This is a genomic window from Mesorhizobium sp. WSM4935 (genome assembly GCF_029625735.1).
Classification (GTDB): Bacteria; Pseudomonadota; Alphaproteobacteria; order Rhizobiales; family Rhizobiaceae; genus Mesorhizobium.
Genome location: NZ_JARTVR010000021.1, coordinates 1 through 55,701 on the forward strand (window position 1 = coordinate 1; position 55,701 = coordinate 55,701).

Consider the following 55,701-nt stretch of genomic DNA (forward strand, 5'->3'; position numbering starts at 1 on the left):
GCCGGCACCCGCTTCCAGGAGTAGAAAGCCTGGTGGCGGATGCCGAGATGCGAGGCGAGCGCGCCCAATCCGCCAACCTTGGCGGCTGCGATTCTGACGATTTCGATCATGGCATGATGGTAGGTATTACCTACCTACTATGTCAACAGCCAATCGCTTGCAAAAAAGTAAGCAATAATTACTATGCTGCGGCATGATCGCGACCATCCGCACCGACTCGACGACCCTCGGCCAGCGCCTGCGCCAGGCGCGCGAGGCTGCCGGCCTGACGCAGAACGACATCGCCGATCATTTCAAGATCAAACGGGTGTCGGTCACGCAATGGGAGGCCGACACCACCCGCCCCTCGATGGAGCGGCTCCCCGAGCTCGCCGCGCTGCTCAAGACCGATGTCGCCTGGCTGCTCGATGCCTCAGGCGTCGCACCCGTGCCGGTCTTGCGCGAGCCGAAGCTGAAAGCTTCGCGCACGCCGATCATCCCCGGCGACGAGTTGGTCGGCGGCCGCGACCTGCCGATCTACGCTGCGGCGATGGGCGGCGAAGGCCACATGATCGTCACCTTCGAGGCGATCGACTGGGTGAAGCGGCCGGCGGTGCTGCAGAATGTCCGCGGCGGCTACGGCATCCTGGTGCGCGGCGAATCCATGATCCCCGCCTATTGGCCGGGCGACACCGCGCTGGTGAACCCGCATCTGCAGCCGGCGCGGGATTCCGACGCCGTGTTCTTCCACACCCCGCCCAAGGAGCGCGGCGACGAAGAAGCCATCATCAAGCGCCTTGTCGGCATGAACGACCGCGAGTGGACGCTGGAGCAGTACCGGCCCGCGAAGACGTTTACGGAGAGCCGCGTCGACTGGCCGATCTGCCATCGCGTGGTGGGGAAGTACAACGCGCGGTGATCAATAGAGTGGCGGCGCCGTTTTCCGCTATTGAATACGGATGCTTCAGCCACCCAGATAATTATTCGGACCAACTAGATCGGCCTGGAGAGAAGATCGCGTCACGTGAACCTCCTGCCACGCAGTCCCAGGGGCAAGCCGACTTTTCCGGTTGACTATCAATGCTCTCCTCAATTTAGTGCTTCCGACTCTGCCAAGGAGTGGTGCAGAGTTTAGGTGGGGTTAGACGGCTAAGCTGGCTGCGGGGAGAAGACTTGACTATAATCGGCGAAATGGCCCTTGGGGTGGCCTCTAATATTCTATTTGACGCTATACGTCGTCCTTTTCAGGCACTGACCGCAGAACTAAGGCGTAAGGACCGAGTCAACAAGGCTCTGACTGATCGCCAGTCAGTGCGCCCATCAGGTGCGCAACAATCAGAGAAGGCCTTACACGATCTAACTCGGATAATCGGTAATTCGCATGGCAATTTGGACGAGAACGTCTCCGAGTTTCTCCGCGAACTTAAAAAAACCGTGATACCAGAAGCCTTGGCGAATTGCGCTTTAAGCGGAGCTAGCCCCGAGAGTCTGTTTGCGCCTTTTGACGAATTCTACTCGCGCTTTTCGGATTTGCACTTCACATCCCGTCAGTTGTTCGACGGCCTTTTCGCAGCCTGTGTTGAGCGTGTAGATGCGGTGGAGGACGCCGCGCTGCTAGAAATCATCCGAGCTCAGCACCATGAGTTATTGGAAAAGGTTAATCAGGTGCGCTCGTCTCTTCAGATGCAGGGCAAAGCAGGTCCTCTGTCATACTCGGAAATACGCGATGCAAGGGTGAAGGTCGCCCGCTCGATCGATGCGGCGAACCGCTACACGACTGTTGAAACTCTCCAAGGCACCAAAAAACTTCGTCTAAGAAACTTAGCAATTCATGGCCGGCTAACACCGCTTTCGCCAGCAGAAATAGCGTCAGCTAAGATCGGCTATTCCGATCAAAGCATAGGTTACATCACATTTCGGCGCCAATTCGATCGCGCAGTAATTCTCGGGGACCCAGGTGGTGGGAAGTCTACTCTGACACAGATGCTCTGCAACGATCTAGCCAGTCTCATAGTTCTGGAGGATTCCAATCCAGGTCGAAAAGAATACGACCCGCAGGAATTAAAGGTCCCCTTGAGAATTGTTTTACGGAGCTTCGAGGCTAGGCAACGTCAGGACCCCTCATATACATTCTTTGACTATCTACGTGATGACCTGATAGTCGCTCTGGAAAACGACGACGGCCTCGCAGGGCGCTTTCTCCAGGTTACTCTCGCGATGGGAGCGGCGATCCTCATCTTTGACGGCCTGGATGAAGTGCTTGAGGTCGGGGAGCGTCGCAATATCGTAGGACTGATAGAGCAATTCGCGGAGATTTATGCGGGTTGTCCAGTTCTCGTGACTTCTCGTTTGGTTGGTTATCGGGATGCTCCACTTTGTGAAGATTTCGAGGTTTTTGGCCTCGCACGCTTCTCGCCAGAAGAAGTAAGCAAATACTGTGCAAAGTCCATCCGCGCCGTAAGCGGTGAAAGCTTGAAGGTAGCGGCCGAAAAGTCGAAAGAGTTTCTTCGACAAACGTCGAAGATCGGGGGAGATCTCAGGGAGAATCCCCTAATGCTCGGTTTGATGGTCCAGATCTTCGTTTACCGTGGCGACGTACCCAGTAACCGACCTGAAGTGTACAAAGAGTGCGCGACCTTAATGTTCGAAAAATGGGATGGTCGCCGCGACATCGTAGTTCAGAAGGTGCCCCGAGACGATATGGAGTTGCTGGATGTGTTCGGCTACGTGGCTTCTCGCACATTTGGAGATGCAGCCAATGAAGAGGGCGTCTCGAAGCAGTGGCTGACCCAGGAATTGCGGACCCATTTTGAAGACTGGTATGTCGACCGGGCTAGCGCTCATCGTGCAGCCAAGTCATTGGTCGACTTTTTAACCGGTCGAGCTTGGGTGATGAGTGAAGTGGGGAGTGGGACTTTCAAATTCACTCACAGGACTTTCCTCGAGTATTTTTTTGCTAGAAACCTAATCTCTCTAAGTTCCAGCATTTCGGAGCTTGTACTTGAACGACTTATTCCGCACGTGATAAAAAATGAGTGGGTTGTTATATCGCACCTGGCACTTCACATGGCTGTCTTCCGTGATAGCGGCAAGGCCAGGCAAGCCGGAGAAGGGATTTTAACGCTCCTCAGTGAGAGTTCGATTTTTCCGGCGGATCAAGAGCTCCCACTGTTGGAGTTCGTGGCGGGCGCGCTTGACTACCTAATCATACCGGAGGCGATGTATCTCGCGATTGTCGAGCGTTTGATTATGCGGGCTGTGAAGTTAGGCAGCCGTGAAAACGCGGGGGCCATATCTGTTGTTTGGACCATTTTCCAGACTGCGAAATCCAGATTGGCTTTGACAACGAAGGCGACCGAGGGGGTCTTTGAGCGGCACCTTCACGGCACTTCCTCTCCAGAGATGCTGTTCTGTATGTATGTTCTCGGTTACAAACAACGCCTCTTGTATCGCTTTACGCCAATTGGGGGGCGGTACGGCAACTTAGGTGTATTATGGGACGCACTTTCGCATATTAGAGAAAAGTACAAAACCTTCTTCGAAAGTTTGGCTGAGCACGACTTGTTAATAGCAAAGGCGTTTTCATTTTTGTACGGCGAGCGTCGTTTTCAATACTATCGAGCCTTCGGCCCGGCCTTCATCGAAACATCTCTCTCGCCACTGGTTCCTAGCCCAATTGACCAGCCACTGGCTTCGGCCGCCAACCAAGTCAGCTATGCTTTGTCTGGAGGCCCGGACGTAGCCACGGACGATGATCCTGATCTTTCTGACTGCGAGCGGTTAGTCGAGGCGGTGGCCGATGACGTAAAATCTGGAACTATAGAGAGATTGCTTGCCCCAATTCCGTCGGCGTCATGGGCTGACGACATTGACCAAGATGTGGAAATGACGGTGAGGTTTCTTTACGCAGGACAATCGCGGCGCTCTTCAAAAGTGCGGCGCCAAAGGGCGCAAGTTTTGCTGAGCGTTTTGATACTCGCGGACAGCCTAGCTCGCGAAAGGGAGGCCGAATCTCACTCCCGAAGAAGGGGCATCTTGTCTATCCCGCTGAACGTACTGAAAGCGCTTGTTTCGAGATGTGGCGAGACCGATTACACCCCCGCATTACAAGATTGGATGGGAAGAATCGAAAGGCCGGAGCGGCGTAGGCCGGTCGTTCGCTCTAAGCGCTAATTCGCGGTCTTAGCGGCACGTCAAATTAGCGTTTCGACCTCCGCCATCCTGCGGCAACAGCTTCGGCTTCCGAGCAGAACCACCTTTCGCCTTTGGCCAGGTTGATGATGGTGACGCCGTAATATTCCTGTCCAGGCACGTGATAGATCCGCTCGCCTTCCGCCGAAATGTTGCCCTTGATGTTGCAGCCGGCGCTGCCGCTGCCGAGGGCGAAGGTTGGCGTCGATGGCGCCTGCAAATCGTCGCTGTGCTGCGCTCGCCAATCCCACGGCACTTGGAAGTTGCCGACCCAAAGGCCGAGCTTCGCCGCCTGCGCCTTGGCCTGTTGCGCCGCATAGGCGCCGTTGCTGTATTTCGGCCAGTCCAGCGCCTGCCCCTGCCCGACCATCCAGGCGGCGATGTCCGCGCCGTCGGCTCGTGTGCAATTGCCGACAAAGCGCCCGTAGCGGTCCCATGTCACGAAGGCGCATTGCACCGGCCTAGAGGCGGCCAGGAATTTGTCCAGCGCTTCGGCGGAGCGGCGGCCGCAGGGATATTCGAAGCCTTTCGCGTCGTCGCAATATTGCCGGCTCTCCGGCGCGTCGATGCCGTTGAATCGCACGCGCTGGCCGTGGATCTCGATCGTGTCGCCGTCGATCACGGAGGCGACGCCAGCGATCGACACCGGCCTCGGCTTGATGATGTTCTGCAGGTTGATCTCCGGCAGCGGCCCGCTGTTATGCATGACGAATTGCGTGACGAGGGCGGAAACGGCAGCGACCGTCACGAGCACAAGACGAAGCGGCACGCCGGCCCATCGAGTGGCACGCGAGCGTCTCGCGCCAGTGCGCCGCCGCCACTGGTTAGAGTGATTGCCGTACCGGGATTTGTCCAAGCCCCTTAATTTCACTCCACTATCGGAAGAGCTTCTTGAGGATGCTCCAGAAGCTGACCGTCGTTCGGTCGTAAACCCGGTTGTAAGCAGCTCGCTTCGGATTTGTAATCCAGCCCATGCCGCGCGGCGCCTTTAGGCCAAGCTGCTGCTTCACCATTCGCTTGACGGAAGTGCGAGCAGCCAGGCTGCGTTTGATGCTTGGTTTGCGGATCCCGAATTTCACCGCGCTCACCTTTCACAGCCAATGCCATCGTGGTCGCCGTCTAACCGGTTGGGATCGGAACCGACAGCGACCGGACCGGCTACGACCGGGTTGTTACCGCTTCCATGCAGGCAATCGAGGTCGCGTGTGCCGCCACCGCCTTGCTGCGCGGCGCCGACGAGCGGAGTTCCACGGTAGCGTTGGACGACGGCGGCCGATCGCTGGCCGTCGCCTTCGATATGCGTGTTATTGCTGTTCGGATTGAACGGATCGACCGTTTGCAGAAGCGAATTGACGTTGTTTGCGTCGCCGGACGCAAGCGTCGTCGTATCGTAATTGTTCAAATAGTCGGCAGCACAGCCCGACAACAGCACCGCACTCGCTGCGCCAAAATACGATCGAAAATCCACAGAGGTATCCCCCGACACCGGGTGGCATAATGCTTCATTTGGACTTTGTTGTCGAATCCGAGTTTGACCGCTTGCCATCCGTACCAAGCTAAGCAACGTTGGCCGCGGGTTTGGGATTTTGGGGGGACTATGAAGCGGTTTGTTTTGACCGTCGCTGCCTTCGTTTGCATTGCAGGCTGCGCGACACCACCGGACAAAATAGCAGGCGTGCCGAATGCTGGCCCCTGCACGCAAGCCGACAAAGAGCGCCTGGCGACTCTGACAAACCAGCAGAACAGAGCTGCGAGCGGAGACGCGCTAGGCGTCTTCCTCATCGGCGTGCCGGTCGCGTCGATGGCGGGCGGTGACCACGAAACCGAGATCGCCGTGCTGAAAGGGCGTTGCGGACCGCCCAAGACCTGACGTTCCGTCGCCAATCACGCCAAAGGGCCCTCCCATAAGCGAACTCGTCGGCGCCCGGCTGTTCCGCCGCAGCTCGGAGCGGCGGACGCGGCCCAAGCCCAATACCTGAGCCGGAGTTCGGAGAGAAATCGGACTGCCGTTGGAACAAACGCTGCGTCCCCCTGTTTGCCTCCGAGCACATTCAGTGCGTTGGAGGATTATCCATGAAGCTTCATTTGCTATCGGCCGCGCTCTGCACGGCCGTCGCCTTGGGTTTTGCCCATCCGGCGTTTAGTGCCGAAAAGGCGCAGGAGTTCGTCAACAAGGCGGCGGAAGGCGGGATCTTCGAGGTCGAGTCCAGCAAGATCGTCCAGGGCAAGGCGAAAGATCAGGCCGTCAACGGCTTTGCCCAGAAAATGATTACCGATCACGGCGCGGCCAACGCCAAGCTGCAGTCGATCGCCGGCGAGCAGAAACTGCAGGTTCCGGCGGAGACGGACGCCAAGCACAAGAGCGATCTCGAAGCGTTGAAATCGTCGAGCGGGTCGGGCGACCAATCCTACGTGAAGATGCAGCAAGACGCGCACGCCGATGCGGTCAAGCTGTTTCAGGACTATGCGGCCGACGGCGACAACGCGGCTCTCAAGGCATTCGCGCAGCAGACGCTGCCGACGCTCAAGATGCACCAGGAGATGATCGACAAGATCGCTTCCGGCAAAACCGACAATACCGCAACCACCAGCACCGCGCCCGCGGCGACAGACACAGACCAGAATGCATCGGCCCCGGTGCCCGGAGCCAACAGCTTTACCGAAGCACAGGCGAAATCGCGGATCCAGGATGCCGGCTTCGCCAATGTCAGCGCGCTGACGAAGGACGACCAGGGCATCTGGCGCGGCACCGCCGAGAAGGATGGAAAGCAGGTGGCCGTCGCGCTCGATTTCAAAGGCAACGTGGTCGCCGGCGCTCGATAACCGAACTCACGAGATGGAGTGAAACATGACAACCGTCACCGGACTTTTCGATGACTATCAGGACGCATCCGACGCCGTAAGCGAACTGGAAGCGATCGGCGTGCCGCGAGACGACATCAGCATCGTGGCGAACAATTCCGACAATTGGTATCGGGGCGATGAGACTTCAGAAGCCGGCGAAGATGCCGCCGCCGGCGCGGGCCTCGGGGCGCTAGTCGGCGGCGCTGGCGGCCTGCTTACGGGGCTCGGGATCATGGCCATACCCGGTGTCGGGCCTGTCGTGGCGGCAGGCTGGCTGGCCGCTACGGCCGTCGGCGCGGTGGGCGGCGCTGTGGTCGGGGGAGCCGCCGGCGGGATCGTGGGAGCGCTGACGGCGTCCGGCGTTCCAGAGCGCGATGCGCATGTCTATGCCGAGGGCGTTCGCCGCGGCGGCAGCCTGGTGACTGCCAGGGTGGATGATCGGCTTACCGGCGAAGCTGAGCGCATTCTGCGCGGGGAGCGTTCGGTCAATCTCGACGAGAGGCGTAGCGCTTACGAGTCCGCCGGATGGACAGGATTCGACGCCACGGCAGAGCCCTATGATGACATCGAGGCCGAACGCGACCGCGTTCGCCGAACAACACCGCTCTGAGAAATGCGGCCCCGTCGAACTATCGGCGGGGCTTTTTCTTGCCGGCAGCCGGACGTAGTCACCTAGCATTTTGAGAGCCCGACCGGAGATGTCAAAGCCGAGCGATCGCTCACCTTGGACAAACGGCGGTCGGGCGGCCACTCAAAAGACAAGGTGCTTGCGCTTTCGGCCGGATCTGCTCGGCTGCGCCAGAGCTTCCCGGCCCGTTGGGATATCCAGGATCGTCTGCAGCTTTGCGAGCTGATCTGGGAAATTCTGCGCAAGGTATCTGACCACTCGCGCGCTCTCCATCAGCCGGTCGAGATAGGACCTTGCCGCCATAAGCTCCAGCGCCCACATGCCGCAAAGGCTGGCGCAGTGCAGGAATTCATCATTCAGCGCGTCAAACTCGATTTCCATGGCAGCAAGCTGCTCGGCTGTTACGCTGGCAAACTTCCTTTTCGGCCTGGACGGGTCCGCCAACTGCGACACTGGCGTAAGCGTGCTGAGAAGCTGCGCATAATGGAAGTTCGCCCGGTTGAGGGCAATCATCAGCTTTGCAGCTTTGAGCTGCCTTTCCGGCAGCATCCTGCGCAACGAGGCGAACACCTGGGGCGGCACGTACCACTCCTGCAGGAGATCCAGCACCTCGGACGAGATTCCGCTGATCAAGGGCTTCGGTTCAGCAGGTGGACACGAGGTTTGCGCCGGTTGCTCGGCGTTGATCCGCTGAGCCAGCGTCTTCGGCACGGCCGCGAGGCCTTCGGCCGATAACAGACGGCGGAATGGTTCCTGCTTCAACGGATCTCGCATCGCTCGAACTATAGTATCGAGCCGGTCACGAGGGATCTGCGCCTCAGCCGTCAATTTGCGGGTTCTTTCGCATTCAGCCTCATAGGTCCTGCGCAGCCAGGTACCGGTGAACAGACGGGCAGGTTCGTACATCTCCTCCACTAGTGCGGTATGCCTGGTGCGGCTGTTCTGCAGAACCCGGTAGGCGGCTTCCAGTCCCAAAACTTTGCCGCGTGCCTTCATCCAGCGCTCCCCACGGATGCTCGCTCAGCCAGCGCAACAAGTGGATCCAGTGAGGGGAAAAGAAACGAATCCAGCTTCATGCCATTGTTGACGTGGAGATTTCCCCTGATGTCGGCGATTTCGTGCATTGGGGCTATCAGATAATCGCGAATGGCCAGATCGCCGGGATGCATTCGGATGAGAACGAAGATATCCGCCGGGACCTCTCCCGCAGCCCTCGAAGACCAGCGGGGATAGGCGCTGTGCGAGACGCGACAACGAGCGATCGCGATCACCACAGTGAACTCGTCATTGATCCGGACGAGCTCAGTTCCTGGGTCATAAGAAGCCTGCCCGCCCGCCCCTTTGATCGCGACCAAGAGGTCTTCCATTACCTGGTGGCGGGTAGCTTCGAGGCGCTTCCTTAGGTCAATGAAGTGACACTTCCTTGGCGGCAGGCAGCCAATCAGCCTGTATGCATTAAGCAGGCCTCCGAAACGCGATCTATAGCGCCAGCTCGAGGGGCATTCGGGCGCTGCGTTAATGATCTCATCAGACAGCTTCCCTTCGCGTTTGTAGACACTGCGCAGGGCCGCCAGCAGTTCATCATCGCTCATGCGCGGGTAGAGCAATTCTATTTTTTGCTGCGCCTTCTCAAACAATCTGCGGTTTACGATCGGCTCGATAGCGTTCTCAGCTCTTACCCATTGGTCCGGGGGATTCCACACCATCTTGCTTTTGAACTTGGTGCAGCGACGATTCCAGACGTTATTGCCGATGTATTTCTCATTGGTGAGGACACGGCGCACCCCTTCTCGTTTCCATGGCCGGCCGAAGTCGTTCGCGATTCCCCGGGCATTCAGGTATCTCGCGATGTCGGCCTCATTTTTGCGCGACCCGACGAAGAGGCGAAAGATCAGCTGAACAGTCGCTATCTCCTCCGGCGGGCCCGGCACGATAATGACCCGGTCAGATTGGAGATTTTTGTGTTCGTTGCGAGCGAGCACCAGCTTAGGCTGACCAGACTGGTCGATCATCAGACGCCTTAGTCCCAGCCCCTGCAAGCCGCCGACGTGGAACCCCATCCCGGCCGCCCTCACCTGGCCCATGAAGACCTTCTGTGACAGCATCCGGCTATATTCCGCCGCCATGCTGCGCTTTATGGCCTTGAGCACGTCCGACCCGACGCTGCCGTCATTCCCGAATTGCTCGGCGCAAAACTCAATCCGCACGCCGGCCATCTGGCATCGATATTCGTAAGAGGCGCTTTCATCGATGTTTTGGAACCGGCCCCATCGGCTCACGTCGTAGACGACGACCGTCTCGAAATCGGCGAGCCCGTGCTCCACGTCAAAGAGCAGCTTCTTGAGGCCGGGCCGGCTTTCCAGATGCAATCCGCTTCGGCCCGGGTCTTCATATGTCGCAACGATGTCGTAGCCCATGACCTCGGCATAACCGCGGATTGCATCCCTCTGGTTATCGAGGGAATAGGTCTGGTGCTCCGTGGACATGCGTAAGTATTGGGCGGCGCGAACTCTGCGCCTCTCTTGGGGCGGTTTGCCGGCCGCTGCAAACTTGTCCATCGCCGTGCCCCGTTGTACGGGTGCTTTAAACCTAGCGGTCAATTGTCAAGCGGCAAGAGCCACCAATGCGCCAATACGTCGGACTGGTCCACAAAGAGACGGGCAGCCATTTCGGCGTATCATTTCCCGACTTTCCCGGCGTAGTGACCGCCGGCGCAACTGTTGACGAGCGCGCGACCATGCCGAGGAGGCCCTGGCGTTCCACGTCGAAGGGATGATTGAAGGCGGTAAAGCGGTTCCGCTCCCCACCCCCCTCGAGCAAATCGAGGCGGATCCGGAGCATCGCGGTTGGTCTGCATTTTTGGTGCCGCTGAAGATCAACTGAACGGGGCCGGCTGTTTACCGTTGCCCAACGAACTTTCCCGTTTGGCAACCATGGCTTTCAACTGCGGGGAAACCGTGATTCACTTCGTGAGCCGGCGTGCCGCCGTTCCGCCGCAATGCGACCGCAGTTCAGCTTCGTTCGCCCCCGTCGTCAGTCCCTGGGGCTTCAGAGGAGTTCTAGTGATGTTTCTCAAGAAGGCTATTCTCGCGGTGCTCATGTCCGCGGCGCTCGCCGGCTGCGAGACGCAAACCGAAGGCCAACAGCGGGCCACTACCGGCGCATTGCTCGGCGGCGCCGGCGGCGCGCTGGTCGGCCAGGCGATCGGCGGCAACACCAAGAGCACGGTGATCGGCGCGGCGAGCGGTGCACTGCTCGGCGCCGTGGTCGGCTCTGCGACTACGCCGCAGCGCCGCGGCGATCAGCTCTGCCGCTATCAGGACCGCTACGGACGCATCTACACGGCGCCCTGCGACGACCGGTATTACAGCGGCAATTATTGATCGCAGTCTGATCGGCTGGAGTCCGGCGCGTTCAGCGCCGGCTCCTTCGCTGTTCAGCAATGACAACGAATTGCATCAGCGCTTGCTGGGGCGATCCACCGGAAACCTACCTTTGTAGGAACCTTTCGACATTCATGAAGTTTGGCTCCCTGTTGGGGATCAAATCCATGCATAGTCGGAAATCCGTGAAGTCGGCGCTGGTCAATCAGATCGACGCGGTTCAGCTCAGAATCTCGCGGCTGGAGGCGGAGCTAGTCACCGGCTGCAAATCAAACAGAAACTCTTGGCGTTGTGGATATGAACTCAACGCCCAGAAAGCACGCCTAGTTCGGCTTGAGGCGGTTCTAGCAAGCTATCCTGCAGGGCCAAGTTCGGGAGGCGGCCAGCCGCAGACTGGGAGCGAGAGCACGGATAGTTGGCCGAGCGGGCTCTCACAGCGCCCGATCAGAACCTCTGCATTGCGCTTACAGCATCTCAGTCCGGAGGTGACGCTCTCTTGAGGTACGGTAGGCCAGTTCGAGCCCGGCGCCTTCGGCACCGAGCTTCGCGCTGTCATTCTTTTGCACCGTTTGTGCGATAAAGGAGCTTTCGCGGCGGGCAGGAGGAGGTCGAGAATGACAAGCCTTGCCGTTGCTCTGAAGAACCGAAGCAAACATGCCGTGAAGCGGCTGCTTCGCTATGACGAGCGCAACTGGCTGCGCATCCGCCAGATCGAAGCCTTCACAATGTTCCTTGAAGCGGCCAACCGCAAATCGCGCGACGTGATCGAGATCTCGCCGGGCTGGAACCGCTATTGGCGGACGCTCTGCCCGAACTATCGCTCGGTCGATTTCCCTGACTTCGACATCTGCAGGGATCGCACTGAGGAGCAATATTCGATCGTCATCGCCGACCAGGTGCTGGAGCATGTGCAGCGCCCGCAGGCGGCCGCCGCCAACATCTACGCCATGGTGAAGCCCGGCGGCTGGGCAATGGTGGCGACGCCCTTCCTGTTTCGCGTGCATGCGCGCCCGCACGACTACAACCGCTGGACGCCAGCGGGGCTCAAGCAACTGATGGTCGAAGGCGGTTTCGCCGCGGATGACGTGCAGGCCTTTAGCTGGGGTAACAAGGCATGTGCCAAGGCCCACATCGGCGGGCCGGTGAGGGCTTATGGCGTGTGGCGGGATCTCAGCAACGACGAAGAGTATCCGCTGATGGTGTGGGCGTTCGCGAAAAAAAGGAATTGACCCGCCCGGTCTGTGATTTGGGCCGAAGCTGTACCGACCGCTAGCGCAGCGAATTTCGGTAAGCCGACATCTCCCTGATCTGGCTCAAGGCGAGGGGCCACCTTCCTGCAGAGCGGACCGAGACCTGACCAGTTCGTGCCAGCAAGAATAGAAAAAGGCCGTCCCAAATGGTTGCTGGAACGGCCTCCTCATAGCTGGGTAGCACTTTAATAGCTTGTCTTGGGTGCGGCTGATGCAGCCGCCGCATGCCTCGTATGATGCCTTGCGTGTCTCACTGGGCACTTGTGCTTCTTGGTCGGCTTGCAGACCGTCTTGTTCGCCACATTCTTCTGGTGCGGCTTCGTAGCACTTGTTGTGGCCGGCGCGGTGGTCATGTTGGTATCGGTCGTGGCAGCTGGCGCGGTCGTCTTGGTGGCGGCGGCGTAGCCTAGAACCGGCATCGAGAAGGCCAGGCTAACAGCGAGGCCCACAGCGGAGAGGAGGGACTTTTTCATGGCTTTTTCTCCTTGCTATGCAGGTCGTTTTTGGGCACTGCGTCGGGATCGATCGGTGTCACGCCAAGCAGCTTCAGAGCTTTCGCAAGCGTCCGGATTCCCTGCGCTTCCTTCTTGGCAGAGCAGAACCGGTTTCCTTTTCGTTGTAGTGCCTTCGCCGCGGTGACCTGCGTTGCCGCGGCATGGCCTCCGAGGGCCTCATCAACCTGGCGGTTGAGAGCGGCGCATCGCTCGGTTCGGGTTGTCGCGACCTTTGCCTGGCCCGCTTCAACCGGGCCACTTACGAGCGGAATGCTCAGCAACGCGCCTATCAAGCCGATCGAGAACCTTTGCATCGCTTGTCGCCAATCCGAACAAGTGCTGCATTGCTGCAGCCGATGATCGACCCTCTGAGCTCAATTTTACGCTCGAACGATTTCTGGAGTTTTTCTACTTTGTTTCTGGATTGTGTCTGAGACTGCGCGGGAAGGCCCGAGTCCTTGGGATGGGGTAAAGCGGCTGTGGTTCGAGTGTCTCCGTCAGCAGGCTAACGGCATTTCAGCCTCGAGCGCCGGAACGATCCCGTTTGCGTAGAGGATGACAGCATCATCGAACTCGCCGCTTGAGGGATCACCCGTACGGCTAAACGCCACGACGCCCGCCGAACATCCAGACAATTTCTCTGCTAAGCGCAAAGCATGTTCGACATCCTGGACCTCCACCGCCTCTCCGGCCGTGATTGCTCCTCTGGGCGTGAAATTGAAACTCTGGACAACAAAATACGTGAGCAACACTGCCTCCTTTGCCGCGACAGTGTGACTCACGACCGAGAACAAAACAAGTACAAAGGAACCCGCAGCAGCGCAGCAATCCACAGAGTGGCAGCGGCAAAGCCAACCTACTCAGCTTGACAAAGTAGGTAGGTATTACCTACCATATCGTTATCGGAGTAGGCAGATGAAATCAGTCCTTGATGCGCAGCAACCCTGGAACGTTGGAACCACTCGGACCGTAGAGGATAAGCGCCCCTGCACATGCCAGGTCCTCGCCTTTACCGGCCCACGCACTGACGGTCTCATCGACCTTGCTGCGAATGACCGCCGCGATGGTCGGATCGGCAAGGTCAACTTTGTAGGCGGTGATCATCACGGCCACCTCGCCTTCGCTAATCTCCAGCTTCGAACAGATCTTCGTGCCGGCGATAGCCTGCCCGAGATGGGACATGACTGCCATCTGCTTGTCGCTATAGGCGAATGCCTGCTCCGCGACGGCGCACCAAAACGTCGCGGCAGCCCAAACCACTTTCCTCACTCAATGCCCCCTGCCCCTGCCTCGCGTCCGGCAAGCTATCACAGGGCCGGAGCACTCGCGAATAGGCTCCCATTTGCAGCCTTCATTGCCGCCCTTCTGTTCTGCGCCGCCCTCACGGTGGGCGCCATCTGACGCACCTCACAAGGAGACCGACTTTGCAGCAAATCAGCAGACCCTCGTCGCGCAACCGCCCGGCCTTTCCGGAAGCATTCGTTGAAACGCATCCGCGCTGCCTCGAAATGTCCGAGGCCATGCGCGATCTCTTCGCCGTGAGTGGCGGAGTAAAGCCCGAAGACCTCATCCGCGCGGGCTTCACCAGCTCGGAAATAGTCGAATTCCGCGACAATGCGGCAAGGCTGGCGGTGCTGACGAGCACCAAGCAGCTAACCATCCGCCCGGATCTGCTCGAGGACATGATCGAGAAGGCCAGGCATGCGGCGCCGAACCGTCTGCCGCTCCCGGCGGATGCAGAACCTACGCGAGGACTGGTCCAGGCCTGGGGCGAATATTGTGCCGCCAGGGGCGCTCTCCTGCTCGACCCCTGGCCCGGTCAGCGCGAACGCTGCATGGCAGTGCTGTCGAGCTATCTAGAGTCCCTGCCGATCTTCCCCGCTATCCGGAACAGCGTTCTCCAAGCGGTAGAGGCCGCCATGCCGCAGGTGACGCAATGAGGCCGGAGCAAACAAGCCGCAACCCCAAGGCAGCGGTAATCCCAACCTTCAAGCCCGACGGATCCGCCTTCGACCTGGTCGACCCCAAGCCATCCGACATCAGCTTCGGTGACATGGCCAACACGCTGTCCAAGCTGGCGCGGTTCAATGGGCTCTACCGTTGCCCCGCCTATTCGGTGGCCCAACATTCCGTGATGGGTGCCGATGCGCTCTACCGGGAGACCGGCGACGGCGTCGCCGCGGGCTACTTCCTCCTGCATGACGGGCACGAATACGCGCTTGGCGACATCACCCGGCCGGCGGTCGACCTAATCCAGCATCATATTGCCCGGCTGGCGGAACAGGCTGGCATGGAGGGAGCGGCCTTCGTCGACCGGCTGGCGCACCGGGCGCTGGCCTCCGTCAAGCGCAGCATCGACGTGGCGATCTACCAGGCGGCCGGGCTGCCCGACATCAACGCCGTGCCTCAATACACTCGCCAGATACGGGAGATGGACGATCGCATGCTGGTCGCGGAGGCCACTGCTCTGTTCGGCGCCAGCTCGCGCAGCGCATGCCTGCCGCGCGTAGCGCTGCCTCCGCCCAAGCTGGTTGGCGCCATCGTGCCATGGGGTGCCATGAAGGCAGAGCTCGCCTTTACTGAGCGCCTGCAGCGCTATCTCGGCATTTCCGAGCGAGATGGTTGAAGGGGATACAGCGCGCAGTGCCATTGCCGTCCAAACGAATGCTCTCACCCGCCGAGGCCGCCGAGTATTGCGGCGGCAAGTCGGTCGAATGGTTGAAGACGCATGTCGGGGTGTCTCCGACAAGGATCGGCAGCCTGGTGCGGTACGACGTGCGCGCGCTTGACAGGTGGCTGGACAGCCGGAACCAATCGGAACCGGCAACGGGTGATGAATGGCTGGGGTTGCTCGATGAGGGTTAAGATCACAGGGCTCAAGCGCTACAAGGACCGGCTCGGCATCGAGCGCGTCTATCACCGCAAAAGCGGGACTCCGATCGACCCTAAGCTGACCGGCCAGGCCTTGGCGGCAGAGGTCGATCGTCTCGATAAGCTCCATGCACCTAAAGCGGTCCAATCCGGCACGCTCGGCGCGTTGCTCGAAAGCTACAAGAGATCGCCCAAATTCACCGATCTCGCGCCGCGCACCCGGTCCGACTATCAAAAGTACATGGACCACTTGAAGCCAATCGCGGGTACGCCCCTGGCTTTGATCGACACCTCATTCATGGCCAAGCTGCGCGACAAGACCGTCAAGAAGCGCCGCGGCGCCTTCACCAACCATATGATGGCTATGCTCTCCTCCGCCTTCAAACACGGCAAGGAATACGGGCTGGTCACGTCCAATCCTTGCCTCGAGCTCGAAAAGGCAAAGATCGCGAAGGATCGGCGCAAAGAGAATCGCCCGTGGACGAAGATGGAACGGGTGAACGTGCTGGCTGCGGCACCGCTGCATTACAAGGTGCCGATTGCGCTCGCCCGATTCCTGGGCATGCGACGCGGCGACATCCTGCGGCTGCCGCGAATGGCTTATCGGGACGGCTATATCTCGTTCCGAGCGTCGAAGAACGGCAAGATCATGAAGCTGCCGGCGCTAGGAGAACTGCGCAAAATTTTGGACGAAGCGCTGGAGGCGTGGCCGGTTTCAGAGATCGAGGTCACGATGCTCTGCCTCAATTCGCACAGGAAACCCTGGACCGAGATGGGCTTTTCCGCGTCGATCGGGAAATTCTTCGACGATTGCGTTGCGCGCGGGCTCGCCGGCAAAGGCCTGACGATGCATGGCCTGCGCCACTCGGTGGCGACCGATCTGCGCGAACAAGGGTACCGGCTTGAGGACATCAAGAATTTCCTTGGCCAGGAAACGATCGAGATGGCGGAGCATTATTCTTCGAGCGCAGACGTATCAGGGGTCTTGATCGACATGGCGAATGTGATACAAGCCGGCTCGAAACGAGAACGGGTTTTGTCTAACTCCCGCAAGAAAAGTGTCTAACCGCTTTTCGCTCGTTCGGCCAAAGCCTTGAAATCAAAGGCTTTTTGGGGAATAGGTTAACGGTAGACCCACGGACTCTGACTCCGTTAGTCCTGGTTCGAATCCAGGTTCCCCAGCCAAACTGGATGCCCTGTGGACAACTCAGCTCCGCCGGCTTCTTCAATGACTGCCGCCGCCACCGTTTCCGCAAGCAAATCAAAAGGTTGCCTGAAAGCTGCTTGAATCTCCCCTCGGTTCCACTTGCAGTTCGACAGTACCAGATTCAGAAGCCGTTTCTTCTCGTGCGGAGGCTGACGAAGGAACAACTGGCCAGCGTTGTGAGCCAATTCCAGGAGCCGAACGCCGTCCTCCATGTATGATTCTTGCGCTTCGCCGTGGCGCTCCATATCACGCAAGAGACGCGTCTGTTCGACTCGCCACTGCGCTGACATGCGGTCAAAGAAGGCGTTGTCGATGCGCCCATCGAGTTTGTCCAGGTACATGGCTTGGAGGCGATCTTCGAGGCGCTTGTATTGCGTCTGGCACCGCTCGATCGCCTGCTCCTGGTCCCGCCGCTCATCGGCATGGCTCGTCTTGAGGGCGTCGCGTACCCAATCCAGCACCTCCTCATCGAAGTGCAGCTTGTCCAGCAACGCGGCAAACGTTTTGTCCAACACCTCCTCTCGGATATACTTGCGGCGGCAGTCGGCATAGCCGCCCCGGCCTTTGTCGGCATGGCCCGTACAATGGTAGTAGACGTATTTGGCCTTCTTGATCTCCGCCACAACAGCGCAGCCGCACTCAGCGCAGGTCATGAGGCCCGTGAAGGCAAATTCATGGCCGAAGGAATGGATCGGAGTCGCATGCCGGCCCGCCAGTACGCCTTGGACCCGTTCCCAGAGTTCGATCGACACCAGCGGATCGTGCTTGCCCTGGTGGAGCTTGCCATTCCATTGAAACAGACCCGTGTAGAGCCGGTTGCGCAGGATGGCGTGCACCGTGCTCACCGGCGCCGGATTACCGCTCTTAGGGTAAATAAGGCCTTCGCCATGCGCCGCCTTCGTCAGCGCCTTGAGCGAATACTGCCCAGTCGCATAGCGCTCGAACAACTTGGTGACAACGGGAGCCAACACTGGGTCCGGCTCGATGACCTTCTTGCCGTCCTTGCCGGTTACGTTGATGTAGCCGAGTGGCGCCTTGGAGGGCCAGATGCCCTGCTCCGCTTTTTCCATCTGCCCCTTCCGGGCCTCCTCCGAAAGGTTGTCGATGTAGTTCTTGGCCATCAGCACCTTGATGCCGTGCATGAACTTTTCCGAGGAGCGCGAGTCGCGCGATAGCACCACGCCCTCCTTGGCGAGGTGGATCTCGACATCCAATTCGTCGAGCGTCACCCAGTCCTTGAGATTGCGGTAGAGGCGATCGGTCTTCTCAACCAGGACGACTCGCACGCCGGGGTGCTTGCGCAGGTATTTGACCATTTCACCGAAGTTGGTTCGTCCGCTGCTCTTGGCGGTCTCGACATCGATGTATTCCTGGACGATGCCGAACTGCTTCTGAAGGGCGTACTCTCGCAAGAGCTTGCATTGCGCCGGAATGGAGAAGCCCTCTTTCTCCTGCTCTTTCGAGGACACGCGCGCATAAAGGAGTGCCTTCATGAAGCTGCTTGGCTTCGCGGTCTGTGCGCCTCGCCTGGTTATTGTCCCCATCTTCGCACCTTTCCAGCCAAGCAACGCCATACGAGATGGTCGTTGATGAGTCGGCGCTGCTCGCCGGAACGAGCAAAGACATCGTCCAGGGTCCGCTTTGTTATCATTGGCTGCGGCTGGGCGGTTTCGAGTGGCAAAGCCTGATGAGATTCAGGCCCGCTTTGCTCAATTCATCTTCTGCCATTCGGCAAGGATGCGGAAGAAGCCGCTGACGTTTTCCACGATCTGGCGCGCATCCTCCTTGGTCAACGCACGACCGGTTCGCGCCTCGAAGAGCTGAACCGTTTTTTCCAGCAACGCATCGTCGACGGCGCGAACGCGGGAGGACGAGGCGGCCTCGAGTTGACCAACAGCTTCTTTCCGCGTTGTTTTCATCGAACATGCCCGGATTCGGACGCACGTCGGCGGCGTCAGGGCAAGGATCGTAGAAATCTTGGCAATCTCGCATGGCCGTTATGTACGCCGTTGTCTCCTTTTCTACTCCGCCAGCGCGTACCGGCCGATTGAGCTGTAGCCTTTAGCAACGTCCCGGTTGGCGCATCTGCTTTTTAGAATTCCTGGCTCGACCCTATCCGGCGCGCAATCCGGCCAATATCGTCCAAGACCATACGGATCTGCGGCCAAGGGAACTCGTCACTGTCTTCTGAGGGTTGCCCTGCCATGAGCACAGCATCAAGCTTTGCGGCCACACCGGCAAGGGAACTAGCGTGGGTTCTGGAGAGTACCTCGAGCAGCTCCTCCGCTCGGTCGGCAGCCTGGTGTTCGGCCACCAAAGCAGCTGAGTAGCCGATCTCCCTGTCGGCGGCATCCCAGCGCGCCTGGCGAGCCGCCAAATGGGCTTCTGCCGCCGCGCGCCCCTCGGCAGCGTCGGCATCTGAGCCCAGTACCTCGCGGAGTGCTCCGATGGAATGAAGCGTCACCTCCTCGCCGTCCGCCAACTGGACGGTCACACACGGGAAGCCGACGGTCTCAACGAGCGTGCGCTCCAGGTACGCACTCTGATCGCAGAGGCGCTCGCTGGCATCGCGAGCATTGCGCCACTCTCGCCAAATCGCCAGGGTGGGATCGGAGGGGACAGCCCCTGCTGCCTCACCAGCAAGTGCGTTCCTCTCCCATCCGGCGATTGCAATCGCCGTTGCACCAAGTACCCTCCTGCGGGTGACGAAAGACAAAGGCGTGGTATTGTCGGAATCAGCCATGATCCGAGCTCCGCAACAGCTTGGTGTGGTCAGGCCGCACTGGTGTAGCAAGCACCTGTGCGGCCGCTTCGTCCCCATCACTTATGTCACTTTTTGTGACTTTTAACAAGATGAATGTCATGAAAAAGGACATATTGCCCCAACAACTGCGTGCCGCTCGGGCCTTGATTGATTGGACGAGAGAGGATCTGGCGAACGCATCGGGCCTGACCGTTCGTACACTCGCCAGAATTGAGGGCTCTCAAACGATCCCTAGGCCAGCAACACTTGAAGCGCTAACGGCGGCGTTGGAAGCAGCAGGGATCGAATTCATCCAACAGAATGGAGGAGGACCAGGCGTGCGACTTGCCCGTCGACTCGACGGCAAATGACGCCCCGCGGACATACCCATTCGGATGCGAACGTCGCCTTTTGGGTGACGACACCGTTATCGAAAGACTGCGCGGCCTAAATTTCCATGACCTCTTACGCGCACAAGACGATTGCAGAAACGATCCTGGCCGCCGATCGCGTGCCCGATGATGCGGGCGCGTTCGACAAATGGATTCGCGCCGGGCGACATCTGGACGACCTGCAGGCAAACGCCAGAAGCGACGAACTCATCATCTACGCATCAGGGCCCTATAGCTTCGTCTACAGCATAGCGGTTCCAGCCGACGCCCTCGCGGCCGACGGACCCGAGGCTTTGCTTCACTGGGACGCCAATCCGTACACAAGCATTGCGAGCTACGCGTCGGGTGGCGGGCGCGATACGATGTGGATCGAGCGCGAAAATCACCGGGGATCGCCGGCCTTGGATGCCGGCATCGATCTCATTTTTGGGCGCACCTTCGAAGGCTGGTCCGGCCCGGGGCGGACCTACTTCGAAGCCAATCAGGAATACACGCATCTTTCCGGTATTCACTGGCGTTCCGAGCGCAGCGCGTATTGTCGGTTCGATCGCAATGGCGATCTTGCCGATATTGTTTCTATCACGGTGGAGCATAAGAAGCGCAATGACTTAAGCTTGGTAACGTTCAGTTGGTCGGATCTTGAGGAATATCTGGCAATCGCTGGGTATGTGCTCGTGCGCATGTTCGATTTCACGCTGCTCCGTTACGGCGGGTTTAGCGGCTGGAGTGACGGTCCTGAGGAGGTTGTGCGCGTCTCAGACGATTTCCTGTACCGACAGAAGGCCCAAGCCGGCGCTGCTTATACGCGCGGCGTTCAGATTATCCGGCCGCGCGATGCCCGCACCGTCAGCGAGAATGTGTCCGGCCGGTGGTTCGGAAGCTCCGAGCGCGATTATGTTAGCTTCATCGCGCAGGACTGGCGAAATAACAAGATCGCGGAGATTTCAACGGACCCCGCCGCCACGACCAACTATTTTGAAGCGGGCGGAAATGATATGCCCTACGAGTTGTCCCCGGCGTTCTTCCGGCCGGAGGTCTTGTCGAAGTACAAGACCGACCGCGAAAAATATACGGTTCACGAGCGGGACATCGATTGCCGCACATCGTGGACGCTACGCGGCTACGACGTCAACGACGCCGGGCAAGTGTTCGCCTACATCTGTTATCTGCGCAACCTGCCCTTCAACGAGCAACTCCATTGGAAATCCTTCAATGAGCCGCCGAAAGCGAGCATTTCCGAACGCGCCTACATCAACGACTTCAAGGGCGAGTACGTCACGTTCCGGCATCCGCGCGCGGAAACGCTTTCCATCCTTGCGCGCTGGCGAGAAAGTGAGGTTGGATGGTGGACGCTGCGTGACGAGGATCTCCTAGATCGCGCCAATCCTCCGATCTCGTCCAGCAAGGACGAGTGGGCTGAGGCTATCATGGATCTATCGAAGCTCGTCGTCGAAGGCTTCGATACGAAGTCCCTCCGATCTGCGTTGGATAAGGTATCGGAACCCTACACGCGCGAAGAGAAGAGCATCGCCCTGCTGGAAAAGCTCGTCGCTCTGAAAAGTCCCGATGGAGGTTCCGTGCTTCTCGAAGGGCTTCGCGCAGTTCAGTACATCCGTTCGAAGGTGAAGGGGCATTCCGGCAGTTCTGAGGGGAAAGCCATCGTCCAAGATGTGCTTACCCAGCATGGAACCTATGCGGAGCATTTCAAGCAGCTTTGCGCGCTCATCGTCTACGATCTTCGGCGCATCGAATCTGCCTTGAGCTAATAAACCAACCGCCTGCTTCTTTGACTTTCAGTCCGCTTAGCCGCCGAAACGACGATCTGGTTGGGCTCCCTCTTTCTCTGGATGCACTGTCGACCTGTTCGGTCAATAGCTTCACGAGATAGGATAACAACGTCTCCTTGCCATTGCTTCACGTTCATGCCCGGCGCGAACGTTCGGTTGTTGAGAAGTCCGCCGCAAAATCCCGGGGTTAGTCATCCGGGGAAAGGAAAGCACCCCGGTCTGGCACGTCTGCCCCGGTCGACCTCAGTGCATCCTTCTACCCGCATGGATGTCCCCTGCCTGCTAGTAGTCACCGGGAGCTAACGCAATCGGTCCACCGTGGTCAGCTTCCTTGTGGGCATGCCAAGATCCAGAACACGGTGCGGCATCTCGGTGTCTATATTGGGGACGCTGCTCCTTGGGTCATCCGCAGCGTGTGTATGACCGTTCCGCGCTACGGTCTTATTGTGCCGCGGATCGATCGAGTGCGGGTCCGACCGGTGTCGACGCCGCAGTTCAGCGCCATCAGGGCGGACCTCCCTACGATTCCCCCGTCAGAATTTCACGACGGAGGCGTTGTGTTCGCGCTTTGTTCTGATATCCTTCTTTAACCCGCTCAGAATAACATTCTTCGATATTTTCGAAGGGGGATCGAGTTTTGCTTGTAGAGAATCTTTCTATTGGCCGAGTCGTTATGCATGAGGTATTCCAGAGGAAAGACGGGCCCAATGTAGTGCCGCCATCGTACGGCAAGGAGCTCGAAGTACTGGATGCCAAGGCGATCAGTCATTTTGGGATGCGTATCACTGACGCGCTCTCCGCGCAGTCCAAAAGCATAGAGATGCAGATAGTGAAGACCAATGACGCGAGCGTGGTTGGAACTGCTCGACGTCTTGTGCTCGCACCCGACTCCGATTTTCCAAACATCTCCAATCACATGGCCGATGCCCTCGCTGACGCACAGAAATCACGAGGGATTCCCGGCGGGATGCTTCTGGTCTTCGATGGAAAAGTCGGAGGTGACGGAAAGCCTTTCTTAGGCGTGATTAAAGCGGAGATGCAGTCCGGCTTTCAACGCCGGCTCGCTGCTGCAAAAATTGTAACCGAATTTCTCGAGAACATCTTTCTTACGCCAGCCACCAGGCTTTACAAGCTTGCTCTGTTCATCTCTGAAGATGTCGCCGTCACGGCGAGCACAAGTTGGCGATGCTTCGTATTTGACAGCAACATCACCGCCGCCCGCCGAGAGAACGCGGCCGTATATTTCTACGATGGTTTTCTCGGCTGCGCCTTTCCTGAAAGCGGGAAATACGAAACCGCGAAGTTCTTCGACCTCACGAAGGAATTCGTTCGCACATCAGTAAGCGACCGAGATCTCCGAAGGGACCTGGGCGACGCGCTGTTCGCGTTTGTTAAGGTAGATCAGGCCCCCACCTTCACCTCGCAACAGTTCGGCGACACGTATCTGCCACCCGAATTGCGCGACCCATTCAACAGGTTCCTCGAGGCCAAGAAATTCCCGACCGATAGAGCCGTGGTTCGGGACATTAGCGAGATGGGGGGTAGGCTGCGGCGCCGGAAGTACAAGTTTGGTCCAGACATCGAATTCTCGGCGTCCCCGGACGCGATACGCAATGGTACCGTGACAATCGAGGATGTCCCGCCAGGCGATGTTTCCGATAGCGAGGCTGCAAGTTGGACCAGGATCACGGTCCGCAGGCCAGTCACCGAACAACTATGACGACCGAGCTCGAGATCCTGCGGCGCTGGGAGGCGGAGCAGCAGTACTACGATGCCTGGGGCAGGTTCATCGTCCACGCGGTCATCGACGGGCTCTCGACCCAGGTGGAGGCGCCGGATCTGTTCTTGCGCCTTCCGGTTAAGCACAGGCTGAAGGAGAACAAGTCGCTTATCCAGAAGGCACTCTATCGCGGCAAGGGCTATGCAAGCCCGTATGATGATATCGAGGACAAGGTGGGAATCCGGTTCGTCGTGCTCACCTCAGACGAAATACCCATAGTCGAGAAGACGATCACCGAATTCGGTGACAAATACTGGTTCTGGGAAAAGGCCCGGGACTTCGCCGAGGAGCGAGCCCGCAAGCCTTGGGAGTTCGGCTATCAGTCGGTCCACTACGTGGTTCGGGCAAAAGCGGGGATCGTCTTCGAGGGCGTTCCTATGCCGCTGGACATTCCGTGCGAGATCCAGGTCCGCACGCTGCTGCAGCATGCTTTCAGCGAAGTCACCCACGACACAATCTACAAGCCGAGCGTTAAATCGACGCCTGAGATGATGCGGGCTGCGGCAAAGGCGATGGCGTTGATCGAAGCGACTGACGACTACTTCCGTCAAGTCGGAAACCTCATCGACGCATCGGTCAAGAGCGTCAAAGCGCTGATCGACGCCTTGTCCGTGTACTACCGAGACAAGATCGGCGTAGAAGCGACTGTTACCACTCTCGACGGCGAGCTGATCGAGGCGTACCTGCCACTGGCCGGCGAGAACTCAATCGAAGACATCCTCCTTTGGCTGAACACTAAGGATTTCATCATGGAGCGCATCAAGGGTCGACTAGAAGACCAGACCCTATTCGCGTTGCCCTCAATCTTGTTGCTCTACTTCGTGGTGGGTAATTTCCCGAGCATAGCCACCTCGCCCGGTTTACTGACCGATGAGGAACTCGCGCCGATATACTCCGACCTTGGCTTGGCCCTTCCGCAGTAGGCCACAAGCAATCAGAGGCGTCTGTGCTGATGAGTCGATGAGTCGCGCATTTCCCCTGAGAAACGCTACGCTTGAAGGAGTTTTGTCAATAGAAGCTCACCAAGCGTGGACATTGACGGGTGCCCGCTACCTTGGTCCTCAAATTTGACGGCGAATGACCGCAAGGCCGCCTGCTTATAGCAAATCCCGTCCGAAACCCGCTTGGCCGATAACGGCCCCTTTTTCAGTCACTGAACTTGCTAAGAGAGACGTGCTCATCGGCGGCAGGAACGTGCCATTTGACCGCCCTTAGTCGCTGTTTTTTTGACTCACTTTGGTACGCCAGGAGACAGGATCAGCGACCCACCGATTGATATCGCATTCTCGCCATCCCGCACCATTCATGCTGATCTTGATCTGAGCCGGGAACGTGCCTTCGGCGATTTTGCGGTACATCGTTGAGCGGGACAAACCGGTCCGCGCGAGGACGGTCCTGAGGCGAATGATACGATCCGGTTCAGGCATGGGCTGGCTTGCCTTTCGCTGAGAGCATTGACACTTGCTGGATCCAGACAGGACAACCCGAGGCTCGCGCGCAATCAGATTTGTCTTCTCATCGATCTGGGGCGTGGGAACGGCGGCAAATCGGAGGGTTTAGATTCCTATGCCACGCCCTCTGCCAATCCCGTGGTTGAACGCGAGTTCCACACCAAGGCGGCGGCCGGACTCGACCTCGATGCCAAGCGCCTTCTTATGATTGGCAAGCAGGGATTCAAGCTGCGGATCGCGTTCAAGGCTTTTGGCCATGTCGGACATGGCCGAGCGGGTTGACTTGTAGCCGGACATATCGCCGGCCTGATATTGCTCCTGGCTTGTCCGGTCGAGCTTTTGCCAGCGTTCAACGAAACGGTCGCCGCGCCGGATCGGATCGGCTTCCAGTCCGGTGCGAATCTCTGTTTCAAGCTGAAGAGCGAGCACGATGCGGTTGACGCGGCCGGCGGCCGCCTCACGAACCATCTCGGGATTCTTGACATAGGCCGCTTCGGCATCGCGCCAGCCATGAGGCCGAACCTTCTCGAAAGCGTCGCGCGCCTCTCTCAATTCCCGCATCTGCTGAGGAGTCCCCTGCCCGTCCGCATTTCCGGTGCGGATAACAGCGTCGAGCGCGCGCGCGTGACGCACGAGCGCCTTCGTGCGAGCGCTGCGCAACGCGGCTTCCGGGTCCACCGGCAAATCCGTTTCGCGCTGTGCTCCCCTGGCGGAACCTCCTCTTCCAGGCGTGCGGCCGGCATCTCCGTTTTGCGCTCCACCGTCTCCTCTTCCCGGGCTGCGCCCACGGTCTTGACCGGACATTGCGTCTGCGGGCGAGCGCAACCCGTGGAGCAGCTCGCCAATCCTGTCGCGCAGCTTGTCCGGAACGATCCGGCGCACGATCTCGACCATGCGCTGTCCGAAGCTGATCCCGCGCCGCTCGGCATAGCTTTGCGCCGGGTTGATCTGATCGTAATCCGACGCCATGTCCTTGGCTCGGTCGCGTGACAGCGTCCGGACGAGCCGGTCTCGTGTGGCAAAGTCGTCGCTGCCGTAATGTAGTTCCAGCCCGTCTCGATGACGCGACAGGGCAACGTAGCTGCCATGCGCATCCATGCCTGGCGTCGCCAGCACATGCGTGCGGTCGACTGTCATGCCCTGCGCCTTGTGAATGGTCGCGGCATAGCCGTGGTCGATGTGGGCATAGTCCTTCAGGTCGAAGCGCACGGAACGGCCGTCGTCGGTTTGAACCGTCATCCTCTGGGCGCTGACCGCCTCGATCACGCCGAGCGTGCCGTTCTTGACGCCGAGCCCGCGCTCGTTTCGTAGGAACATGATCCGGTCGCGGCGTGCGAAGCTCCTCGACCCGTATTCCACATCGACGCGAACCTCGTCGCCGAGATCTCCGGCAGCGCGCATGCGCTCGCGCGCTGCCTCGTTGAGCGCGCGCACTTCGTCGTTTGTGTGGGTGAGAATGATCCGGCTTGCTTCAGGCTCTGTCTGCCTGTCGCGATCCCAGCGCTCGACAAGATCGCTGCGCGCCTCATCGCGCGACACAGCCTGGTGCACCATGCCTTGTGCTTCATAGGCGCCGATCGCAGCGCCGATCCTGCCGCTTGCCAGATCGCGCGTGGCGTCACGCTGCCAGTCCTCGCGCTGCCGACGCACCTGACCGATCTCGACGCCGCCGTAGCGTTCGTGGATCGAACGGAATGCGGCGCCGGCTTCAATCGCCTGCAGCTGCTGCGGATCACCGACCAGCACGACCTTCGCGCCAGCGTCCGCGGCATGGGAGAGCACGCGCTCCAATTGGCGCGTGCCGACCATCCCTGCCTCGTCGATCACCAGGACATCGCGAGCGCTGAGCACATCGCGGCCCTGTCCCCAGCTGTGCTCCATGCCGGCAATGGTGCGCGACGAGATGCCGGAACCGCTTTCGAGATTCTCGGCCGCGATACCGGAAAGTGCTGCGCCTCGAACCTCGTAACCTGCTGCTGCCCATGCCTGGCGCGCGACACCCAGCATGGCGCTCTTGCCCGTGCCGGCAAAACCGACAACGATACCAAGGCCGCGGCCGTCCGTGATGTGCTCCAATGCATCGGTCTGCTCGCCTGACAGAACGAGACCACGCTGCCTGGCATGCGCCACAGCCGTCGCACGAACCGGCTCACTCACCGCATGCTGTCCCTCTGCAGCCATGCGTTCCGCCGCACGATACAGGCGCTGTTCTGTCTCGATCATTTGCCGCGTGGTGAAGCGATCTTCTCCGCGTCCATCCTTGCCGAGTTCGACAAGGTCGGGCGCTTTGCTGATGGCACCCATCACCGCGTTGAAGTGCTCCAGTCCGTCGCTGTGCCGATGCGAGAACTTCGCGATGTCCTTTCGGGTAAAGGTCGATTGCTGATGCGTGATCGCATCCAGTGCCATGGATGGATCCGCGATGATGCGCGCGCCATTGTTACGCGCCATCTCTCGGTGCAGTTCGGCCCGATCAGCTTCGATGCCGACAGTTTCAAGGCCACTACGCTCAATGCGTTGAGCCGGCGCGCCAATCTGGGTTTGCGGCTCCAACGCAATGCCCTGCGCTTCCAGGCTGCGATGATCGATGCGTGCGTCTATGTCGAGTTCGGCCAGGCGTTCGTTGACAAAGTCCGCCCATCGCTCGCGCCAACGCTCGACCATCTGGGTAGCATTCCAGTCTCGAACCTTCGCGCCAAAACCATTCTCATCGACCGAGCGCATGGTGAGCATGACATGGGCGTGCGGTTTGGGGCTGTCATCGTCCGCCCGGTCCCAATGCACATTGAGATCAGCGACCATGCCCTTGCTGACAAACTCGGCCTGGACGAAGTCGCGCGCCAGTTCGATGCCTTGCGCCTGGCTCAGTTCACGCGGCAGGGCAAACTCCACCTCTCGAGCAAGCTGCGCATCCTTCCTCACCTCGAAGGCCTCTACATCATTCCAGAGCCGTTCGCGGTCGCTCCAAGCATCTGGCGCATTGTCCGGCAGCATCACCTCGGAATGGACCACGCCGCGCTTTGCCGAGAAGTCATGGCTTCGATCAATGCGCTCGTCGCCCAGCCGCGAGGCCGAGCGGTAGGCAGCAGACGCAACCGCGCTGCTCCCTGCCTTGCGGCCAATGACCTTGACGTGAAGATGATAGATCGCCATCGCGACCAGATCATTTGCACGTCAAAGCGAACGTCGGCACGACGTATAAGCGCGCCCTCCCTCGAAAAATTCTCGGGATGGACCAGCCCGTCCCGGGCTGTCTCGGCAACTCTGAAGCCTTCCGGCAGACGCTCCTCTATCATCCTCCGATCGACAACCGATGGAGACAGCCATGCGCAAACCACGTGACTTCGACGCCGAACTTCGTGCCCTGGAAGAAAAGGCGCGAGAGCTCAAAATGCGGAAGGTACAGCAGCTCGGTGAACTGGTGATCGCCACCGGCGCCGATGCACTCAGCACCGACGAACTGGCCGGTGCGTTGGTCGCAATCGCCGAGACGAAGGACGCCGCAAGGCGTGAGGCATGGGCTAAGCGTGGGGTGACGTTTTTCGAGAGCAGGTCCCGTCGAACTGCTCCGGCATCTGAAAGCAACCGGCGTAGCGCTCCAGCGCAACCAGGCAGCGCGCAATCGCCGTCAGGCAGCGCGGGCTCGCAATGACATGCGCACCTGGGAAGTCCAGCGTCGCAAACGTACCCGACATTTGATCGAGCTCGGTGGTCTCGTCGTCAAGGCAGGCATTGCCGAACTGACGAATGACGATCGCGCCATAATCTACGGCGCGATGCTCTGGATCGCCGCGAAGCTACAGAGCCATGAAGGCGAGCATGCCCGGAGCCTTTGGTCCGCGAAGGGAAGGCAGGCGTTCGACGCGGAATGGCATGACCAAAAGAGCCAGCCAACATAGCGACTTGGCGAGCGTCAGCAATGGCAAAGCGGTCTAGTTGGTGACAACCGTCTAACAACTGATTCGGTGTGAAGTTAGTTTTTCACACTGACCCTATGAGTGACTTCTAAGTCCAGCAGCCGAGCTAGTTGCGGAGGTAGCTCTTGGCGCCACTGTCCGTGATGCAAAAGTGCCCTCCCCGCGGTCCAACACAAAAATGGCCGGCCCGACAAGAGCACTCCTCGGGTATGTTGACTGGCGACATTTCCGTTTGCTGGCTGCCAACGAGCCCTGCGCTACCACCCAGATAGGCAGAGCAGTTTTTCTTGCTCGCGCTTACCGAACCATCATTACAGACGAAAGTGCTGCCCTGGCACCTTGATATTCCGCCCTTATGTCCGCTGCACGGCGTATTTGTTGCTGATGCCGACGGAGATAAAACCAGAACAACGCAACCAGTTAATATCGTTGACCTTCTCAATCCCAACCCACGTTATTTGAGATTTTCGTTCACACGAAAGCATGAATATCCTCATGTCTGCAAGGCCTAGAATTTTCTGTCGGAACGGCTATCAACAGGACCATTGAAGTCAGCAAAGGATATACCATGTCTTCAGAGAATGACGCGGCCCATCTAATCGAGCTTACCGCCGATATCGTCTCCGCCTACGTCAGCAAGAACGCTGTTCCAGTTGCCTCCCTGCCCGAGCTGATTGAGAGCGTAAACTTATCGCTTTCCACAATTAAGCAACCTGTCGAACCAGAAGCCCCGCCCCAAAACCCCGCGGTCAATCCTAAGCGTTCGGTGTTTTCCGACTACATCATCTGCTTAGAAGATGGAAAAAAGTTCAAATCGCTGAAGCGGCATTTGGCTACCCATTTTGGTCTAACGCCGGACGAATACCGGGAAAAATGGGGACTGCCACGTGACTACCCGATGGTTGCCCCCACCTACTCAGAAAGCCGTTCGAGTCTCGCCAAAGCGCTCGGTCTTGGCCGCAAGACAACTACAAAGAAGGCGTCGGTCAAGAGAGGACGGGGACGCTAGTGCGTGATTTCTAGTGGGGAGAGCTAGCATTTGAGGGACGACCGGCAATCACACCGGCATCGGTCGCGCTTAAGTCGTGAACGCCGAAGCTCAGTTGTCCGCGCTCCCCGCAGCCGGACCATTGCGATCGTATCGCTAGCAATCGCTGGCCTTGGAGCTTCAGCCTATACCGTCTTTTCCCTCAATGGTGGCAGCCGCGGCGAACTTGGAGCGGCCGTGGCCAACTGGACTGCCGTCAACCCACCGCCCATCACGGGCACGGCGTCAGTCGTGGACGGCGACACCATCGAAATCCACGGTCAGCGCATCCGCTTCAACGGGATTGACGCGCCAGAAAGCCGTCAGCTCTGCAAAGATGCCACCGGCGCGGACTATCCATGTGGGCGTCGATCGGCCGAGGCCCTCGACACATTTCTGGCCGCCTCTCGACCGGTACACTGTGCCTTCATCGCATGGGACAGGTATCACCGCTTCGTGGGCGATTGTCGCCGCGCAGACGGCGCCAGCGTGGCGTCTTGGATGGTTGAGCACGGCCAGGCTCTTGATTGGCCCCGATACAGCCACGGCGCATACGCGGAGCTGCAGGCGCAAGCAAAGTCGGCCAAGATGGGAATCTGGACTGGCGAATTCGAGGCGCCATGGGATTGGCGCGCCGGCCATTCGGATGATCGAAAGCCGCCGACGAACAATAAGATCGGCCTGATCAGCCAAGGCAAGATAGCGCAGAACTACTCTTGCCAGCCTCGGCGCTATTGCTCGCAAATCTCGTCCTGCGAGGAAGCGCATTGGTACCTGAACAACTGCTCATGGGGTGGCAAGCTCGACCGAGACGGCGATGGCGTACCCTGCGAGGGCCTCTGCTAGTTCGCTGCGAAGGTGAACCTTCCTACGTATAAAGGTTCAGGCTCTGGACGTTAGGCTGCGCTGCCCCACCGAGTACAGTGTCGCTCGGTGCGAGGCGTGCACTCGGGAGAGCGCTGAGATTGCCTGGCAGAACGGCTGACTGACATTCGTTTTCGAGAACTCGACGAGCTCATTCAATCCGTTCGCGCTGGATAGTCGCAATGCCTCATATCGGCAGATCGGAATCTGCCGATTGTTTTTGAACCGCCTGTCCGGGCCGCCGCTCTTGTTGGGATGCGCCCAAGTATGCCCCACCACCTGAGCATCAGATGGTACTTGGCCAGCCTCAATGAAATTGCTCGGTGCAAATTGGGTTCGAAGATCGCCATAGCCGATGGCGCCGTACCGATTTCCGTCTTTCACTAGGACAAGGTCCGGCATGAAATAGAGCACCTGCCGGCCGACGTGAATCGAAGGCGGCGTGACGTTGCTGCGGACAACTTGCGGCAACGTGCTTGCAAGTATCGTGGGCTTTTTGTCGACCAGCATGCTGGCGCCGGCGTTGCGCTTCCAAGTCGTCAAATCCTCGATCTTACCTCCCGCCGCAACGTGCCACTTTCCCGCGCAACCAGTTAGCGTTTCGAAGGCGGCCACCAGCCTGCCATAGGCAGTCTCGGCGTCCTGTTCCAGATCGTAGTAAAGCACCGTCACCCGGCGATAGCCGTCAAACCATTTGCCGATCAACATGCCGGGTAAGAGGGCGGCTACTCCCACCACCGGCCCGGCCCCCCCGATTGCCTTTCCGACAAGGAAACCCACGATGCCGAACAAGACCGCCAGGATCACCGAGAGCCGCGTCTGCGACTGTCTGGCGTTGATTTCGTCCAGCACTTCGGCTGAAGTCTCATCGCGCATGTCCATCACGTCGCCGGACTCGATCTCCCTCATCACGACGCCATCGGCCACGTATTCCGGCCTAGACGGTTGCGGCTGTATCTGCGGTGTTTGAGGCGCCGGCTGTCGAGCAACGTTTTTCGCGCCGGCCTTTCCGAGCGTCCCCCGATAGTAGAGACCGCCAACGCCCGCATGAATGTAGTGGCCTCGTGGACCCGTTCCGATCCGAAGCCCTTCTAACGCCTACTGAGACACCAACGCCGCCCGATGAGAAATTGAAAAGGAACGGCCCCGCACTGACCGATTTTCGAACGTAAAATCCCATCCCTCGATCCCCCCAACTCAATGCTGGCGTTCTAGCGCGCCAACGTCCTGCTCCGGCCTATGTCTTCGATCCCCCAGCCGGCGCCAGATCCGTTTCGCGTGAGCGCTGTCTCACCCTGATTTCAATTCGTCGTCTTGCCTTTACGTCGCCAGCCTGTGCTCCATCGGTCAGACGGTCGCCAGGCAATATCAGTTGGCCACCCGACATAGGCAGGATGGTGAACCCTTTCAGCTCGGGCATGTCGCGAAGGATGCTCGTGACCGAAATAGCACGCGCCAATCCAAGGCCCGCATTGTCTGCCGGATGTAGCTTACCAACCTCGACCTTTCCGGCCAAAACCGGTTGGAGATCTTTGTCCATGTTGGATGACGTTCCAGACATTGCTTGCTCGTCCGTGTGGCCGATCACCTCGATGACGTCGACGCCATACGAAGTCGCGATACTGGCGATGGTCTTCGACATGTCACGTAGTTTCGTCTTGAAGCCATCGGAAAGCTCCGCGCTACCGGATTCAAAATTATAGCCTTTAAGCTCGCTGAGGCTGATGATTGGTGGCCAATCGTGCGGTTTGGCGGCAATTGCGGCCTCGCTTGCCTTCTTCAGGGCTTCCGAAAGGTCCTTGGAGGTCTTGGCCGCGCCAACGTAGCCATATTCCTTCAACACCTTCATGTGCTCGATCATTACCCTGGCTTGGTCCACGTCGACGTCGTTCTCGGCAAGGACCTTGGTAACCGGTGCCGTTTTCACTACCTGTTCAACCGTTAGTCCCGCCTTCCTGATTGCTTCGACGGCCTCTTTCGCCAGGACAAGCTCGCGCCATTCCCGGTCGGGCACATTGCGGCCCGTCGCGGGTTTAATCAGCGCATTCAGTTGAGCAACCAACCGCTTGTTCTCCTCCTCGAGCTTGCGAACGTTCTCCTGGACGGATTGCGCGACCTTCAGTGCCTCCGCCGCCTCTTTCTCTTTCTTGGCTATGATGGCGCCGGCCGCCAACAGAAGGCAGAAAACGAGAAGCAGCATCGTCTCGGCCATCGTCAGGCCAAGGATCAGGCCGCGGCCATAGCCCTTGCGCTCGAAAGCGACTGATGTTCCGCCGATGTCGCTCACCTGCCCCACCAGCTGGATCTTCTCGGCGTTTCAACTTTCTCTGCTTGCGGCGTGCCGCTCAAAGTTTGGAAGGTATCGCCTTGCGGGCTCTCGGCAATCTTGATCGGCGCCTCTTCGCCGACACTAGCCGGAGGCGTCACCGAAGGCGCCGGCTCGATTGCTATTGTGCCGTTGGTGGAGTGGTCCGATCGCGAGACGTGGAGACTCCTTTCCGCGAGCGTTGCGACGAGCTCGCTTGTGTCCTTGCTTTGCTTTTGGACCACCGCCGCAAGCGCCTGAGTCACGTTCTGCTGGGCTTGAACAGTCTCGGCAGTCTTCTCCGCGGCAGCCGCGGCCCGCTCCACGCCACTCGCGACCTTGGCCACGGCATCGGCGAGACTGGTCATGCGAGCTTGCTGCTCCTGCGAGGCGGTCTCGGTCTTCACGGCATACTGCGCGACCGCGCTGCCCAGCATCTTCACCATCGGCGCCAAATCGTTCTTCAGCACCTCGTCAGGAACGACCACCTTCTCCAGCTTCGTGGCCACCGTGTCAGCTTGCGCGCCGAGTTTGCTCACCGACGTGGACATCGAGCCATTGGCTTTGTCGAGCAAATCGGCGGCCGCCTCGACGCGCTGCGCAATCGACGAGAACTGACTTTCGACCTGGCCGAAATTGTCCTTAAGTGCGTCGCTGAGTTTGCCTGATGCCTCCTGGACCGGCTTGATCGCTTCCATTGCGATCTTGTCCAAGGCGGATCTAATGTGCTCGCCGTTACGCTCCGCCTGCGCGGCAATCTCCGCGAAGCCCTCTTCCAGCATTTGATGGCTGACACGGCGAAAGTCCGCAAACTCCCTCGTCACGCTTTCCATCTCAGCTCTTACTCGCCGCGTCATGTCAGCGAGCTCGTGCCTCGCCGTCCGCTCAATATCGGCAGGGTCGCGGCGCATCTGGTTGTAGAAAATTCTGAGCGCGATACCGGTGATCGTCGATGTCACTGCGATACCGAAGTTCCTAACGATGGTTTCAGTCGAACCTTCCGAACCAAACTGAAACAACGACACCCCAAGGCTCGTCAGCGTGTATAGGAAGCCCATGTAGTAGAGGTTGTCTCCGGTTTGCTCATCGTGAAGCCGGAGCTTGCCCGTGAAGACCGACACACCCAGATAGGAGAACATCAGGCAGACCGGTATGCCCGCCCCCACAATCGGGTTCACTCCAGACAGCTTGGCGACAGCGATGAAGACACAGCCGCCAAGGGTCAACGCCGCAAAGACAACCAGCGGAAAACCTGGATGGCCCAACAGGGCATGGTCGTGTTTTCTGGCCATCAGTTTAACCCCTCCAAGCCAACCAACTTTTCGAACTCGCCATGGTGATTTTGGACCCACTGCGTCCAGAACTCGGCGTGGTCGAGCGACTGAAATGGCTTCTTCGCTCTGTCGATGTAGAGAATCGTGACGTTGACCCCATCGAGCGACGTGCCATAGGTCCGATCGGCGGCGCTATTGAGATACTTCTGGTAATCGAGGCCCGATCGGTACTGGGAATAAAGCGACGTGTGCTCGATCATGTCCGACGCGACAACCAACCGCTTTGCGCTGCCCGGTTTCGCCAAGTTGCTATCGAAGAGCGATAGCTTGATTTTCTGGATGCCGGCCATGATCGGCGATTGGCTCGCGGAGTCGCCATTCGGAATTTCGTCAGGAAGCTTGCTCAGGGGATCGCCGAAAGCGTCTTCCCATTTCTTCTGACGACGCGCAGGATTATTGGTCCAACTGTCCACCGTCGACCCATCGCCTGGGTTGCACCCGTCGAACATCACGGTCAGATCGCCGGGATTAGAGTTCAGGGTGTAAATCCTCACATAGCCGCCCGGCTCAACGCGCGCGATGGTCTTGCGGAACTCATTCTTCAGATCCGCCATCGTCGTTCCTGAAACCGGATCAGTGGCGTCGATCAGAACGGCGGTTAGACTGGTCGGCCCGCCCAACGGACAATTCGTGCTGATATCGATCTGCCCAGTGCCGGATCTAGACCACATCCAGCCAAAGCCGGCCAACATTGCGACCGATAAAATCCCTAGGGCGACAGCCGCGACGATCGTGCCCGCTTGGCCCTTCTTGCGCCTACGAGACCGCCTAGCCATTGCTCACACTGTCGGGATGAAGCTTGTCGAGATCCCGGTATTGTTCAATACCACGTTCACATTCTTGGCCGATCAGCCGAACCTGAGCGTTGAGCTCTTCCTGTGCGTCGCGGATCGATGCGCCAATGTCAGTCTCGCTCCACTCTCCCTCCCCCGAGACGTGGGGCTTTAACCGATCTAGCTTGTAGGGCGACCCAAAATGCTTGGGCGCCGGCTCCGCTCGGGCCTGGATGTTCGCTTCGCGGTATTTGGAAAGAAGCTGATTGCAAGCCCGCTCCAATTGGTCCTGATGCTGAGCAAAGAGTGCTAGAAGCCTCGAGCGATGATCAACAATCGCGCGATGCTCCCTGCGGCGACTGCCGAGTTCCTTGACGATGTCCTCAACCTTTTCGTTGTGATCGTCACGAACGTCCTGCAGCTCTTCGATCAGCTCCTTCTTGCGATCGATGTAGTCTTCGCGCCGGTGAACCAACCGATTCTCAACGCCCGCGTACCCTGGATACGGGTCGAACACGAACCAGCCGTCGATAAACGCGAAAAGCGAGAACATGAGCCCGATGCCAAAAAGCAACCAGGACTTCACGTCCGTCAGTCCCATCGGATCAGCACGCAGATGCCGAATAACCTCGACGCCTGCACCGTCAGCGAGCGACCCACTTACCTCACGATAATGAGCCAAGGCCAGATTTATGGTCACGGCCAGCGCAATGTAGAAAATGATCGAACCAATACCTACCAACTTCCAAAAAATGGACCGGTGGGTAACCAATCGGGCGCAGAAAACCGCCAGCAGCAAAGCGGCGCCAATGTTGATGAAAGAGAATGCCGCAGCCTCGAGGATGCCCCCAAAGAGCCCCTGTTCATTTCCCTTCGCAAGGAAGCTGCCGTTCATTGCAGTCTCGATGAGGAACAAGAACAGTAGCAGCGAGAGCCTAAACACGTGAGCTGCGCCGTGCTGCACGCGCGCGGCGCGAACCAAGCCGTGCTTTTCCTTGAACCAAGAGTGCTCTTTCTCAGCGTCCTTAAGAGCCCTCCTCAATCCGTGGAGTTCGTCCAGACCAATGGCCACCGAACCCTTGAAGTCCGTCACGCTGGCCGCATTCGCCTGGCGGATCAGACCGAATTGCTCTTCGAAATCTAGGCCGGCCAGACGGCCGCCGAGAAGCTGCAGGTTGTCCTCGAGGGTATGGTAGGAAGCCTTCTTCTCGTCCTCGACGCGTTCGATGATGGCATACTCGACATCGTCGAGATTCTTTGCGCTTTTGGGTGGCTGGTTCAGCTCGCCACGTTCCTTCCCCCGACCCGCGAGATCCATATCGCGAGCGATCTTGGTGACATCCAAGCTGCTGAACAGCTGGGTACTCGCCCGGAAATCGTGATTGGATTCGCGCAGAGATTCGCGCAGCCTGTTAAGCTTTTCGAATTTAGAGCCCACGCCCCTAGTACCCCAATTTTCGCCCGCCAGCAGTATGCTTCTATGCACAGTAGAACCAAAGGGCAACCGCGCATTCGCTACTGTCCACGTCAACGTCATAGAGACGTTCGTCATGGCACATTCTGCGCAAGTCGTGCCTCCCTCGCCATCTTAACCTGATGATGTAAATGACGCGACCGAACTCATACTATGGGCCAATCCGAGGCGGATCGTTGACGTTAGACTTTCAGGCATCTGCCACAGGCAGTGCCCATCCTCGGCGATCGTGCGCATCTGCGCCACAGCTTCCTCATCCCAGCGCGTGCTGCCGAGGACGACGAACGGGCGCTTGGCGTTGGCGAGCAGCATCTGCAGCGCATCGAGCTCGGCTTCGCATGAGCGGGTCTCGACCGGCGTGTGCAGGAGTGCTTCCGGAGCGGGATCCGCCTTGATCGCCTCAGGAAGCGACGCGTGGCCGGCCTGTGGCAGTCGCCACGACGGTGGCTTCGACGAAACTGCGCTCACCCTCGATCGTAGCCACCTTGATCTGCCGCGCGGTCTCGATCCGGACCCGATCGGTCCCGGCACGCTCGGCAAGGCTTGCCGCCAGGACGCGAACATGGGCCTCGGCCGCCTCCATCGCTTCGTCCTCGGTATCGAAATCGTCCAGCCGCTCGCCGGAATTCAGACGGAACAGCCCGACCTCCGGCTGGCTGACGCGAGCCTCCGCCGACATGCGCACCTGCCCAACGACCGCGCCCAGCGCATTCGCCACGTCGGCGTGTTCGGCGATATGGCAGTCATTGCCGATCAGAGGTGGGAGGCCGGCGTAGTGGAGTGATGCGGAGGCCCCGAGCCCGATCACCGGCCTGTCGAGTTCGATCGAAAGCCGCACCATTCCGCCGCGTTGCCGAACCGCCCTCTGGACCAGAGGATTGGCAACGGAGACCTCGCCGTCCAGCCCATCCTCGGCGAAGACCGTTTCCAGTACGGCTTCGGCCGAACGCCGTGTGACGCAGGAAAGGACCATCTCCGAAAATGCGTCAGCGTGTTTCGCGATATGGCGCCCCTGGCCGTCGCGCCTGCGCGCAAACAGCGCGGCGCCCAGCCGGGCCGCCGCAGGATCCCAGTTGGCTTGCCTGCCGACCACGTGGGCCGCATCGGATGGCGTGAAGCCGACGATGTGCACCAGACCGCGCGCAACCAGGCGATTGAGTGTCGCGACCTGTGAGGTCGACATGAGCAGGTCATCGAGCGTGGCGGGAATTGCCGAGATGCTAGCGTAGAGCCGAGTCTCCGTCGCCGTCAGGCCGGCTGCGAGCCGGTCTGGAACCCCCGTGCGCAAGGCAAAGCGACCATCGAGCCGCCCGGTGTTGGGCTTGAGCAATTGACGCTGCAGATCCTTGCGCACCGCGTCGCCATGATCCACGGCGGCCAGCGCCAGCGGCACGAGCCGCCGCGGGCCGAGCACGATCGCCGAAGTCAGCGACCGCTCCCGAAGCGAAACTTCCGAGTCTCCCCCGAGGCCCAAGGTGCGCATGGCGACAGCCTCTACCATGGTGCGCTGGCCGCCAACGGTCGCGCCTTCGGGATCGAGCCGCAGGCGACCGGCCTCCAGGACCGCGATGTCCGTGGTCGTGCCGCCGATGTCGGAAATCACCGCGTCGTCGAGGTTTGTCAGGTACCTGGCTCCGACCAGGCTGGCCGCTGGGCCAGACAGAATGGTTTCGATCGGCCGCGCACGAGCAAACTTTGTGGTGACCAACGTGCCGTCGCCACGCACCATCATCAACGGCGCCGCTATGCCGCGCTTCTCGAGAAAACCTTCTGTAGCATCGATAAGGCGGTCGATCATCGAGATGAGGCGCGCATTGAGAAGCGTCGTCAGCGCGCGTCGCGGCCCGCCAAGCTTTGATGAGAGTTCATGCGAACAGGTTACTGGAAGCCGGCTGCGCTCACGAATGAGTTCGCGCGCCGCGATCTCGTGTTCGGGATTGCGAACCGCGAAATAGGCCGCGACGGCGACCCCGGAAACAGTGTCGGCAAGCCCCGGCAAAGCTTTCTCCAGAGCGTCAAGCTCAAGGGCACGCGGTTCGCCGTGGACGTCATGGCCGCCTCGGCAGAAGACAACGGGATCAAACCCCAGCGCCTCCGACAAACCGCTCCTGGCAAGGTCGGCTTCGGCGAAGCCGACCATCACCAGGGCGACCCGGCCGCCCTGCCCTTCGATAAGCGCGTTGGTGGCAAGCGTCGTCGACATGGGCACCAGCTTGATCGCGGCGGGAGAGATGGCCGCTTTGCCAAGAACCGCGTCGACGGCGCCGGCGATACCTTGGGCGAGATCGTGCCGTGTCGTCAGCGACTTGGCCTTCGCGACAATTCCGGCGGCTTCGGACCAAAGGACGGCGTCCGTGTAGGTGCCACCCGTATCGATGCCGAGATAGAGCGGAAAGGCGTGTCCGATGGCCGCGTTCATTCGTCCCCCTGCCCTGGAATAGAGGAGAAGTAGCGAGGGAACTTGTCTGTTTCGCCGTCGTAGGTTTTCGCATCCGCGGGTGGATCGCGCTTGATCGTTATGTTCGGCCACACCGCCGCGTACTCCGCGTTCAGCATCAGCCAATCCCGAAGGTCGGGCACCGTGTCGGGAAAGATCGCTGCGGCGGGACACTCGGGCTCGCAGACGCCGCAGTCGATGCATTCGTCGGGATGTATGACGAGCATGTTCTCGCCTTCGTAGAAACAGTCGACGGGGCAGACCTCTACGCAGTCCATGTATTTGCATTTAATGCAGTTGTCGGTAACCACGAACGTCATGGGGCGCCTATCGGCGGCCAGGGCCGGTCCGGACGATAGAACAAGGCGAACTTGAGGCTTTCGGCGATGCGGACCGCCTTGCGCCAGAACAGGCTCGCTGTTTCGCTGTCCAGCAATTCGGCGCAACTTTCGCCAAACAGGGCGAGCCAGCGATCGAAAAGGCCGATCTCCAATCCTTCAATGCGTTTGTGGACCGCGACGGGCTGACCTTTGTAGCGACCGGTGGTCAGCATCACCGACGACCAGAAATCGTACATCTTTCGCAGATGCGGTTCCCATTGTTCCTGGATGACCCGCTCGAAGATCGGACCAAGTTCAGGGTCGGCTCGAACCTTGTCGTAAAACAGGTCCACGAGTTGACGGATTTGCTGTTCGGAAACCGCGGCAATGTCCTTGACTTCGATGCTCAATTTCTCAGTCCTCGCCCTGCCTCAAACCACCGCGTAGGCGAGGTCGAGGGGAACGCGGTGATCGTTCACCGCCCGAACCCCGGAGATGTTTTCGGCCAGAACGAGCGATGCCTTCCGTTCCTGTTCCGACAGATAACCGCCCCACAACGTGACCACGCCGTTTGTTACGGTCACGTCGGCTGCTCCGATCGATGGCCATGCTTCGGACCGTAGGGCACCGACAATTTCTCGCCTGATGCTCGAATCGTCACGGAATGAGACCGGGCGAGGCATGCTTTGCCTGGCGGACGCGAGCGCTCGCACGAGGTCTGCGCGAGCGACAACCCCCAGGGCGCGTTCGCCGCTAACGACGAAGACGCGCCGGGTGCGATTTACTTCCAGCAGCCCCGCGATTTCGTCGATCGGGGTCTGTGGTGAGACCGTGATCACCTGCTTTGTCATGACGTCGGTCACATGCGCGGAGTGCGACTTCAGATAGTCCGCCGCGAGCTGCGTGTTACGGCCGAAGAGATGGAACCACCAGGAACGCCGCGGCGCGGCCGTCCCTAGTTCCGCCCTGTGAACCAGATCCTCTTCGCTTACGATGCCAAGCATCACGCCTCGGTCGATCACTGCGACCGCGCTTAAACCGCGCGTGACGAGAAGACTGCACACTTCGTCCAACGTGCTGTATGGCCCGACCGCGACGACCGGTGACCTCATGATATCTCTTGCAGTCAGCGTCCGTTCTCTGTCGGGAGGGCGAACACAAGGCCACGAAAGCACCTGATGGCTATCGCATTTGGACCTATCCATGGCATACGCGCCTCATCGCGCCCGAGACTTGACACGTCCTCGATTTAAACCGTCGCGCCGACCGCCGAATGTGGAGAAAGCTTCCTCTTTTAGTTTATGCAACTCAAACGAAATTTATTGCGGCTTTAACGCAACTTTCTTGCATCAAAATTTTGTTTCCCGAGGGGTGGCATCGACCCTTCCCTTTTGCGGACTCGATATCCATTCTGAGGAGATTGAGCCGCAGCGTGAGAGCATGATGGTTTTGCAGTGACGGCTCGCGAAAGCGTCTGGAACAGGGGATCTTACGATGATCACTGGTGCCCAATGCCGCGCCGCTCGCGCACTGGTCGAATGGACCCGTGAAAAGCTCGCCAGCAATTCGGGTGTGGATGGGTTGGTCATCGAAGAGTTCGAGCGGCGTATCACCCTTCCGGACCAGGAAATCTGCGACATGCTTCAGACCACGCTCGAACAGGCCGGCGCTATTTTCATTGACGAGAACGGCGGCGGTATCGGTGTTCGCCTGAAACTCAACCGCTCGGAGGTCAAAAGGATCGGCGTCCTGGAGAATGAGGGCGGTATCGTTGGAACGGACGCCGTTCCATAAGCTCCGGCTTTGGAGCAGCGACCAATTCACGATCTCCTCCTCGATCACAATTTCAGGGGCGACCGGATAGTCACGGAGAGCGTCATGAAGGTCATATGGAGTGATCTCACCGAAGAGGAGCAAATAGCGCTTAAGCGCATGAATCGCGGACCCTACCCGGCTCTATCGAAAGAATTGGCCGAACGGCTTGTCTTCCTAGGACTGGCGGAAATGAGACCGCACGGGACCGGAACAAACAGGACTGGAAGAGAGCTGGTGATAAATACGTTGCTTGGCGCTCGCTTCGAATAACTCAAGGCGGCCTCCGCCGCGGTTGCAGTGTGTCCGCCACGCCGCGGTGCAAAGCATGGTTGGTTGCTCGGACGCATTGGATGCAAGCGGAAGATCCGTTAGGCGCGTCCGAAATCTCGGCTAAATTTCAAACTGAGACACTACCGTGAGGGGTTGCCTTGACTTCCGCAATTGCTTCCCCAACTATGTGCTTATGAACGCCGCCGCTAAAATTCTTTGCGATTTTCTTTTCCGGGTTTGCCCCATCGCGGGATCTTAACCCCCGGCTCGGCTGCCATGTGCCCCGAGCCGAGGGGCCGACTTTCATCGACATGATCCGCAGGGCTGCACGTCTCCGCGCATCGCCGCCTTGAATAAAAATCTCCCGAATTGGCCAGTTTCCGCCACCGTGATGGCGGCTGACCGTTAGAGCTATGAGAATTCGAAATGCTGCACAACACAAGAACCCCGCGTAAGCCGAAAATCCGGATCTCCCAGTCCGACCATGCGCGTTTATCAGCGCTGGCGAGCACGTTTGCCGCGCGAAACCCCGAAGCGTCTGACGAGCTCCTGGCAGAACTCGAGCGTGCGCGCGTCGTCGCCGATGGCTGGGTCTCTTCCGGCACTGTCCGGATGGGCTCAACCGTGACGTTCAAGCCCGACTCCGGCGATCGGAAAACGGTCACGCTGGTTTATCCGGGTGAAGCGGACATTTCTGCAGGCAAGGTTTCAATCCTGACGCCGATCGGCACGGCCCTGATCGGCCTCTCGGCCGGACAGTCGATCATGTGGACCGCCCGGGACGGGCGCAGGCATGAACTGCTGGTGCTTGGTGTAAGCAAACCCAGCGCGGAGGAAGTCGATGGCACCCAAAGCCTCGCCCCTCCGCCTCCAGCGGTCGCGGCGAGCCTCTAGACATGGGCGTCTCCTTCCGTCTCCTCAATCACGCAGGCAGTCTGATCGCGGGAGTCTGACCCCTGGGCCGGCCCGGTCCGGCGCAGGGGATCTTTCCACATCACCCGATCAATTGCTTGATGCCGGATCGCCTCTGACCGCTCCGGCTGGAGACATTTCATGTCCACTTCCGATAGCTGCCAACTGACCACCAAAGATTACACCATTCTCGAGGTGGTAAGGGACCGTCATCCAATGCGCAATGAAACCTTCTGGGCTATTCTCCAACGAAAGATCTCGACTGCTGTCGTAATGTTTCGGGATGACATCCCGCCAAACGTCGTGACACTCAACAGCCGCGTGGCCTATCGGGTGAACGACGGCCCTGCCGAAACCCGCATCATCGCACATGACCAGATGCGTGGCCTGGTTGGCATGCTGTTGCCCATAACCAATCTGCGCGGCCTGGCGTTGCTTGGTCTGGCCGAAGGGCAGTCGATCTCCATTCCGACTGCGGGCGGTCACCTGGAGACACTGACCGTGCATGAAGTGGTCTATCAACCGGAAGCCGCAAGGCGCGAGAGGCTGAAGCTCGCGGGAGTTGTTGCGTCGGAACCGCGGCGGCCGAGCGAGCCGGGCCTTCGCGTTGTCCATCGTTCCGATGAACCGTGCGACAAACCTCGCAACGAGGTTCCGGCGGCCTTCGACGTCGGGTTCGACGACCCGGGTCCGTCGGCTGCCTGAGAATTCGACTAGTCGGAAAGCCATGAAGGCTGATGGAAAAGCGCTTCCGTCAGCCCTCGCCTGTACCAAGTGCAAACGAAAACTAGGATTTGATATGGATGATTTCGACAACCAGGAAGGTGCCAAGCCTGAAGATGTGCGAGCCGCATTGAGAGGCTGGGCATTCTTCGCCGTTCTAATGACCGGCGTCTTTGGCTTGGCTTACGCTTTGGTCGAAATGTAGATGACCGACGAAGCTGACCAGCTGTCATTGCAGTCTTCGCAATCGTTCCAGTAGCGTGAAACTATGCTTCCCGCCGGGAGCAGCTATCATTTCACAACTTGCTTCAGGCCGCGTAGAGCCTCCTGAATGTCGGTTCGCGTCTCGCTTGCTTCCGGATAGACAGCATAGGCCGGATAGGTGAATTCCGGCGCGCCTTCAACGACCCCCAACTGCCCCGCCTCGATATGAGGAGCTGCGGCGCCCCGGCGGAAATAGCACATGCCGCCGGCGCGCAGGATATAGCTGAGCCCCAGCGGCCCAAGGCCAACAAGCAACCCAGGCTCTCCAAAAGTGGTCGAACTTGCGTGGTGCTGCGCTGCAAACAGCGGTCCCCAATCGACATAGACGTAGTCTTTCGCACCAGCCGGTTCCTCGTTCCTTGTTCTCACGAGAACGAGCTGCTCTTCGACCAGCAGCTCCACCTTGAACCCTGGCAACAGCTTCGGCGCGTAAAGCACAGCGATGTCCAGAACACCCGTTCTGAGCTGATCGAGAAGTTGGTCCGGCACCCCCCACCTGGGCATGGATAGCAATCTCTGGCTTGGCCTTCTTCATCCACACCAGCCAGTCGAGCAGCAGCGGGTTCCACAAACTGAGCTCGCCGCCCAACGCCACCACGCTTGTCCGTCCCGACGGGATGGCAAGCTGATGTCGGGCACGCTCCCAGATTTGAGCGAAAGACTGGGCAAAGCGCTCGAACTCGCGTCCGGACGGCGTCAATTGCGCGCCGTTGCGGTTTCGGATGAAAAGCTGACGACCAAGTTCCTCCTCCAGCGTGCGTATGCGCGCGCTCACCGTGGTCTGCGTGACATGAAGGCGATCCGCGGCCTTCAGGAAACTACCGAATGGACAATCTCAAGGAACGTGCGGGCGCGATCGATGTCCATCTGATCTCCCATGAGTGCAATATTTTTGCACTCATACAGCATTTAATTCCGTTTGCCTTCCTGTTTCGTGCGGAGCACGCTGCAGCAAACGTGCGGGGCGCACGGAAACGGAGCTGGCCATGGCCGAGAAAAGTGACAGCGACACCGAAATCCGGGAGTATGCATCTCCGCCCTGCTACGCGCATGAGCTTTCGCCCGAATATGGCGGACAATCGAAGCGGGAAGATTCCTGGAGCTGCGTCCTACGCTGGCGCAAGGCGGAACGGCAGAGGTTGATCGACGAGCGTCTCGCTATCGACGCCGACGAGAGGAAGAAAAGGTCGGACCGCATCGCTTCGCGTCTCGATCTTGCCATCGGCAAGGTCAGCGGACGCATCGTCAGCGGCTATTGGCCGTTCCGGGGCGAACCCGACCTTCGCAGCTGGGCGATCACGGTCATCGAGCGCGGCGGCAGAATCGCGCTTCCCGTCGTCATCAGGAAAGGCTGGCCGCTGGAATTCCGCATCTGGAGCCCGGGCGACCCGCTCGAGCGTGGCGTGTGGAACATCCTCGTCCCGTCACGCGGGCCATCGGTCGTGCCGGATGTCGTGATCGCACCGGTGGTCGGGTTCGACGGAGCGAATTACCGCCTGGGATATGGCGGCGGCTTCTTCGACAGAACGCTCGCGGCGATGCACAGGCGGCCGTTGGCCATCGGAGTGGGTTACGCCGAAAGCCGGCTCGAAACGATTCGTCCGCAGCCCCACGACATTGCGATGGACGCAATCGTCACGGACTGAAAACAGGAAGCAGACAGCGACTGGTTCCCCGCTCGCGACGGCGGCTGAATGCCGCCGATCGCGGCAACCATCCGGTTTGCCTGCAATGAAAGGCAGGTAGAACACCATGTCGACCTCAGCGGCATCCACCGAAGACCACAAGCCCCGGTTTTTCGTCAGATGGCTGTACTCGACCAATCACAAGGATATCGGGACGCTTTATCTGATCTTCTCCATCTTAGCGGGGATTCTCGGCACCGCGCTCTCGGTCTTGGTCCGAATGGAGCTCCAGGAGCCCGGGTTGCAGATATTCAGCGATCCGATGACCTACAATGTCGTGGTCAGTTCCCACGGCCTTATCATGATCTTCTTCGTGCTCATGCCGGCCCTGATCGGCGGCTTCGGCAACTGGATGGTGCCGATCATGATCGGAGCTCCCGACATGGCGTTTCCGCGCATGAACAATATTTCGTTCTGGCTGCTGGTGATGGCGTTCATCCTCTTCATCACCTCGATGTTCGTGCCGGGAGCGCCGGGCACGCTCGGCCACGGCGGCGGCTGGACGCTCTATCCGCCGCTTTCGACCTCCGGCCAGCCTGGTCCCGCAGTCGATCTCGTGATCCTTTCGATCCACCTTGCGGGAGCGTCATCGATCCTCGGCGCGATCAACTTCATCACCACCATCTTCAACATGCGCGCGCCGGGAATGACGATGCACAAGATGCCGCTGTTCGCCTGGTCGATGCTGGTGACGGCCTTCATGTTGCTGATGTCGCTGCCGGTGCTTGCCGGCGCGATCACGATGCTGCTCACGGACCGCAACTTCGGCACGACCTTCTTCGTCCCGGACGGCGGCGGTGATCCGATCCTTTACCAGCACCTGTTCTGGTTCTTCGGTCATCCGGAGGTCTACATCATGATCCTACCTGGTTTCGGTATAATCAGCCATGTCATCTCGACCTTCGCCAAAAAACCGATCTTCGGCTACATCGGTATGGCCTATGCGATGGTGGCAATCGGCATGATCGGCTTCGTCGTTTGGGCGCATCACATGTATACGACCGGCATCTCCGTCGACGCCCAACGTTACTTCGCCTTCGCCTCGATGGTGATCGCCGTTCCGACGGGCGTGAAGGTGTTTTCCTGGCTCGCCACGATGTGGGGCGGGTCGATTGAGTTCAAGACCCCGATGCTTTGGGCCATCGGCTTCGTCCTACTCTTCACCATAGGCGGTGTCACCGGGATCATAGTCGCAAGCCCCGGCATCGACCGCTCGTTGCACGACACCTATTTCGTGATCGCCCACTTCCACTATGTGCTGTCCCTGGGCGCGGTTTTCGCCATCTTCGCTGGCTTTTACTACTGGTTCCCGAAGATGACCGGCTACATGTACAGCGAAGCCTTGGGAAGACTGCATTTCTGGACGATGTTCTTAGGCGTAAATCTCGTCTTCTTCCCGCAGCATTTCCTCGGCATGGCCGGCATGCCGCGCCGCTATGCCGACTACCCCGATGCCCTCGCCGGATGGAATTTCGTCTCCTCGATCGGCGCCTACATCTCGACCGTGGGGCTGATCATCTTCTTCGTCGCAGTCGCGGAAGCCTTCAGCGGCAAGCGCCCGGCCAGCGCCAATCCATGGGGCGCAGGGGCGACCACGCTTGAATGGCAGCTGCCCTCGCCGCCGCCATTCCATCAGTGGGAAAGGCTGCCCCGCATCCACTGAGATGTGCATCTTCGACAAGTCGATGGGTGAATGTCATGAGCGAGACCACAGACCCGAACAACCAGATCCTTCTCGTTGCGATCCTCGCGCTTTATTGGGCAATGCTTGGGAGTTGGAGCCAGCTCTTCTCGCGCTGGAACGACGAGAGGGCCAAGCGGAACGCTGTGCCGCCGCAGCCGGACGTCAGCACCGAACACGTGTCCTGCGCGGACATGTCCCAGGATGCGCTTCGCAAGATCGACCCGGATTTCGACCTCGCTGCATTCCTATCAGGCGCCAGGAGGGCCTATGAAGCGATCCTGCGGGCGTTTGCGGATAGTGACATCCAGACCTTGAAGCGCCTTGTCGGATCGGAGGTGCTTGCCGCCTTCGAGCGAGAGATCGTCGAACGCCGGGATCGGCAAGAAATACTAGAGCTCACCTTCATAGGTACGGACGAAGCCAAGGTTGTCGACGCGTTCGTGGCGGATGGTGCCGCCGAGATCGTCGTTCGGTATGTTTCCGACGTGATCAGCACTACACGCTCTGCCGACAATGCAGTCGTCGCCGGGGATCCCCGGGAAATCTTCGAGATGATCGATACGTGGACGTTTGCCTGTCAAACCCAGTCAAGGAAGCGGAACTGGATGTTGATCGCCACCGAGGGCGAGCAACAACAAGCCTGAGTTCTTGCGATAGGGTCCGGCCGGCAGGCTTGTCACGGCGACGAGCAGCCAACTCAGCGGGGCTGGGATGCGTTCGCGAAGTCTGTCAGCCGGTGAGGATGCACTCCGCCATCGGTGCCGGCGATCAGTTCGACATGAGCCGGTTCAGCCGATCAGCTTCAAGTAGCGAGCGGGTAGCGCCGCCAAAGATCCACTCCCTGAACCTGCTGTGGCCGTAGGCGCCTGATATAACAAGATCCGCGTTCATTGCGCCGGCGACGTCGGCGATCGTTCCGCTATTGGATTTTTCCGGAAACACCTCCGCCTTGGCCTCTACGCCATGCACGTCCAGGAAGGCGACAACATCGTCGAGCCCGTTCCAGGTTTCGTCGGTTGGGCCGTCGTCGACCGTAATGACCCGAACCTCCTGAGCCATCTGCAAAAAGGGCATGGCATCTAGAACCGCGCGCCTGGCTTCACGCGTGTCCTTCCATCCGACCAGAACCTTGTTGATGCGGAAATTCTCCTGGTTGGTCGATGCCACAAAGACAGGCCGGCCGGCCTGAAGGATAAGATTGCCGAGGTCGGTGGAACGATAGGCGTTGCCGAAACTGGCACCCTCCGGCGAGGCTGTGACGATGAGATCGGCCAACCGCGCCGATTCGATCAGCAAGCGGGTCGGATTGCCCACGGCCCCACGCCATTGCGTATGAACCGTCGCGCCAGCAATGCTTTCGAACTGTGCGTGGAGGTCCTCGAGCCGTCGCTTGATGTTCTTGCGCTGGCGCATCATGCTCTCTCCTTCAAAGGCCATTCCACCTTCCATTACGACCGGCGGCGCGACGTCGGCCGCCGACAGACCTATCAGGCGCGCGTCGAAGCGCTGGGCGAGATCGACTCCGAGCTTGACGACAGGTTCAACCATCCCGTCGATGTCGAGGTTGAGAACGATCGACTTGTATTCCATATCGGCTTTCCTTCCGTTGGCTGAAGACGATGCCGGCTCGGCAAGCGGGAACGTCGACAGGTCTCGTCGCGAGACCTGGTTCGCAAGGCGGCAATGGCCGGAGGCCTGCCTCGTACGTTCCTGTAAACTCGATAAAGACGATCGTTGCGGTGAAGCGTACGCCGGCCGGCGCGATCGTCAGGTCCCGCCTACTCGAACATAATCCGAGCGGTGCCTCTTTTGGCGATCAAGGCTCTGCGAACTTCCTGAACCCGTTCAGCCTGTTGTTTGGTATAGGGACCCATCGGCCGCGTCTTTTCATTGCCGCGACGGACCTGGCAGTACCAGCGACCGCTGGCGGAGAAGATTTCGACCGACGTCGGCATCTGATGGGACTCTTGTCCGGCGACCTCCTTGGCGAACTCGACGATCTTTGAATGATGCTGAGTGGGCGCAATGATTTGCAAATCCCTGGCAACGTCCTGTTGCAATGCGGACATAGATCGGTCTCCTTTCGGTCACGGCGACATATTCGGCTGCGTCATTCTCGGTGCGTTCCCACCCGTGCTCGAGAGCGCGCTCTAGCTTGCCGTCTGGCGCTCCATTTCCAGCTCGGCCTCCAGACTTTCCAGGTCGCGGAAGATCGAGGCGACAGCGAGCGTGCGCCCCTCCCGTTTGAATCGGAGCAGGCAATCCCTGGCCGCGACGTCTCCATCGACCGAGATCTCGTCCCATCGCTCGGCATGGCCGACGTAGTTGATGGGCACTTCGTAATGCTGGCTCCAGAAGAACGGCACCGCCGCGAACTTCTCGCGATGGCCAAGCATGTTGAGTGCGGCGGTGCGACCTTGTCTCTCCGCAACCACCCAGTGCTCTACCCGAAGATTCTCGCCACTATGAGGATCGGGCCACCGGGCAATGTCGCCGGCCGCGAAAATTCCGGGCGCGCTTGTTTCCAAAAACGCGTTCACCGCGACACCGCGATCGAGTTTGAGTCTGGCCTTTTCGGCGAGCCCGGTGCGTGGCCTGACGCCCACGCCGGCCACGACGAAATCCGCCACCAACGTGCCGCCGCTGCTGAGTTTCATCTTGTTGCCGTCGATGCTGGTCGCAGTCGCCTCGAGATGGAAGACGACACCCTTCTCCTCATGGAGGTCGCGGATGAAGTCGCCCATCCGCGGACCCAGGGCCCGCTCCATAGGCCGTCTATCCGGCGCTACTACGTGAACGTCGATGCGGCGCGAGCGCAGCGCCGCCGCAACCTCCAGCCCGATGAAACTGGCGCCGAGCACGACGCAGCGTCGCGCATTCGAGGCCCGCTCGATGATCGCCTTGCAGTCGGCGAAAGAGCGCAGCGTGAGGACAAATGATTGCTCGGCTCCGGGGATAGCAAGCCGAACTGGTTCGGCCCCCGTGGCAAGCAGCAGCCTTTCGTAAGGAATCGTGCCGCCATCCGACAGGACAACCTCGCGGGACCGCGGGTCGATGCGGTCGACCTTCGTATCGAGGCGCAGGTCGATGTTGTTTTTCGAATAGAACTTCTCGCCGCGCAGCGGAATCCAGTCCTCCGGAGCCTTGCCGGCGAGATAGTCCTTGGAGAGGTTCGGTCTGTCGACGGGCGGCGCCTGGTCATCGCTGATCATGATGATGCTGCCCTGGTATTGCTCGCGCCGCAGTGTCTCGGCGGCAGCGAAACCGGCCGCGCCGCCGCCGACAATGATAATTCTCTCCGGAGCCGCGCCGCCATCTCGCACCACGGGTGCCGTTCGCTTGCGCTTCTCGACTACAAATATCTTGCCTTCTCGCTGTTCCACCGACCAGCAGGCGAGCGGGCTGAAGGCGGGCGCACGGAGGGCCTCGCCCGTGCGCAGATCGAAGCACGCGTGATGCCACGGACACCGAACCGTGTCTTCTGCTACCAGACCGTCGACGAGTGGCCCGCCGTAATGCGTGCATGTCGCGCTGACCGCGAATACCTCGGTCCCGCGGCGCACTAGCAGCACCTGCTCGTCGCCATATCTGCCGACCAGCCTACCGCCGTCGGTAAGGTCGGCGTGCGCGATACCTTGCCTCAAATCCGGTCCAGTCGGGTTACGTTGGTCTTGGGCCATTGCCTTCTCCCTTGGCGTTCCGGAATCGGAAGTGCCTTTGCGGTCGAGAAGCCGGAATTCCTTGATCACAGCCTTAGAATTCAGCGACAGTTTCTCGCCACTCCAGACATCCTGCAAACGAATTTAATCGGCAGTTGCGAGCAATTTTTATGATAGGAGCCGACAGGGTCGCGCACACTTACAGGATCGCTTGCCCCGTCTTGCTCCAGTCGGCAAGAAAAGATGCCAGACCCTTGTCGGTGAGCGGATGTTTGGCGAGGTTTCTAAGTACTGCTGGCGGCACGGTCGCGACATCGGCGCCTGCCATCGCCGCCTGTTTGACATGGAGGGGTGTGCGAATTGAAGACGCGAGGATTTCCGTCGCGAGGGAAGTGTCGTTGTCGTAGATCGTGCGAATTTCTCGGATCAGTTCCATCCCGTCCAAGCCGATGTCGTCGAGCCTGCCGACGAACGGCGAAATAAAGGTCGCGCCTGCCTTGGCTGCGAGCAGCGCCTGGTTGGCTGAAAAGCACAGCGTGACATTGACCTTGTGACCGAGATGAGCGAGCGCCCGGCAAGCCCTGAACCCATCCCAGGTGGATGGGACCTTGACGGCCACATTGGCGGCTATGCCCGCTAAACGCTCTCCCTCGGCGATCATACCGTCGAGGTCGGTCGCGGTGACTTCCGCTGAAACGGGGCCCTCGATCGTCTGGCAAATCTCCTTGATCACATCGCTGATCGGCCGACCGGTCTTCGAGACGAGCGACGGGTTCGTGGTCACCCCGTCGACAAAGCCTGCCGCGGCCAGTTCGCGAATTTCAGATATATCGGCTGTATCGATAAAGAATTTCATTGTGCGTCTCCTCGATGATTTGATGAACCTTCCTCCGTTTGGTTCCAGAAAAGTGATTTGGACCCGCTGTAGTGGTCACACGCCCCATGTCCTTGATGGCAAAGGCAGCTCGGCGCGACGTCTCTAGCGATGTCCCAGCAAAATCTCTCTCAGGACGACGGCATCGTTGTGGGCCTCGTCATGAGCCGAGTAGACGAGTGTGACAGCGCCGTGTCGTATCAGGTCGCGGAGCCGGTCGAGCTCGTTGCGATGTGCGTGGACTTCCGCCGTATATCTCCGACGGAATTCCTCCCAGCGGGCGGGATCGTGTCCGAACCATTTCCGAAGCTCTGTGCTTGGCGCGAGTTCTTTCATCCAGCAGTCGATGCCGGCGTCCATCTTCTTGACCCCGCGCGGCCAAAGCCGGTCAATCAGCACCCGCGTGCCATCGTCGGCAGCAGGGCTCTCATAGGCCCGCTTCAGTTTTATCCTCTCGTCGATGACTTTTCTGCTCATCCGTCCGTCTCCTTTTCGTTGACGGCATCGAGAAGCCTGGAGAACTCCTGGCGAAGGATCATCTCGTCGGCTTGATCGGATACGATGACGAAGATGCTGCCCCGATACCGCTCGATCCAGTGATGGCCGGTTCCGTGGCTGCGCAGGTAGTCACCGATCTGATGAACCGTCGAATACCCCAGGTCCTGATGCAGGAGGAATTTCATAAGATTGTGCTTTGCAAGAGGGCCAGACCTCCCTGGCTCAGGGGGAGGCCTTCTGCCCTTGAGCGTTGAACTGTCTCAGATAGGCGATCACATCGGCGATCTCCTGATCCTTGCTGAGACCGGCGAATGTCATCTTCGTGCCTGGCACCAACTTGCGCGGCGCGTGGAGATATGTGGTCAGCGTCGGTTCATCCCAGGTCAGGCCCGAATTCTTGTTCGCCGCGGAATAGTTGTAACCTGGGTAAGTGCCTGCCGCACGGCCAATGACGCCATTCAATACGGGCCCTACCCCGTTCTTGGCGTCGGGCCCGACCGCATGGCAGGCCATGCATCTCTTGAAGACCGAGGCGCCGGCGTCAGCATTGCCAGGAGATTTGTCCTGCGCCTGCGCATAGCCGACTGCGGTGAGAACCGCGGTCGTCAATCCAAATATCGTCGATCTCATCTTCGCGTGCTTTCAATCAGGGGCGGCTTGGCTGTCGTCAAGCCACCCTGGTTATGTCGGTATTCGAAACGCACAGTCTGCCGGATCCGAAGCGTGGGTCCGGACCCGGCAGACCTGCCTCAGGAGGGAACCAATGGGCCGGGGTTCTTCAGATAATTCTTGATCGCGTCCGCCGCCCAATAGGCAAGAGCGCCCACCGGTCCGGTCGGATTCTTCCCGGCGTTCTGCGGGAACACGCAAGCGCCGGTGACGAACACGTTCGGGACATCCCAGACCTGAAGATGTCTGTTCAGGACGCTGGTGGTGGGGTCGGCGCCGAAAACGGCCCCGCCGGTATTGTGGGTGCTCTGATAGGGAACGATGGAATAGGGCACCGGCGGAATGCTTCGATCGACCCTGATCGCACCCATCTCCTTGGCGATCTTCACGCAGATGTCGGCCTGACCGTTCATCTGCTTTACTTCGTTGTCTTGGAAATCGAACGTCATCCTCATCAGCGGACGTCCGAAGATGTCCGTATAGGTCGGATCGAGGCTGAGATAGTTCTGCCTGTAGGCCATCACCGCGCCTTGATTGCCGACGTTGGCCGCATGGTCATAGTTGTCGACCACTGCTTTCTTCCAGTCCGAGCCCCAGCGCGGCGTGCCATGGGGTGTCGGATGTGACTGGATAGGCCGGGCCCCCGAGTTGCTGCAACTGATACCGCCGCCGCCGATGTAACCGGCCTTCACGAAATCGTAGTTGTCGCCGTTGAAATCATCCATGCAGGTGCCGAGCGCGCCGGCGCCCATGAAGCGGTTCAGGATGGTCTTCTTGTCGAAGAAGGCGGTAGCCCCGCCGCCGCATTGGTAGGCATAGTTTCGGCCGACCACGCCTTTCCCCGTGGCGGGATCATAAGGAACGCCGATCCCCGACTGCAGCAGCAGGTTGACGTTGCCGAGCGCGTAAGCCGACAGGATGATGAGGTCGGCAGGTTGTTCGAACTCTCGCCCACGAGCGTCCAGATAGCTGACGCTGACGGCCTTCTTGCGGGTCGAATCGAGATTGACCTTCAGCACGATCGAATTTGTGCGCAGTTCGAAATTCGGATTCTTCAGCGCCAGCGGAATGACGGTGAAATGCGGGCTGGCTTTTGCATTCGCCTCGCAGCCGAAACGCTCGCAGTAGCCGCAGTAGTGGCATTGGCCGAACGCCACGCCATCGGGATTGACGTAATCCCGAGAGGCGTTGGACGAGGGGTTTGGAAAAGGATGGTAGCCGAGGTTGCGGGCCGCCTTCTCGAACATCACCATGCTCTGGGCGGAGATCATTGGCGGGTTGGGATAATCTTCCCTACGCGAGCCCTCGAAGATATTGCCGCCGTCGATCTTCTTGCCGTTGAGATTGCCGGCCTTGCCGGAGGTGCCGCAGGTCTTTTCGAACTTGTCATAATAGGGTTCGAGATCGTCATAGGTGATCGGCCAGTCCTGCAGGTGCATGTCAGAAGGGATGATCTTCTCGCCGTACTTGTCGACGGTCCGGGTGCGCGCCTGATGATCCCATTCGAGCCAGCGCCAGGTCACGCCGTTCCAGTGCACGCCGGCACCGCCGACACCCTGCCCCGGCAGGAAGGAGCCGAGTTGACGCATCGGCAGCGCCGTTTGCGATTTACTATTGCGGAATGTGATGGTTTCCCGCCGCACGTTCTGCATGAGGTCGTGGCGGGCGGCGTAGCGCAGTTCGTCGTGGATTTCAGGATCGATGAAGTCCGGATTGGTGTCACGCGGGCCTCCGCGCTCAAGGGCGACGATCTTGAGCTTGGTGGATGCAAGCTCCTTGGCAATGATACCGCCAGTCCACCCAAGACCGACAATCAGCACATCGACCGCGTTCAGTTTGGTGGCCATGTCAAAGTCTCCTTTTTCTTGCGCCGATCAAATGAGGTCCTGGATGCCCTTCGGTTCAGCGTTGTATGGCTTGTTCCGGAACGGCTCGATCTTGTCCGCGTACATGGCATCTGCGCCGGGGAAGCCGATCATCTTCCAGGCAGCTGCATCCTTGTTCCCGCCGTACATCGGGTCCGCGAAATAGCCCTCGATCGTGAGCTGCAGAAGGAGGCTGAAGAAGGTTGCAGCGGGCACCGTTGGAAGCTCGGTCTTCTTGGCCTCAAGGTCCGCCATAAAGGCGGCGCGGTCCTTTGCCGAAAGGGCCGTGAAGCTGTTCTTGTGGCTTTTCTGTACGACGGCATTGACGTCGGCGATTCCCGCCCGGATCAGTTCCGAGGGCGTCATCGGCAATTGATATCCCTGCTCGGGCGTACCCTCGCCAAAGGGCCCCTCCAGATAAAGCCGGTCGCCCTTGCCGTATCCGCTGGCCATCTGCCGGTCGATGTATGTCGCCACGCCAAGCTCCTTGGCCCCGGGACCGGTCGCATCCTTTGGAATGAGCGTATCGACCGCCGCTTCGACGAAGGCGGATTCGTCGACATTGAAGAATTCATAGCCGCCGCCTCGGGCATGAGGTTCGGCGGCGTGATGGTGCTTCGTGTCCGTGGCGGCAGTTGCCACGATCTCGTCCGCCGATGCGGATCCGCCAAATGGCAGGGTGCCCGCTGCCGCGCCAGCCGCGCCGAACAGTTTTAGAAAGTCACGACGTCCGACATCGCCTTGGCCGTTCTTCTCTCTCGTCGACATGATCGCTCCTGTGACACTGCGGGCAAACGAGGGGTGAGGATGGAGAGGCCTATGCCTGCTCCATCCCGGCGCTGCGCCGCGTTCAGCGCTCAATCCGGTGATTATTCGGACAGCCTAATGTTCACGCTTGCTATGTAGCAAACGAAATTCATTGACATTTAAGCGCAATTTTTATGCTATTAGCGGTCATGGATATTGAACTCGCTCGCACTTTTATCGAGATCGTCTCGACGGGGAGCTTCATTCGCGCCTCGGAGCGCTTGAATGTCGCCCAGACCACCGTCAGCGCCCGAATCCGCAACCTCGAGCAACAATTGGGTCGACCACTCTTCGTTCGGCATAAAGGCGGCGCTTCGCTCACTCCCGCGGGTGAGCAATTTCTGCGCCACGCCCCGATGTTCGTCCAACTATGGCAACGCACCCTTCACCAGGTTGCCGTGCCTCCGGGACGACGGGCCGTCCTGACGGTCGGCAGCGAAGTCAGCCTTGCGCAACCCCTTCTGCTCGACTGGGTTCGCTGGATGCGCCAATCGCTTCAGGATATCGCGTTGCGAGTGCACGTCG

At 59.5% G+C, this 55,701-nt stretch carries 61 protein-coding genes, 1 tRNA gene and 1 pseudogene (1 of these 63 only partly in view); 28 read left to right on the forward strand and 35 right to left on the reverse strand.

Annotation, left to right across the window (positions count from 1 at the left end):
* Positions 1-193 precede the first annotated feature (193 nt).
* Positions 194-898, forward strand: coding sequence for an XRE family transcriptional regulator (locus P9273_RS29410; RefSeq protein WP_278051983.1), 705 nt, complete (start codon positions 194-196; stop codon positions 896-898).
* A gap of 254 nt (positions 899-1,152) precedes the next feature.
* The gene (locus P9273_RS29415; RefSeq protein WP_278051984.1) at positions 1,153-4,152 is read left to right on the forward strand and encodes an NACHT domain-containing protein; all 3,000 of its coding nucleotides are present in this window, start codon (positions 1,153-1,155) and stop codon (positions 4,150-4,152) included.
* A gap of 25 nt (positions 4,153-4,177) precedes the next feature.
* Here P9273_RS29415 and P9273_RS29420 read toward each other — a convergent pair whose 3' ends face one another.
* From P9273_RS29420 to P9273_RS29430, 3 genes are all read right to left on the reverse strand, one after another.
* Positions 4,178-4,939, reverse strand: a complete 762-nt coding sequence (locus tag P9273_RS29420) for a thermonuclease family protein (RefSeq protein WP_278051985.1) — start codon at positions 4,937-4,939, stop codon at positions 4,178-4,180.
* A 106-nt stretch (positions 4,940-5,045) separates the two neighbouring features.
* Positions 5,046-5,249 carry a hypothetical protein gene (locus P9273_RS29425; RefSeq protein WP_278051986.1) on the reverse strand — a complete coding sequence of 68 codons (204 nt, stop codon included), beginning with the start codon at positions 5,247-5,249 and terminating at the stop codon, positions 5,046-5,048.
* A gap of 5 nt (positions 5,250-5,254) precedes the next feature.
* Positions 5,255-5,638: an excalibur calcium-binding domain-containing protein gene (locus P9273_RS29430; protein ID WP_278051987.1), complete on the reverse strand. Its 384-nt coding sequence runs from the start codon at positions 5,636-5,638 to the stop codon at positions 5,255-5,257.
* A gap of 129 nt (positions 5,639-5,767) precedes the next feature.
* Between P9273_RS29430 and P9273_RS29435 the strand changes: the two genes are divergently transcribed.
* From P9273_RS29435 to P9273_RS29445, 3 genes are all read left to right on the forward strand, one after another.
* On the forward strand, positions 5,768-6,040 hold the full coding sequence (locus P9273_RS29435) for a hypothetical protein (RefSeq protein WP_278051988.1): 273 nt from the start codon (positions 5,768-5,770) through the stop codon (positions 6,038-6,040).
* Positions 6,041-6,243: 203 nt separating this feature from the next.
* A complete protein-coding gene (locus tag P9273_RS29440) occupies positions 6,244-6,993 on the forward strand; it encodes a DUF4142 domain-containing protein (RefSeq protein WP_278051991.1) in 750 nt (249 codons plus the stop codon).
* 25 nt (positions 6,994-7,018) lie between these two features.
* Positions 7,019-7,624 carry a general stress protein gene (locus P9273_RS29445; protein ID WP_278051992.1) on the forward strand — a complete coding sequence of 202 codons (606 nt, stop codon included), beginning with the start codon at positions 7,019-7,021 and terminating at the stop codon, positions 7,622-7,624.
* 141 nt (positions 7,625-7,765) lie between these two features.
* On the opposite strand, the gene P9273_RS29450 is transcribed toward P9273_RS29445, so the two are convergent.
* Positions 7,766-8,638, reverse strand: a complete 873-nt coding sequence (locus tag P9273_RS29450) for a plasmid partitioning protein RepB C-terminal domain-containing protein (protein ID WP_278051993.1) — start codon at positions 8,636-8,638, stop codon at positions 7,766-7,768.
* Entirely contained in the window at positions 8,635-10,200 is a 1,566-nt protein-coding gene (locus P9273_RS29455) for a recombinase family protein (protein WP_278051994.1), read from the reverse strand. Before P9273_RS29455 ends, P9273_RS29450 begins: the two co-directional genes overlap by 4 nt.
* A 65-nt stretch (positions 10,201-10,265) precedes the next feature.
* Between P9273_RS29455 and P9273_RS29460 the strand changes: the two are divergent.
* From P9273_RS29460 to P9273_RS29470, 3 genes and pseudogenes are all read left to right on the forward strand, one after another.
* Positions 10,266-10,525 (forward strand): annotated as a pseudogene (locus P9273_RS29460) (type II toxin-antitoxin system HicB family antitoxin).
* Between the two features lie 182 nt (positions 10,526-10,707).
* Complete coding sequence (locus P9273_RS29465) at positions 10,708-11,025, forward strand: YMGG-like glycine zipper-containing protein (protein WP_278051995.1); 318 nt, start codon at positions 10,708-10,710, stop codon at positions 11,023-11,025.
* 614 nt (positions 11,026-11,639) lie between these two features.
* Entirely contained in the window at positions 11,640-12,254 is a 615-nt protein-coding gene (locus P9273_RS29470) for a class I SAM-dependent methyltransferase (protein ID WP_278051997.1), read from the forward strand.
* A gap of 206 nt (positions 12,255-12,460) precedes the next feature.
* Here P9273_RS29470 and P9273_RS29475 read toward each other — a convergent pair whose 3' ends face one another.
* The 4 genes from P9273_RS29475 to P9273_RS29490 all read right to left on the reverse strand — a co-directional run bounded on the left by P9273_RS29475 (position 12,461) and on the right by P9273_RS29490 (position 14,038).
* A complete protein-coding gene (locus P9273_RS29475) occupies positions 12,461-12,748 on the reverse strand; it encodes a hypothetical protein (protein ID WP_278051999.1) in 288 nt (95 codons plus the stop codon).
* The gene (locus P9273_RS29480; protein WP_278052000.1) at positions 12,745-13,083 is read right to left on the reverse strand and encodes a hypothetical protein; all 339 of its coding nucleotides are present in this window, start codon (positions 13,081-13,083) and stop codon (positions 12,745-12,747) included. Before P9273_RS29480 ends, P9273_RS29475 begins: the two co-directional genes overlap by 4 nt.
* 183 nt (positions 13,084-13,266) lie before the next feature.
* Positions 13,267-13,518 carry a hypothetical protein gene (locus P9273_RS29485; protein WP_278052001.1) on the reverse strand — a complete coding sequence of 84 codons (252 nt, stop codon included), beginning with the start codon at positions 13,516-13,518 and terminating at the stop codon, positions 13,267-13,269.
* Between the two features lie 172 nt (positions 13,519-13,690).
* On the reverse strand, positions 13,691-14,038 hold the full coding sequence (locus tag P9273_RS29490) for a hypothetical protein (protein WP_278052002.1): 348 nt from the start codon (positions 14,036-14,038) through the stop codon (positions 13,691-13,693).
* A gap of 155 nt (positions 14,039-14,193) precedes the next feature.
* On the opposite strand from P9273_RS29490, the gene P9273_RS29495 reads away from it, so the two are divergent.
* The 4 genes from P9273_RS29495 (at position 14,194) to P9273_RS29510 (ending at position 16,825) form a co-directional block, all read left to right on the forward strand.
* A complete protein-coding gene (locus P9273_RS29495; protein ID WP_278052004.1) occupies positions 14,194-14,709 on the forward strand; it encodes a hypothetical protein in 516 nt (171 codons plus the stop codon).
* Entirely contained in the window at positions 14,706-15,395 is a 690-nt protein-coding gene (locus tag P9273_RS29500) for a hypothetical protein (protein ID WP_278052006.1), read from the forward strand. Before P9273_RS29495 ends, P9273_RS29500 begins: the two co-directional genes overlap by 4 nt.
* Before the next feature lie 207 nt (positions 15,396-15,602).
* Entirely contained in the window at positions 15,603-16,706 is a 1,104-nt protein-coding gene (locus tag P9273_RS29505) for a tyrosine-type recombinase/integrase (RefSeq protein WP_278052007.1), read from the forward strand.
* A gap of 45 nt (positions 16,707-16,751) precedes the next feature.
* Positions 16,752-16,825, forward strand: a tRNA-Gln gene (locus P9273_RS29510).
* Here P9273_RS29510 and P9273_RS29515 read toward each other — a convergent pair.
* The 3 genes from P9273_RS29515 to P9273_RS29525 form a co-directional block, all read right to left on the reverse strand.
* Positions 16,793-18,340 (reverse strand): recombinase family protein, encoded by a 1,548-nt coding sequence (locus tag P9273_RS29515; protein WP_278052008.1) that lies wholly within the window; start codon positions 18,338-18,340, stop codon positions 16,793-16,795. The two genes, P9273_RS29510 and P9273_RS29515, sit on opposite strands and share 33 nt — an antisense overlap.
* A 216-nt stretch (positions 18,341-18,556) precedes the next feature.
* On the reverse strand, positions 18,557-18,766 hold the full coding sequence (locus P9273_RS29520) for a hypothetical protein (protein WP_278052009.1): 210 nt from the start codon (positions 18,764-18,766) through the stop codon (positions 18,557-18,559).
* Between the two features lie 173 nt (positions 18,767-18,939).
* Complete coding sequence (locus P9273_RS29525) at positions 18,940-19,590, reverse strand: hypothetical protein (RefSeq protein WP_278052010.1); 651 nt, start codon at positions 19,588-19,590, stop codon at positions 18,940-18,942.
* Positions 19,591-19,709: 119 nt separating this feature from the next.
* Between P9273_RS29525 and P9273_RS29530 the strand changes: the two genes are divergently transcribed.
* The 4 genes from P9273_RS29530 (at position 19,710) to P9273_RS29545 (ending at position 24,472) form a co-directional block, all read left to right on the forward strand.
* Positions 19,710-19,961, forward strand: a complete 252-nt coding sequence (locus tag P9273_RS29530) for a helix-turn-helix domain-containing protein (RefSeq protein WP_278052011.1) — start codon at positions 19,710-19,712, stop codon at positions 19,959-19,961.
* An 86-nt stretch (positions 19,962-20,047) separates the two neighbouring features.
* Positions 20,048-21,748, forward strand: coding sequence for a hypothetical protein (locus P9273_RS29535; protein WP_278052012.1), 1,701 nt, complete (start codon positions 20,048-20,050; stop codon positions 21,746-21,748).
* Positions 21,749-22,442: 694 nt separating this feature from the next.
* On the forward strand, positions 22,443-23,489 hold the full coding sequence (locus tag P9273_RS29540) for a nucleoid-associated protein (RefSeq protein WP_278052014.1): 1,047 nt from the start codon (positions 22,443-22,445) through the stop codon (positions 23,487-23,489).
* Complete coding sequence (locus tag P9273_RS29545; protein ID WP_278052016.1) at positions 23,486-24,472, forward strand: GTP pyrophosphokinase; 987 nt, start codon at positions 23,486-23,488, stop codon at positions 24,470-24,472. The genes P9273_RS29540 and P9273_RS29545 overlap by 4 nt, the downstream gene beginning before the upstream one ends.
* A gap of 288 nt (positions 24,473-24,760) precedes the next feature.
* On the opposite strand, the gene P9273_RS29550 is transcribed toward P9273_RS29545, so the two are convergent.
* Both P9273_RS29550 and traA read right to left on the reverse strand, forming a co-directional pair.
* Complete coding sequence (locus tag P9273_RS29550) at positions 24,761-24,976, reverse strand: helix-turn-helix transcriptional regulator (RefSeq protein ID WP_278052017.1); 216 nt, start codon at positions 24,974-24,976, stop codon at positions 24,761-24,763.
* Positions 24,977-25,105: 129 nt separating this feature from the next.
* A complete protein-coding gene (gene traA / locus P9273_RS29555) occupies positions 25,106-28,153 on the reverse strand; it encodes a Ti-type conjugative transfer relaxase TraA (RefSeq protein ID WP_278052018.1) in 3,048 nt (1,015 codons plus the stop codon).
* A 172-nt stretch (positions 28,154-28,325) separates the two neighbouring features.
* Here traA and P9273_RS29560 point away from each other — a divergent pair, with 172 nt between their 5' ends.
* From P9273_RS29560 to P9273_RS29575, 4 genes are all read left to right on the forward strand, one after another.
* Positions 28,326-28,652 carry a conjugal transfer protein TraD gene (locus tag P9273_RS29560; RefSeq protein WP_278052019.1) on the forward strand — a complete coding sequence of 109 codons (327 nt, stop codon included), beginning with the start codon at positions 28,326-28,328 and terminating at the stop codon, positions 28,650-28,652.
* Between the two features lies 1 nt (position 28,653).
* Positions 28,654-28,899, forward strand: a complete 246-nt coding sequence (locus P9273_RS29565) for a conjugal transfer protein TraD (protein WP_278052020.1) — start codon at positions 28,654-28,656, stop codon at positions 28,897-28,899.
* 586 nt (positions 28,900-29,485) lie between these two features.
* Positions 29,486-29,926: a MucR family transcriptional regulator gene (locus P9273_RS29570; RefSeq protein WP_278052021.1), complete on the forward strand. Its 441-nt coding sequence runs from the start codon at positions 29,486-29,488 to the stop codon at positions 29,924-29,926.
* 216 nt (positions 29,927-30,142) lie between these two features.
* The gene (locus tag P9273_RS29575; RefSeq protein WP_278052022.1) at positions 30,143-30,790 is read left to right on the forward strand and encodes a thermonuclease family protein; all 648 of its coding nucleotides are present in this window, start codon (positions 30,143-30,145) and stop codon (positions 30,788-30,790) included.
* Positions 30,791-30,826: 36 nt separating this feature from the next.
* Here the strand turns inward: P9273_RS29575 and P9273_RS29580 are convergent, their stop codons facing one another.
* The 11 genes from P9273_RS29580 to P9273_RS29625 all read right to left on the reverse strand — a co-directional run bounded on the left by P9273_RS29580 (position 30,827) and on the right by P9273_RS29625 (position 40,563).
* Positions 30,827-31,735 (reverse strand): hypothetical protein, encoded by a 909-nt coding sequence (locus tag P9273_RS29580; protein WP_278052023.1) that lies wholly within the window; start codon positions 31,733-31,735, stop codon positions 30,827-30,829.
* 10 nt (positions 31,736-31,745) lie between these two features.
* On the reverse strand, positions 31,746-31,988 hold the full coding sequence (locus P9273_RS32450; RefSeq protein ID WP_442920269.1) for a DUF4236 domain-containing protein: 243 nt from the start codon (positions 31,986-31,988) through the stop codon (positions 31,746-31,748).
* 57 nt (positions 31,989-32,045) lie between these two features.
* Positions 32,046-33,095 (reverse strand): hypothetical protein, encoded by a 1,050-nt coding sequence (locus P9273_RS29585; RefSeq protein WP_278052024.1) that lies wholly within the window; start codon positions 33,093-33,095, stop codon positions 32,046-32,048.
* Entirely contained in the window at positions 33,092-34,405 is a 1,314-nt protein-coding gene (locus P9273_RS29590) for a hypothetical protein (RefSeq protein ID WP_278052026.1), read from the reverse strand. The genes P9273_RS29585 and P9273_RS29590 overlap by 4 nt, the downstream gene beginning before the upstream one ends.
* A complete protein-coding gene (locus P9273_RS29595; RefSeq protein WP_278052027.1) occupies positions 34,405-35,067 on the reverse strand; it encodes a hypothetical protein in 663 nt (220 codons plus the stop codon). Before P9273_RS29595 ends, P9273_RS29590 begins: the two co-directional genes overlap by 1 nt.
* 148 nt (positions 35,068-35,215) lie before the next feature.
* Complete coding sequence (locus tag P9273_RS29600) at positions 35,216-36,772, reverse strand: hypothetical protein (protein WP_278052028.1); 1,557 nt, start codon at positions 36,770-36,772, stop codon at positions 35,216-35,218.
* A gap of 36 nt (positions 36,773-36,808) precedes the next feature.
* On the reverse strand, positions 36,809-37,162 hold the full coding sequence (locus tag P9273_RS29605; protein WP_278052081.1) for a hypothetical protein: 354 nt from the start codon (positions 37,160-37,162) through the stop codon (positions 36,809-36,811).
* On the reverse strand, positions 37,095-39,113 hold the full coding sequence (locus P9273_RS29610; protein ID WP_278052030.1) for a hydantoinase/oxoprolinase family protein: 2,019 nt from the start codon (positions 39,111-39,113) through the stop codon (positions 37,095-37,097). Before P9273_RS29610 ends, P9273_RS29605 begins: the two co-directional genes overlap by 68 nt.
* Positions 39,110-39,451 (reverse strand): ferredoxin FdxA, encoded by a 342-nt coding sequence (gene fdxA, locus P9273_RS29615; protein WP_278052031.1) that lies wholly within the window; start codon positions 39,449-39,451, stop codon positions 39,110-39,112. Before fdxA ends, P9273_RS29610 begins: the two co-directional genes overlap by 4 nt.
* Positions 39,448-39,861, reverse strand: coding sequence for a group III truncated hemoglobin (locus tag P9273_RS29620; protein ID WP_278052032.1), 414 nt, complete (start codon positions 39,859-39,861; stop codon positions 39,448-39,450). The genes fdxA and P9273_RS29620 overlap by 4 nt, the downstream gene beginning before the upstream one ends.
* A 21-nt stretch (positions 39,862-39,882) precedes the next feature.
* Entirely contained in the window at positions 39,883-40,563 is a 681-nt protein-coding gene (locus P9273_RS29625) for a CBS domain-containing protein (RefSeq protein ID WP_278052033.1), read from the reverse strand.
* A gap of 382 nt (positions 40,564-40,945) precedes the next feature.
* On the opposite strand from P9273_RS29625, the gene P9273_RS29630 reads away from it, so the two are divergent.
* From P9273_RS29630 to P9273_RS29645, 4 genes are all read left to right on the forward strand, one after another.
* Positions 40,946-41,245, forward strand: a complete 300-nt coding sequence (locus P9273_RS29630) for an XRE family transcriptional regulator (RefSeq protein ID WP_278052034.1) — start codon at positions 40,946-40,948, stop codon at positions 41,243-41,245.
* 717 nt (positions 41,246-41,962) lie between these two features.
* On the forward strand, positions 41,963-42,430 hold the full coding sequence (gene rnk / locus P9273_RS29635; protein ID WP_278052036.1) for a nucleoside diphosphate kinase regulator: 468 nt from the start codon (positions 41,963-41,965) through the stop codon (positions 42,428-42,430).
* Between the two features lie 159 nt (positions 42,431-42,589).
* Positions 42,590-43,153: a nucleoside-diphosphate kinase gene (locus P9273_RS29640; RefSeq protein WP_278052037.1), complete on the forward strand. Its 564-nt coding sequence runs from the start codon at positions 42,590-42,592 to the stop codon at positions 43,151-43,153.
* Between the two features lie 94 nt (positions 43,154-43,247).
* A complete protein-coding gene (locus P9273_RS29645) occupies positions 43,248-43,376 on the forward strand; it encodes a hypothetical protein (RefSeq protein ID WP_278052038.1) in 129 nt (42 codons plus the stop codon).
* 86 nt (positions 43,377-43,462) lie between these two features.
* On the opposite strand, the gene P9273_RS29650 is transcribed toward P9273_RS29645, so the two are convergent.
* Entirely contained in the window at positions 43,463-43,924 is a 462-nt protein-coding gene (locus P9273_RS29650) for a LysR substrate-binding domain-containing protein (RefSeq protein ID WP_278052039.1), read from the reverse strand.
* Between the two features lie 497 nt (positions 43,925-44,421).
* On the opposite strand from P9273_RS29650, the gene P9273_RS29655 reads away from it, so the two are divergent.
* The 3 genes from P9273_RS29655 to P9273_RS29665 all read left to right on the forward strand — a co-directional run bounded on the left by P9273_RS29655 (position 44,422) and on the right by P9273_RS29665 (position 47,448).
* On the forward strand, positions 44,422-45,081 hold the full coding sequence (locus P9273_RS29655; RefSeq protein WP_278052040.1) for a 5-formyltetrahydrofolate cyclo-ligase: 660 nt from the start codon (positions 44,422-44,424) through the stop codon (positions 45,079-45,081).
* A gap of 106 nt (positions 45,082-45,187) precedes the next feature.
* Complete coding sequence (ctaD, locus tag P9273_RS29660; RefSeq protein ID WP_278052041.1) at positions 45,188-46,783, forward strand: cytochrome c oxidase subunit I; 1,596 nt, start codon at positions 45,188-45,190, stop codon at positions 46,781-46,783.
* 35 nt (positions 46,784-46,818) lie between these two features.
* Positions 46,819-47,448 carry a Tim44/TimA family putative adaptor protein gene (locus P9273_RS29665; protein ID WP_278052042.1) on the forward strand — a complete coding sequence of 210 codons (630 nt, stop codon included), beginning with the start codon at positions 46,819-46,821 and terminating at the stop codon, positions 47,446-47,448.
* Positions 47,449-47,572: 124 nt separating this feature from the next.
* On the opposite strand, the gene P9273_RS29670 is transcribed toward P9273_RS29665, so the two are convergent.
* The 9 genes from P9273_RS29670 to P9273_RS29710 all read right to left on the reverse strand — a co-directional run bounded on the left by P9273_RS29670 (position 47,573) and on the right by P9273_RS29710 (position 55,137).
* Positions 47,573-48,394 (reverse strand): universal stress protein, encoded by an 822-nt coding sequence (locus tag P9273_RS29670; RefSeq protein ID WP_278052043.1) that lies wholly within the window; start codon positions 48,392-48,394, stop codon positions 47,573-47,575.
* A 188-nt stretch (positions 48,395-48,582) separates the two neighbouring features.
* Positions 48,583-48,873: a hypothetical protein gene (locus tag P9273_RS29675; RefSeq protein WP_278052046.1), complete on the reverse strand. Its 291-nt coding sequence runs from the start codon at positions 48,871-48,873 to the stop codon at positions 48,583-48,585.
* 81 nt (positions 48,874-48,954) lie between these two features.
* Positions 48,955-50,484: an FAD-dependent oxidoreductase gene (locus P9273_RS29680; protein ID WP_278052079.1), complete on the reverse strand. Its 1,530-nt coding sequence runs from the start codon at positions 50,482-50,484 to the stop codon at positions 48,955-48,957.
* A 178-nt stretch (positions 50,485-50,662) separates the two neighbouring features.
* Complete coding sequence (fsa, locus tag P9273_RS29685) at positions 50,663-51,319, reverse strand: fructose-6-phosphate aldolase (RefSeq protein WP_278052047.1); 657 nt, start codon at positions 51,317-51,319, stop codon at positions 50,663-50,665.
* 123 nt (positions 51,320-51,442) lie between these two features.
* A complete protein-coding gene (locus tag P9273_RS29690) occupies positions 51,443-51,814 on the reverse strand; it encodes a DUF488 domain-containing protein (protein WP_278052048.1) in 372 nt (123 codons plus the stop codon).
* A complete protein-coding gene (locus P9273_RS29695; protein ID WP_278052049.1) occupies positions 51,811-52,020 on the reverse strand; it encodes a hypothetical protein in 210 nt (69 codons plus the stop codon). The genes P9273_RS29690 and P9273_RS29695 overlap by 4 nt, the downstream gene beginning before the upstream one ends.
* Positions 52,021-52,057: 37 nt before the next feature.
* Positions 52,058-52,444: a c-type cytochrome gene (locus P9273_RS29700; RefSeq protein ID WP_336619410.1), complete on the reverse strand. Its 387-nt coding sequence runs from the start codon at positions 52,442-52,444 to the stop codon at positions 52,058-52,060.
* A 140-nt stretch (positions 52,445-52,584) separates the two neighbouring features.
* On the reverse strand, positions 52,585-54,351 hold the full coding sequence (locus P9273_RS29705) for a GMC family oxidoreductase (RefSeq protein ID WP_278052051.1): 1,767 nt from the start codon (positions 54,349-54,351) through the stop codon (positions 52,585-52,587).
* Positions 54,352-54,378: 27 nt separating this feature from the next.
* Positions 54,379-55,137 carry a gluconate 2-dehydrogenase subunit 3 family protein gene (locus P9273_RS29710; RefSeq protein ID WP_278052052.1) on the reverse strand — a complete coding sequence of 253 codons (759 nt, stop codon included), beginning with the start codon at positions 55,135-55,137 and terminating at the stop codon, positions 54,379-54,381.
* 188 nt (positions 55,138-55,325) lie between these two features.
* On the opposite strand from P9273_RS29710, the gene P9273_RS29715 reads away from it, so the two are divergent.
* Positions 55,326-55,701 carry the beginning of a LysR family transcriptional regulator gene (locus P9273_RS29715; protein WP_278052053.1) on the forward strand. Its footprint extends 470 nt past the window's final position, so 376 of the gene's 846 nt are visible here — the first part of the coding sequence; its start codon is at positions 55,326-55,328; its stop codon lies beyond the right edge, outside the window.

Excerpts from the sequence above, each read along its gene's own strand:
- P9273_RS29410 (WP_278051983.1), top strand. The coding sequence starts at position 194 with ATGATCGCGACCATCCGCACCGACTCGACGACCCTCGGCCAGCGCCTG.
- P9273_RS29435 (WP_278051988.1), top strand. The coding sequence starts at position 5,768 with ATGAAGCGGTTTGTTTTGACCGTCGCTGCCTTCGTTTGCATTGCAGGC.
- P9273_RS29440 (WP_278051991.1), top strand. The coding sequence starts at position 6,244 with ATGAAGCTTCATTTGCTATCGGCCGCGCTCTGCACGGCCGTCGCCTTG.
- P9273_RS29445 (WP_278051992.1), top strand. The coding sequence starts at position 7,019 with ATGACAACCGTCACCGGACTTTTCGATGACTATCAGGACGCATCCGAC.
- P9273_RS29450 (WP_278051993.1), bottom strand. The coding sequence starts at position 8,638 with ATGAAGGCACGCGGCAAAGTTTTGGGACTGGAAGCCGCCTACCGGGTT.
- P9273_RS29455 (WP_278051994.1), bottom strand. The coding sequence starts at position 10,200 with ATGGACAAGTTTGCAGCGGCCGGCAAACCGCCCCAAGAGAGGCGCAGA.
- P9273_RS29465 (WP_278051995.1), top strand. The coding sequence starts at position 10,708 with ATGTTTCTCAAGAAGGCTATTCTCGCGGTGCTCATGTCCGCGGCGCTC.
- P9273_RS29470 (WP_278051997.1), top strand. The coding sequence starts at position 11,640 with ATGACAAGCCTTGCCGTTGCTCTGAAGAACCGAAGCAAACATGCCGTG.
- P9273_RS29475 (WP_278051999.1), bottom strand. The coding sequence starts at position 12,748 with ATGAAAAAGTCCCTCCTCTCCGCTGTGGGCCTCGCTGTTAGCCTGGCC.
- P9273_RS29480 (WP_278052000.1), bottom strand. The coding sequence starts at position 13,083 with ATGCAAAGGTTCTCGATCGGCTTGATAGGCGCGTTGCTGAGCATTCCG.
- P9273_RS29500 (WP_278052006.1), top strand. The coding sequence starts at position 14,706 with ATGAGGCCGGAGCAAACAAGCCGCAACCCCAAGGCAGCGGTAATCCCA.
- P9273_RS29505 (WP_278052007.1), top strand. The coding sequence starts at position 15,603 with ATGAATGGCTGGGGTTGCTCGATGAGGGTTAAGATCACAGGGCTCAAG.
- P9273_RS29515 (WP_278052008.1), bottom strand. The coding sequence starts at position 18,340 with ATGAAGGCACTCCTTTATGCGCGCGTGTCCTCGAAAGAGCAGGAGAAA.
- P9273_RS29520 (WP_278052009.1), bottom strand. The coding sequence starts at position 18,766 with ATGAAAACAACGCGGAAAGAAGCTGTTGGTCAACTCGAGGCCGCCTCG.
- P9273_RS29525 (WP_278052010.1), bottom strand. The coding sequence starts at position 19,590 with ATGGCTGATTCCGACAATACCACGCCTTTGTCTTTCGTCACCCGCAGG.
- P9273_RS29530 (WP_278052011.1), top strand. The coding sequence starts at position 19,710 with ATGAAAAAGGACATATTGCCCCAACAACTGCGTGCCGCTCGGGCCTTG.
- P9273_RS29535 (WP_278052012.1), top strand. The coding sequence starts at position 20,048 with ATGACCTCTTACGCGCACAAGACGATTGCAGAAACGATCCTGGCCGCC.
- P9273_RS29540 (WP_278052014.1), top strand. The coding sequence starts at position 22,443 with ATGCATGAGGTATTCCAGAGGAAAGACGGGCCCAATGTAGTGCCGCCA.
- P9273_RS29545 (WP_278052016.1), top strand. The coding sequence starts at position 23,486 with ATGACGACCGAGCTCGAGATCCTGCGGCGCTGGGAGGCGGAGCAGCAG.
- P9273_RS29550 (WP_278052017.1), bottom strand. The coding sequence starts at position 24,976 with ATGCCTGAACCGGATCGTATCATTCGCCTCAGGACCGTCCTCGCGCGG.
- traA (WP_278052018.1), bottom strand. The coding sequence starts at position 28,153 with ATGGCGATCTATCATCTTCACGTCAAGGTCATTGGCCGCAAGGCAGGG.
- P9273_RS29560 (WP_278052019.1), top strand. The coding sequence starts at position 28,326 with ATGCGCAAACCACGTGACTTCGACGCCGAACTTCGTGCCCTGGAAGAA.
- P9273_RS29565 (WP_278052020.1), top strand. The coding sequence starts at position 28,654 with ATGCGCACCTGGGAAGTCCAGCGTCGCAAACGTACCCGACATTTGATC.
- P9273_RS29570 (WP_278052021.1), top strand. The coding sequence starts at position 29,486 with ATGTCTTCAGAGAATGACGCGGCCCATCTAATCGAGCTTACCGCCGAT.
- P9273_RS32450 (WP_442920269.1), bottom strand. The coding sequence starts at position 31,988 with ATGGGATTTTACGTTCGAAAATCGGTCAGTGCGGGGCCGTTCCTTTTC.
- P9273_RS29590 (WP_278052026.1), bottom strand. The coding sequence starts at position 34,405 with ATGGCCAGAAAACACGACCATGCCCTGTTGGGCCATCCAGGTTTTCCG.
- P9273_RS29600 (WP_278052028.1), bottom strand. The coding sequence starts at position 36,772 with ATGACGAACGTCTCTATGACGTTGACGTGGACAGTAGCGAATGCGCGG.
- P9273_RS29610 (WP_278052030.1), bottom strand. The coding sequence starts at position 39,113 with ATGAACGCGGCCATCGGACACGCCTTTCCGCTCTATCTCGGCATCGAT.
- fdxA (WP_278052031.1), bottom strand. The coding sequence starts at position 39,451 with ATGACGTTCGTGGTTACCGACAACTGCATTAAATGCAAATACATGGAC.
- P9273_RS29625 (WP_278052033.1), bottom strand. The coding sequence starts at position 40,563 with ATGAGGTCACCGGTCGTCGCGGTCGGGCCATACAGCACGTTGGACGAA.
- P9273_RS29630 (WP_278052034.1), top strand. The coding sequence starts at position 40,946 with ATGATCACTGGTGCCCAATGCCGCGCCGCTCGCGCACTGGTCGAATGG.
- rnk (WP_278052036.1), top strand. The coding sequence starts at position 41,963 with ATGCTGCACAACACAAGAACCCCGCGTAAGCCGAAAATCCGGATCTCC.
- P9273_RS29640 (WP_278052037.1), top strand. The coding sequence starts at position 42,590 with ATGTCCACTTCCGATAGCTGCCAACTGACCACCAAAGATTACACCATT.
- P9273_RS29645 (WP_278052038.1), top strand. The coding sequence starts at position 43,248 with ATGGATGATTTCGACAACCAGGAAGGTGCCAAGCCTGAAGATGTGCGA.
- P9273_RS29655 (WP_278052040.1), top strand. The coding sequence starts at position 44,422 with ATGGCCGAGAAAAGTGACAGCGACACCGAAATCCGGGAGTATGCATCT.
- ctaD (WP_278052041.1), top strand. The coding sequence starts at position 45,188 with ATGTCGACCTCAGCGGCATCCACCGAAGACCACAAGCCCCGGTTTTTC.
- P9273_RS29665 (WP_278052042.1), top strand. The coding sequence starts at position 46,819 with ATGAGCGAGACCACAGACCCGAACAACCAGATCCTTCTCGTTGCGATC.
- P9273_RS29670 (WP_278052043.1), bottom strand. The coding sequence starts at position 48,394 with ATGGAATACAAGTCGATCGTTCTCAACCTCGACATCGACGGGATGGTT.
- P9273_RS29675 (WP_278052046.1), bottom strand. The coding sequence starts at position 48,873 with ATGTCCGCATTGCAACAGGACGTTGCCAGGGATTTGCAAATCATTGCG.
- P9273_RS29680 (WP_278052079.1), bottom strand. The coding sequence starts at position 50,484 with ATGGCCCAAGACCAACGTAACCCGACTGGACCGGATTTGAGGCAAGGT.
- fsa (WP_278052047.1), bottom strand. The coding sequence starts at position 51,319 with ATGAAATTCTTTATCGATACAGCCGATATATCTGAAATTCGCGAACTG.
- P9273_RS29690 (WP_278052048.1), bottom strand. The coding sequence starts at position 51,814 with ATGAGCAGAAAAGTCATCGACGAGAGGATAAAACTGAAGCGGGCCTAT.
- P9273_RS29695 (WP_278052049.1), bottom strand. The coding sequence starts at position 52,020 with ATGAAATTCCTCCTGCATCAGGACCTGGGGTATTCGACGGTTCATCAG.
- P9273_RS29705 (WP_278052051.1), bottom strand. The coding sequence starts at position 54,351 with ATGGCCACCAAACTGAACGCGGTCGATGTGCTGATTGTCGGTCTTGGG.
- P9273_RS29710 (WP_278052052.1), bottom strand. The coding sequence starts at position 55,137 with ATGTCGACGAGAGAGAAGAACGGCCAAGGCGATGTCGGACGTCGTGAC.